Raw genomic sequence first — 55,983 nt, forward strand, 5'->3', positions numbered from 1 at the left:
CAGCTTCAACGCGTTTCTGCTTGCAGGGGTCACGGGTAGCGGCAAGACCGAGGTCTACCTGCAACTGATCCGCGAAACGCTGGAGGCCGGCAAGCAGGCGTTGGTGCTGATTCCCGAGATCAACCTCGGCCCACAGACCCTGGCGCGCTTCGAGCGCCGCTTCAACGCGCGTATCGCCCTGCTGCACTCGGCGGTCAACGACCGCGAGCGCCTTGATGCCTGGCTGGCCGCCCGCGACGGTGAGGCGGATATCATCATCGGCACCCGCTCAGCGCTGTTCACCCCGATGAAGCACCCAGGGCTGATCATCATCGACGAAGAGCACGACGCCTCCTATAAACAGCAGGAAGGTCTGCGTTACCACGCCCGTGACCTGGCCGTGGTACGCGCCCATCAGGAGAACGTACCGATCGTTCTCGGCTCGGCCACTCCCTCGTTGGAGAGCCTGCACAACGCCCATAGCGGCCGCTACGCCCTGCTGCGCATGAATCAGCGTGCCGGTGGTGCTCATCCGCCACGTTTCCTGCGCCTGGATATCAAGAGCCGTCCGCTCGACGCCGGCATGTCGCCACCGCTACAGCAAGCCATCGGCAAAACCCTGGCGGCCGGCCAACAAGTGCTGGTGTTTCTCAATCGCCGCGGCTTCGCGCCCACCTTGCTCTGTCACGAATGCGGCTGGCTCTCGCAGTGCCCACGCTGCGACGCGCGCATGACCGTGCACCAGCGCAGCCGCGAACTGCGCTGCCATCACTGCGGCCACGCCGAACGCCAGCCGAGCAACTGCCCGAGCTGCAACAATGTCGACCTGCGCCCGGTCGGCGCCGGCACCGAGCGCGCCGAGGAGCGCTTGGAAATTCTCTTCCCCGAGGTACCGGTGCTAAGAGTGGATCGCGACAGCACCTCGCGCAAGGAAGCGATGACCACCCTGTTCAACACCGTGCAACGCGGCGAGCCATGCATCCTGGTCGGCACCCAGATGCTCGCCAAGGGACACCACTTCCCGCGGGTGACCCTGGTGGCCATCCTCGACGCGGATGGCGGCCTGTTCTCCGCCGACTTCCGCGCCAGCGAGCGCATGGCCCAACTGATCGTCCAGGTGGCGGGGCGTGCCGGGCGCGCGGAGGAGCCGGGCAAGGTAATCATCCAGAGTCACCTGGCCGACCATCCCCTACTGGTGCAGTTGACCGAGCAAGGCTACTTCGCCTTCGCCGACCAGGCCCTCAGCGAGCGTCGTGCCGCCGGCCTACCGCCGTTCTGTCATCTGGCCCTATTGCGCGCCGAAGCGCACAAGCCTGGCCAGGCGGAAGGATTTCTCGACGAAGCGTGCAACGAAGCCGAGCGATTGCTGGCCGAGCTGGGCCTGACCGGGATCGAGCTGCTTGGCCCAGTGCCTGCACCCATGGAGCGCCGCGCTGGCCGCTACCGAGCCCAGCTGCTGCTGCAAGGCAACGCCCGCGCACCTCTGCACAAGCTGCTCGCCCATTGGCTGCTGGTGCTGGAAAGCCTGCCCAGCGGGCGCGCCGTACGCTGGTCGCTGGATGTCGATCCGATAGACCTTTTTTGAGCGGCAAGCCTCAAGCTGCAAGGCTTGAGGCAACACTGAGGCATGCTTTTACTTGTGGCTGGTGGCTTGCTGCTTGCGGCTGCTTTTATAATGCCCCGTTTTCCACCCACGCTTTCGAGCGGCGCCGCATCTCGCGGCCGAATGAGCAGACCATGAAAGACAGTATTCGCCACCTGATCCAGCAAGCCCTGACCCGCCTGACCGCCGAAGGCGTTCTGCCAGAAGGCCTGAGCCCGACGATCCAGGTGGAGAACACCCGCGACAAGACCCACGGTGACTTCGCCAGCAACATCGCCATGATGCTGGCCAAGCCCGCGGCGATGAAGCCACGCGACCTGGCTCAGAAGCTGATTGATGCGCTGCCTGCAGATCCGCAAGTCAGCAAGGTCGAAATCGCCGGCCCGGGCTTCCTCAACTTCTTCCAGAACAGCGACTCCCTGGCTGAGCGTCTGGAAGCCGCGCTGGCCGACGAGCGCCTTGGCGTACGCAAGGACGGCGCAGTGGAGCGTGTGATCGTCGACCTGTCCTCGCCGAACCTGGCCAAGGAAATGCACGTCGGCCACCTGCGTTCGACCATCATTGGCGACGCCGTGGCGAGAGTGCTGGAGTTTCTCGGCGACGAGGTGATTCGCCAGAACCACGTCGGCGATTGGGGCACCCAGTTCGGCATGCTGCTGGCCTTTATGGAAGAGAACCCGGCCGCCGCAGAAAGCGAACTGGCCGACCTCGAAGGTTTCTACCGTGCCGCCAAGAAGCGCTTCGATGACTCCGCAGAGTTCGCCGAACGCGCCCGCGCCCTGGTCGTACAACTACAGGCCGGTGAGCCGGAATGCATGCGCCTGTGGCACCGTTTCAACAGCATTTCCCTGAGCCATTGCCAGAAGGCCTACGACCGCCTGAACGTCAAACTGACCCCGGCCGACATCAAAGGCGAAAGCGCCTACAACGCCGAGCTACCCGGCGTGATCGAAGCCTTGCGCGAAAAAGGCCTGCTGACCGAGAACAACGGCGCCCAGTGCGTCTTCCTCGACGACTACAAGAACGCCGAAGGCAATCCGCTACCGGTAATCGTGCAGAAGGCTGGCGGCGGCTACCTGTACTCGACCACCGACCTGGCCGCCATGCGTTACCGCAGCCAGCAGCTCAATGCTGACCGCGCGCTGTATTTCGTCGACCAGCGCCAGGCCCTGCACTTCCAGATGGCCTTCGAAGTCGCGCGTCGTGCCGGCTTCGTGCATGAAGGCATGCAGCTCGAACACATGGGCTTCGGCACCATGAACGGTGCCGACGGACGCCCGTTCAAGACCCGCGATGGCGGCACGGTAAAACTCATCGACCTGCTCGACGAAGCTGAAACCCGCGCCTACGAGCTGGTCAAGGAGCGCAACGACCAGCGCGCGGCCAAGGGTGAGACGCCGTTCGACGAAGCCGAACTGCGCGAAATTGGCCGAGTTGTGGGCATTGCCTCGGTGAAGTACGCCGATCTGTCCAAGCACCGCACCAGCGACTACAGCTTCAACTTCGAGCTGATGCTTAGCTTCGAGGGCAATACCGCGCCCTATCTGCTTTACGCCTATACCCGCACGGCAAGCATTTTCCGCAAGCTGGGCAAGAGCGCCGATCAGCTCGACGGCCGCATCGAACTTCAAGCGCCCCAGGAAATCGAACTGGCCGGCAAGCTCGCGCAGTTCGGCGAAGTGCTGGGCGGCGTCGCGGACAAAGGCACACCGCACGTGCTTTGTACCTACCTGTACGATGTTGCCGGGCTGTTCTCCAGCTTCTACGAGCATTGCCCGGTGCTCAGCGCCGAGGACGAGAGCACACGACAGAGCCGCCTGCGCCTTGCCGCGCTGACCGGTCGCACCCTCAAGCAAGGCCTGCAACTGCTCGGCCTGGAAACCCTGGAGCGCATGTAAGTGGCAGCCCGCAAGAAGCCCGCACCGAAACGCGGCGCCAGCCGTTACAAGGCTCCGAGCAAACGCCCGGTACCGGGCTGGATCTGGCTGGCCTGCGGGCTGGTGGTTGGCGTGTTCGCCATGCTGCTGTTCAACCTGCAGCCGGGCAGCGATGCGATCAAGCGCGAGAAACCGCAGCCAGAGCGCGCCAGCACCACGCCCAAGGCGACGCCATCGGCGACCAGCCAGGAACCTGGCAAGCCCAAATACGACTTCTACACCCTACTGCCGGAGTCGGAAGTCATCGTGCCGCCGGACGCCGTACCACCGCCCGCCACGCCGACCCCGCCGCCAGTAACCCCCGAAGAAGCGGCGAAGATCGACGCGGCCCGCGCCCAGGCTGCGCTCAACGGCGAAACCCCGCCGCCAGCTCCGCCCGTTGCGGCACCGACTCCCGCCGTGCAAGCGCCTTTGGCCACGCAGTTCTTCCTGCAGGCTGGCTCATTCCGCCGCAAGGATGACGCCGAAGGCGTGCGCGCGCAGATCACCCTGCTCGGTCAGAACGTACGCGTCGAGTCCGGCACGGTGCGTGACGAAACCTGGCACCGCGTACTGGTCGGCCCGTTCGCCAACCGCGAGCAGCTGGCTCAGTCGCAGAAAGCCCTGGCGGCCAACGGCTTCAGTAACCTCCTGTTGCAACAGCGCCAGAGCCGCTAACGGCAAGGCCCGACACCTCAAGTCGGGCCATTTCCCCTACCGTTCATGCCGACCGGCTTGAAGCGCGCGCAAGCCATCCCCATATAACAGGTCAACCCCGGAGCTGCCGAAGGAGCAAGCCCTTGACCACTATCGTTTCAGTCCGCCGCCACGGCAAAGTCGTCATGGGTGGCGACGGCCAAGTTTCCCTCGGCAATACCGTGATGAAAGGCAACGCGAAAAAAGTCCGTCGCCTGTACCACGGTCAGGTCATCGCCGGTTTCGCCGGCGCCACCGCCGATGCCTTCACCCTGTTCGAACGTTTCGAGTCGCAGCTGGAAAGGCATCAGGGCCACCTGGTTCGTGCCGCCGTAGAGCTGGCCAAAGACTGGCGTACCGACCGTTCCCTGAGCCGCCTGGAAGCCATGCTGGCCGTGGCCAACAAAGATGCCTCGCTGATCATCACCGGTAACGGAGACGTGGTCGAACCCGAGCATGGCCTGATCGCCATGGGTTCTGGCGGTGGCTTCGCCCAGGCCGCAGCCATGGCTCTGCTGCAAAAAGGCAGTGAAGACCTCGACGCCCGCGAGATCGCCGAAACCGCGCTGAAAATCGCCGGTTCCATCTGCGTCTTCACCAATCAGAATCTGACCATCGAGGAGCTGGACTCGGCCATCTAAGCCAGTCCTGATCGGAGCCCGCTCATGTCCATGACACCCCGCGAGATCGTCCACGAACTCAACCGCCACATCATCGGCCAGGACGACGCCAAGCGCGCCGTGGCCATCGCCCTGCGCAACCGCTGGCGGCGCATGCAGCTGCCCGCCGAGTTGCGCGCCGAGGTCACCCCCAAGAACATCCTGATGATCGGCCCGACCGGCGTCGGCAAAACCGAAATCGCCCGGCGCCTGGCCAAGCTGGCCAACGCCCCATTCCTGAAGGTGGAAGCGACCAAGTTCACCGAGGTCGGTTATGTCGGCCGTGATGTCGAATCGATCATCCGCGACTTGGCCGATGCTGCACTCAAGCTGCTGCGCGAACAGGAAATCATCCGCGTACGCCACCGCGCCGAAGACGCTGCCGAGGATCGCATTCTCGACGCCCTGCTGCCACCGGCACGCAACGGTTTCGCCGAGGAAGCTGCGTCGAGCAATGATTCCAATACTCGCCAGCTGTTCCGCAAGCGCCTGCGCGAAGGCCAGCTGGATGACAAGGAAATCGAGATCGAAGTGGCCGACAGCCCTGCCGGTATCGAGATCATGACGCCGCCCGGCATGGAAGAAATGACCAGCCAGTTGCAGAACCTGTTCTCCAACATGGGCAAGGGCAAGAAGAAGAGCCGCAAGCTCAAGGTCAAGGATGCACTGAAGCTGGTACGCGAAGAGGAAGCCGGGCGCCTGGTCAACGAGGAAGAACTCAAGGCCAAGGCCCTGGAAGCCGTCGAGCAGCACGGTATCGTGTTCATCGACGAGATCGACAAAGTGGCCAAGCGCGCCAACGCCGGCGGTGCCGATGTTTCCCGCGAGGGCGTACAGCGTGATCTGCTGCCGCTGATCGAAGGCTGTACCGTCAACACCAAGCTGGGCATGGTCAAGACCGACCATATCCTGTTCATCGCATCCGGTGCCTTCCACCTCAGCAAGCCGAGCGATCTGGTGCCGGAGCTGCAGGGTCGCCTGCCGATCCGCGTCGAGCTCAAGGCGCTGTCGCCCGAAGACTTCGAGCGCATCCTCAGCGAGCCCCATGCATCGCTCACCGAGCAGTATGTGGCCCTGCTGCAGACCGAAGGCCTGGGCGTGGAGTTCGCCGCAGACGGCATCAAGCGCCTGGCCGAGATCGCCTGGCAGGTCAACGAGAAGACCGAGAACATCGGTGCCCGTCGCCTGCATACGCTGCTGGAGCGCCTGCTCGAGGAAGTGTCCTTCAGTGCCGGTGATCTGGCTGGCCAACAAAATGGCGAAGTCATCCGCATCGACACAGCCTACGTCAACAGCCACCTCGGCGAGCTGGCGGAAGACGAAGACCTGTCACGCTACATTCTCTAAGAGCAGCTGCAGGCTGCATGCTGCAAGTCAGAAGCACCCTGCTTCGGCTTTCCTTGCAGCTTGTAGCTTGCGGCTTGGAGCTTCCGCCATGCGCATCCCTTCCTCGATCAAGCTGCACAAGGCGTCGCGCACGCTGGAACTGCAATACGGCAACGATAGCTATAGGTTGCCGGCAGAATTCCTGCGCGTGCATTCGCCCTCGGCCGAGGTGCAGGGCCATGGCAAACCGATTCTGCAAACCGGCAAACTCAATGTCGCGCTGATCGGCATCGAGCCTGCCGGCAATTACGCGCTCAAACTGACCTTCGATGACGGTCACGACAGCGGGTTGTTCAGTTGGGATTACCTTCAGCAACTGGCACTGCGCCAGGACAACCTCTGGCGTGACTACCTGGCCGAACTCGCCGCAGCGGGCAAATCCCGCGACCCCGATGAATCGGTCGTGCGCCTGATGCTTTGACGCGCCGTCCGCGCAACTACTTAACGTGCAAAATGAAAACGCCCGGCACTAAGCCGGGCGTTGTCGTAACAGCACACGACGTCAGGATTGATTGCCGGAAACAGGCACATCGGCAGAGGCCGGCGATACGGCCGGTGCTGCTGTGTTGGCCGGCGCAGCGGTCGCCGGTTTAGCCGCCGCTGGCTTCTTCGCTGCAGGTTTGCTCACTGGCTTCGCCGCTGGCTTGGACGCCGCTTTCACTGCCGGCTTCGCAGCAGGTTTGGATGCTGCTTTCGCTGCCAGCTTGGCGACAGGTTTGGCAGCGCTCTTGCTGGTAGCCGCTGGCTTCGGCTTGGCGGCGACCGCTTTGCTCGCTGGCGCCTTCTTCGCAGTTGCAGGTTTGGCTGCTGCAGCCGTGCCGGCAAGCTTCGATGCCGCTGTCGCCGCAGGCTTGCTGGCGGCTTTATTGGCTGCCGCAGGCTTGGCTGCGGCTTTGCTGGCAACAGGTTTGCTTACCGGCTTGGCAGCAGCTTTCGCAACGGGCTTGGCAGCCTTGGCAGACACACTGGTAAGCGCCTCCAACTGCTTGGTCAGTTGCTCGACCTTGTCATTGAGCGACTTGACCTCATTGCGGCTCGGTACGCCCAAACGCGAGATGGCGCTGTTGAGACGCTTGTCGAAAGCCTCCTCAAACTCGCCCCACTTGCCGATCGCCCGCTCCTTGACTTCATCGACACGGGATTTGGCGCTACCACTCGCAGGCTTCGCTTCGCCAGCATTGCTCTTTGCAGCCTTTTCGGCTTTTTCGCCATCCTTGACCAGCGTGTCGAACAGCTTGGAGCCGTCCTTGCTGACCTTGGAGTATGCACCCAAGCCTGCTAGCCAGATCTGTCGCGAGTAATTTTCAACCTCGCCGATCCACGAGCCCGTCTGTTTCTCGGATTTCTTTTTAACAGCCATCCTGCTCTCCTTATTGGGTACGCGTGACGTGCTCGAGCAACGCGCTCAGCTCATCCAGCGTAGCAGACAGACCTGGGAGGCTTGTCGAGCAGGATGCCGAGCCGTTTAAGGGCGCCTGCCACGCGAGAATCGAAAGTCGGCCCGATCTGTTCGATGCGTGCGACGACCTTATTCTTCACGAAGGACACTCTGCTTCTGACTCCGTCGACTGGGCTGTTGGCCGCATCGACTCCTTCATTGACCCGCATCCCGACGTGCTGTTCCGCGTCACCACCAATCCTGGCCGATTCAGAATGAATTCGAAGCGCCCGCGAACGAGCCGATATGCACGACCCAATCGTGCCGCTGCACCTTGCACCGCTCGTGCGAACAATGAGATTTCAAGACCGCAGTGGGCACAACCGCAGGCACGGCTGAATGACAGTAAGAGGGGAAGTGAAAGCACAATGGTGCAATGAATCGATGCGAGCCGTGGGGTCGCGGGAGATAGCCCGCGAGCACTCCAACTGGGCGTGCTCGCGAGCTTCACGGCAGCTGAATCAGCTGGCGCTAGGCGGGGTTACACCATTGGTATTGCCCGCTGCCGGTGCTGGAGCCGGACTCGACTCGCTGACAGGTTTGCCGGCAGCTGGGGCCACGGCAGCCGGTTTGTCGGCTACGACTGGCTTGGGCACAGGTTTAGCTGCTGGTTTCGCCGGTGCTTTGGACGCGACTGGCTTGGCGGCAGCTGGTTTCGCGGCGGCTTTGGCAACTGGCTTGGCAGCAGCCGGTTTCGCGGCGGCTTTGGCAACTGGTTTGGCAGCAGCTGGCTTCGCGGCGGCTTTGGCAACTGGCTTGGCAGTAGTTGGTTTCGCAGCGGCTTTAGCGGCTGGCTTGGCAGCAGCTGGTTTCGCAGCGGCTTTAGCAACTGGCTTGGCAGCAGCCGGTTTCGCGGCGGCTTTGGCAACTGGTTTGGCAGCAGCTGGCTTCGCGGCGGTTTTGGCAACTGGCTTGGCAGCAGTTGGTTTCGCAGCGGCTTTAGCGGCTGGCTTGGCAGCAGTTGGTTTCGCAGCGGCTTTAGCGGCTGGCTTGGCAGCAGCTGGTTTCGCAGCAGCTTTAGCGGCTGGCTTGACGGCAGCTGGCTTCGCAGCGGCTTTAGCGGCGGGCTTGGCGGCAGCAGTCTTAGCTACAGTTTTAGCAACCGGCTTGGCAGCGGCAGGTTTGGCTGGGGCCTTGCTGCGAGTAGCCAGAACCTTACTGGCAGCTTCACGAACCTTGCCAACGCCCTGGGCCAGTTTCAGGCTTTCCTGAGCATCACGCTTGAGTTGCACGATGTACTGACGGGTTTCGCTCTGGCGGGCCTGCAGCCCATCCAATACGCCTTCCAGCTCGCCGACGGCAGACTTGGCCTTGGACTGAGCCTTGGCTTTGCCTGCAGCAACGGAAGCCTGCAGTTTGCCGCGAGCCTTGTGCAATTTTTCCTGTGCGGCACCGCGCTGTTTTTCCAGTTTGGCGAGCACTTTTTCAGCGTCGACCAAGGCTTGCGAGCAGGCACTTTCGAGATGCTCGAGCAAACTTCCGGAGAGCTGTTGCAGCAGGTGCAGCGGAGTGGTGACCGATTTCTTTTTCACGTTTTTCGTGGCCGACATGGCGCGCCTCCTGGCGGATGAGATGAAGCCATATTAGACCTGTGAATTTGCGCCCGCTAGCAGCGCTTTGCAAGCACATGCGTACAGCAAGCGGAGCGAGCACCCGCACACAAAATCAGAGGAGACGAAAACGCCGCGAACTCGCGCGGCGTTGGTCGTCATACAGCGGCAGCGGTGGCCTGCTGTTTGTGGGCAGTGTGCAACACTTCGATCAGGCAGTCTTCAAGCTCGAAACGCTCGTGCAGCATTTGACCGAGGCGCTTGAGCTCGGCACTCACCGCATCGATGTCACCGCAGTCGCCTCCATCGCAACGATCATTGAATGCAAGTGCAGCTTCAGTGATCACTTCGAGGCGCGGGTAGATCTGCTTGGCCAGCTCGAGACCGCGCTGGTCACCGAACGCTCGGGCCTCTTCGGTAAGTTGCTGGTAGACCTCGAAATGCCCGGCGGAAACGTAGTCAACGAGGATTTCGCAGAACCGCTGCATGACGGCCTTGTCACTGACATCGTCAATGGCTGCGTAGGCCTTGATCAGTTCAGCGCGCTCCTGCAACCAACGATCGATCAACAGGTTTACGCCGCCCCACCGTTCCTGTGCATTCTGGCAACTTTCGAGCATGGTGATCTCCCTCCCTTATCGGTATTTCCTGTAGGCATCCGGGCAACGATCATCGTTCAGCAAGTCGTCGTCGCCCCGAATCGGAAGTTGGCTGATCGCCCCTATCGGCAGCATTCACCTGCTGCCGCTTTGGTGTGAGCCCTGCTCGTGCACCGACAACGACGAAAGCGTCACGTACCGATCCCTGAACGTGCAGCCGAGTCTGGACACTAGCATGATTCGTATTGCAGTCCGAACACTCATTTCGGCTCAGGTTGTGGGCCCTCACCCAAGGCATCAAAGCGCCTCGTCATAAACGCCGGTGCAGGACCGGCAGGTCATCACGGGTCAACTTGCAGGGCGCACAGCGTGCGGCTCGACGGTAGCGACCGCGGGAACGCTGACGACCTGCCCACTGAGGCGGCGATCGAGCAGGCCGAGACCTTCCTGAAACAAGCGGTTACTACGTTCCACGTCGCCCAGTTGCGCGAGCAGCCGTGCAAGCTCGGCACAGGTTTCCGGATGACGCTCTAAGGTCAAGCTGCTCTCGAAATAATCGCGGGCCTTGCCCCACAGCTGGTTATGCAGGCTCAGACGACCAAGGGTCAGCAGCAAGCCGGCATCGTTGGGGTGCTGTTTCAGCCAGCCCTCGGCAGCCTGCAATTGGCGGGCAGGATCACGGCCATGCAGCAGGCCGTACAGACGCGCCAGGCGACTGTCGTATTCGCGATTCAGTGCCTTGCTGAGCAATTCCTCGGCCCCCGGTTCGGCCCCCAGCATACGCAGACGATCGGCATATACCGCAAGCAGTTCGGGCTCGCCGCGCAGGTTGGGCGACAGTCGCTCCCAGGCCTGCGCCAGCGAAGGCAAGGTGCTTTCATCGGCAGCGTTCAGGTCTATGGCAGTGAGGTATTCACGCCAGGCACGACGCTCCAGCATCATCAGCTCGGCAGGAGCCAGCGCTTTCTCCTTGCGCAACACCGGCAGCAGCTTGAGCAGTGCCTGCCAGTCGCCACGTCTCACGTACAGATCCTGCAATTGGCGCAGCACCTGCGGGTTTCGCGGATGGCGCTCCTGCATCACCAGCAGGGTTTCCTGAGCGGTCTCCACTTGCCCACGCGCCAGTTGCAGCTCGGCATGGGTCAGGGCGATGGCCAGCTCGGCATTCGGCTGACGCTCCAGCGCCTCGCCCAGTAGCGCATCACTTTCCTCGTAATGCTCGAGATTGTGGGCGGCACGCGCGGCGCCGAGGTAGTGAATCAGCGGCTGCGGCTCATTGCGCGCGATTCGACTCAGGTGCGTCTGGGCCTTGGCCCAGCGGCCCTCGATCAGCTCCTGAAAGCCATGTTCCGAGGCACTGCGCACACGGCGTTCACGGTGCAGGCGCGACCAGGGATTGACCAGCCCAAGCGATGTCAACAACGCACGAATGACCAGGCGCAGCAGCCACAGCGTCAGCCATACCGCCACGATCAGCAGCACGAATGCCCACAGCGTCGACTCGTAGCGGAAGCCCTGGTAGGCGAACAGCACATAGCCCTTGTGTTCGGAGATGGCCAGGCCAAGCAGCGCCAGGCCACCGATCACCACCAGGGCGAGCAGCAGCAGGTAAACGCGCTTCATGGGCGCTCCTCCTCGTTGCCAGCTGCCTCATCGGTCGGCGCATTCTTGAGACGCTCACGTGCCGATTGCTTGTGCTCGATGTAGGCCTGCACCGCGTTGAGTGACTGAGTCAGCTCGGGCACCTCGACTTCGATGGGCTTGTCGACCAGTTCGCCAACCCGCGTGCGCAGGGCACGGCTATCGGGATTGTCACGATTGAAGTTGGCGTCGAGTACCTCGCCAGCCTGCTGCAGCGCCTGACGATAGACCTGGGTCTCGCCGTGCAGCGCCGCCCACTGCGCCTGTTCGAGCGCAAGACTCAGTGCCAGGCGTACCTGGGTCAGGCTTTGCCCGGCAAGCAGCGGGCGAATGTTCTGATCGGCATTGAAATCGAGACGGAAGTACTGCGACAGCGTCTGCAGACCATTACTCCACCAGGTGCCTGGCGCGCTGTCCGCAGCCAGTTCACCGAGCACACCACCGTCTGCCACGAATTTCGGATTCAGCGAGTTCAATTGCGACGCCTGCTCGCGCAGGGCACCAAGTTGCAGGAATAGCCCTGTACGATCCGGGTTTTCGGTCGAGCGCAGCGCCTCCAGGCTCCTGGCCAGTTGCTCGCGAGCCGCGAACGCTGCCGGGTCATCCTGATCACGGACAATCTCGTCGGCCGCCTGCACCAGCGCCGTGGCGCTGTTGGTGTCCTGCAACGCCGACAAGCGCAGACTAGCCAGACGCAGCAGATGTTCGGCCTCGGCCAGGCGCCAGTCCTGACGGCTGGCGCCGAGAACGGTTTCCAGGCGCTGGTTGAGCAGTTGCTGATCCCCCTGCAACTGGGCCACCAGGCGACGGCGCTCTTCCAGCTCTTCAACTGTCGGCAGTTGCCCAAAGCGGTTGTCGAGGCTGTTGGTACGCTGCGACAGCGCCTGGGTCTGGCTACGCGCCTCCTCGAGCTGCCCTGACTGCTGCGCCGCGTCGGTCTGCAAGGCACGCAGTTGCCAGGCGCTCCAGCCACCGACACCGACGCCGATCGCGCCGATAAGCAGGGCCACGGCCGCCAACGCAGAGCCCCGCGAGGCGGGCCTGGCTTCGCCGGCAGCCGGAGAAGATTCGAGGGCGGGTTGTACAGGCTGCTCCTGCTCTTTCGGGGTAGTCGCTTCGCTCACGTATCCATCCTTTGCTTCACAAGTCGGGCGAAGCCTGCGCACGCAAGGCCGCCAACAACGCCGCGGTATCAGCACCACGGCAATCCACAACATTCAGCGCACCCATCTCGCCGGCCATGATGGCGACTCGCGGGCTGGGTACGAACAAGGGTAGTTGCGCCAGCTGCGGCCAGTCATCCGCTGCCAGTTGGCGCAGATGCATCAGACCCTGCCCACTGCTGACCGCCACACCATTCAAGCGTTCCACCTTAAATAGCCGCTGCAGGGTGCCAACAGGATAACCCGGCAGCACGCGACGATAGACCGGCAGGTAGTCGACTTCGACGCCCTGGCCTCGCAAACGCTCGGCCAGCAGGGTGCGCCCCTCCTCGCCACGAATGATCAACACCCGGGGAAACAACGCATCCTGCAGCGCCGTTTGCAGTGCTGGCAAGGCCAACAAGGCCTCGCTGTCGTCACCACCTTCTGGCCAGGCTACAGGCAGCCCGTAGTCGATGAGAATCTGCCCGGTTCCAGCACCGACACTGAACCAGGGTTGATCAGACAGCGGCTGCGGCCAATAGCGGTCAAGCAGATCGAGGCCGAAACGCGCAGCCGGCTTGCTGACCACGATGACCGCGGTATAGCGAGGCAGGTCACAGATGATTGCGCTCTGTTCCGGGGTTTCAGGCAGCGGTTCGATGCCCAGCAGCGGCAGGCAGGCGCCGTGGACGCCCTCGCCGGCGAGCGCCGCCGCCAGCGCCTGGCATTCCTGCTCGGGGCGCGTCAGCAGCAGGCGCCACGCACTCACTCGGCAGCAGCCTCGCCGTAAATGGCCTGCAGAATCTCGCCAGCCCCTTGGGCCAGCAGCGCTTCGGCCACCTCGATACCCAGGCGTTCGGCATCCTCCGCAGCACCGCGCTGCTCGGCACGCAACAAACTGCTGCCATCGGGCTCGCCGACCAGGCCGCGCAACCACAGCTGCTCGCCTTCGAGAATCGCGTAGCAGGCGATAGGCACCTGGCAACCGCCATTGAGGCGCTTGTTCATCGCTCGCTCGGCAGTGACCCGCAGCGCGGTCGCGGTGTGATTGAGCGGCGCCAGCAAGGCCTGCAGCTGGGCATCGCCAACTCGGCATTCGATGCCGACCGCACCCTGACCACCTGCGGGCAGACTGTGTTCGATAGCGATGGAATCGCGGATGCGTGCCTCGAAGCCGAGGCGAATCAGACCAGCCGCCGCGAGGATGATGGCGTCGTACTCACCGGCATCCAGCTTGGCCAGGCGAGTGTTGACGTTGCCGCGCAGGAAATGGATTTTCAGATCGGGACGACGCGCCAGCAACTGCGCCTGACGACGCAGGCTCGACGTGCCGACCACGCTGCCCTGGGGGAGTGCGTCGAGGCTGTCGAAATGGTTGGAGACGAAGGCATCGCGCGGATCTTCGCGCTCGCAGATGCAATACAGCCCAAGGCCTTCAGGGAAGTCCATCGGCACATCCTTCATCGAATGCACGGCGATGTCGGCCTGGTCCTCCAGCAGCGCGGTTTCCAACTCCTTGACGAACAGCCCCTTGCCACCAATCTTCGCAAGCGGCGCGTCGAGCAGTTTGTCGCCGCGACTGACCATCGGCACCAGGCTCACCAGCAGCCCCGGGTGGGCCTGCTCAAGACGAGTTTTGACGTATTCGGCCTGCCAAAGGGCCAGGGCACTCTTGCGCGTTGCGATGCGAATTTCGCGGGGCATGGGGCAATTCCAGAAAACCAATTGCCACCGATGATAACAGGCTCTCGGGTCGCCAGCCCGAAGCCTCCTGCGACCCGTCGCCCTAGTCGGTGCGCGTCCTAGATGTGATTCATCATTTTGCGCACACCCGCCACATGACGACGACTGACTACCAGCGCATCACCATTGAGGCCTTTCAGGAAGAGCTGAAAATGCCCCAGTGGCGTGCGTTGCAGTCGCTCGATGCGCTCACGAGCCACCAAGGCGTTACGGTGGATGCGCACGAAACGGTCACCGAATTCGTCTTCCAACGCTTTGAGCGGCTCGTCCAGCAGCACTTCACCGCCCTCATGACGGAGGGTCACGTACTTATGGTCAGCGATGAAATAGATCACATGATCCAACGGGATCAGCTCGATGCCCTTGCGGGTGCGGGCGCTGATATGGCTGCGCGGGCCAACGCCACTTTCTGCAGCGGGACGGGTGAGTGCAGCCAATTGCACGCGATTGAGACGCTCGGCTTTTTTCAGGGCCTCTTCGAGATGCTCGGGGCGTACTGGTTTAACCAGATAACCCACGGCACTGACCCGAAACGCCTCCAAGGCAAACTCATCATGAGCGGTGCAGAAGATCACCGCGGGTGGTGCTTCACGCTCGCAAAGCCGAGCAGCAGCCTGGAGACCATCAAGGCCTGGCATGCGGATATCGAGCAGCACCACATCGGGCTTGAGGCTCTCGACCAGAGCGAGTGCCTCTTCACCGTTGCTCGCAGAGGGCTCGACAACACGATAACCCTCCAGCGCGGCAACCATGCGGCTCAAGCGCTCTCGGGCAAGGGGTTCGTCATCGACGATCAAGACATTCATAATGATCTGGCTTCCTGCATGGGTCTTGCACATGGGTAGCGTAGACGGGTGTAGTGTCGGCCATCACGACGCTCCACGCTGAGACTGGCTTGCGAACCGAAAAGTGCCGCAAGACGCGCGTCGATATTGGCAAGCGCCTGGTGGGTACCGCGCGAGACCAAAGGCGTACCGCTGTCCTCGTATGGATTGCTGACGCTGAGATGGAACACACCGTCGATGTAATTGGCCGATATCTGCACCAGTCCCCCTTCGATACGTGGTTGGATACCATAGATCAAAGCATTCTCCAGCAGCGGCTGCAGAGTCAGCTGCGGAATGGGTAAATCCGCGGGAACCTCATCAATCTCCCATTGCAACTGTAGTCGCTCGCCGAGCCTATAGTGCTCGATCGACAAGTATCGCTGCGCCAGCTCCAATTCCTCACTCCAGCTTACGAGGGTACCGGGCCTGGCCAGACTTGCACGAAACAGGTCGGAAAGATCCAACACAGCCTGTTCCGCCCTGACAGAGTCTGTGACAACCAGGCTGGCGATGCTGTTCAAACTGTTGAACAGGAAATGCGGGCGGATCCTTGCCTGCAATGACTCGATGCGCGCGCGCAGCTCGGCCTGCTCCTGGCGCCGCCACTGGCTTTGCAGATAGAAATAGCGCAGCAGCAGTGCCGACATGATCAGGCTGATCAGGGCATGACGCAGGTACAGGTTCACCTCGCCCTCGTGGGGCAGCGGCCCGCCAAGGTCGTAGTAATCGGCGACCGCCGTACAGCCGAGCGTCAGGCCGACCACCAGGGCGCAGCACGCCGCCCCGGCCCACATGGCCTGCAGCCGGGCGAGCAGGGGCCGCAAGCGGCACAGCAGCGCCGAGGACAACAGTACGATCCACTGCACGAACAACGACGTCAGCGCCAGGCGCACCCAGTCGAAACCGGGCAGCATCGGCTCGGCGAGTACCAGCACGAGCACCAGCAGTTCGGCGAGCAGTACGGTGGTGAGCAGCGCCTCGGGCTGGCACAGCTCGGGCACGAAGAAATCATCGGGCGCGGAGGGGGTCGAGGTTTTTCGATTGGTGTTCATCGCCGCAGTGTCCGCGCGCGCCTCGAAGCGAGCAAGAGAGCCCACCGCAAGCGGGCGAAATAACCCACCGAAATGCGTTACTGCTGATCAAATTGTGATCCAGCCAACACTCGCCCGAGCCGCTGCGCGGGCCGACGTGTCTGTTATCATCAGCAGACTTTTCCGTCGTGCCGGAAACTTCCGGCCCGTCCGCACCTGCATACAGCCGAGTCAGACCATGAGCAACGAAAAAACCAATCAGTCCTGGGGCGGCCGCTTCAGCGAGCCCGTCGACGCTTTCGTCGCCCGTTTCACCGCCTCGGTGGAGTTCGACAAGCGCCTGTATCGCCACGACATCATGGGCTCCATCGCCCACGCCACCATGCTGGCCAAGGCGGGCGTGCTGACCGATGCGGAGCGCGATGCGATCATCGACGGCCTGACCCAGATCAAGAGCGAAATCGAAGCTGGCCAGTTCGACTGGCGCGTCGACCTGGAAGACGTGCACATGAACATCGAGGCGCGCCTGACCGACCGCATTGGCGTGACCGGCAAGAAGCTGCACACCGGCCGCTCGCGCAACGACCAAGTGGCCACCGACATCCGCCTGTGGCTGCGTGACGAGATCGACCTGATCCTCGCCGAGATCACCCGCCTGCAACAGGGTCTGCTGGAGCAGGCCGAGCGTGAAGCCGAAACCATCATGCCTGGCTTCACACACCTGCAGACCGCCCAGCCGGTAACCTTCGGCCACCACCTGCTGGCCTGGTTCGAAATGCTCAGCCGTGACCACGAACGGCTGGTCGATTGCCGCAAGCGCACCAACCGCATGCCCCTGGGCAGCGCCGCACTGGCGGGTACCACCTACCCGATCCAGCGTGAAATTACCGCTGAACTGCTCGGCTTCGACGCCGTGGGTGGCAACTCACTGGACGGCGTGTCGGATCGCGATTTCGCCATCGAATTCTGCGCGGCCGCCTCCATCGCCATGATGCACCTGTCGCGCTTCTCGGAAGAGCTGGTGCTGTGGACCAGCGCCCAGTTTCAGTTCATCGATCTGCCGGATCGTTTCTGCACCGGCTCCTCGATCATGCCGCAGAAGAAGAACCCGGACGTACCCGAGTTGGTACGCGGCAAGACCGGCCGCGTGTTCGGCGCCCTGACCGGCCTGCTGACCCTGATGAAAGGCCAGCCGCTGGCCTACAACAAGGACAACCAGGAAGACAAGGAGCCGCTGTTCGACGCCGCCGATACCCTGCGCGACTCGCTACGCGCCTTCGCCGACATGATTCCGGCGATCAAGCCCAAGCACGCCATCATGCGCGAAGCGGCCCTGCGCGGCTTTTCCACCGCTACGGATCTCGCCGACTACCTGGTGCGCAAGGGCCTTCCGTTCCGTGACTGCCACGAAATCGTCGGCCATGCGGTGAAGTACGGTGTGGACAGTGGCAAGGATCTGGCCGAGATGAGCCTCGAAGAACTGCGCCGCTTCAGCGATCAGATCGAACAGGATGTGTTTGCCGTACTGACCCTGGAAGGTTCGGTGAACGCCCGTGACCATATCGGCGGCACCGCACCACGCCAGGTACGCCTGGCTGTGGAACGTGGTCGGGCCCTGCTCGCCTCGCGCTGATGATGGCCGGCCGACGCATTTCGGTGGTCGGCTGTTCGGGCGTGGGCAAGACCACGCTGTCGCGCCGCCTGGCACGGCAGCTTGGTTATCGCCATGTCGAGCTGGATGCGCTGTATCACCAGCCCGACTGGCAAACCCTGCCCACTGAGCAGTTTCAGGCACAGGTCGCCGAGGCGATAGAGGGCGATGGCTGGGTCGTGGAAGGCAACTACTCCTCGGCTCGCCCTCTGGTGCTGGAGCGCACGGACATGGTGATCTGGCTGGATTTACCGCGGCCAACCGTGATGCGCCAAGTGCTGTGGCGCACATTGCGACGGTTGTTCAGCCGCCAGGTACTGTGGAACGGCAACCGCGAGCGCTGGAGCAACCTGTTCAGCCTCAAGCCCGAACAGTCGATTCTCGTCTGGGCCTGGACGCGTCATGCCATTTACCGGCAGCGTTACGGCGAAGAAATGCGCAACGCCCCGGCTCATCGTCATTACCTGCGACTGGATTCACGCCAGGCAGTCGAACGTTTCCTGACCAGCCTGCTGACTGACGTAACCATTCGATAACACTATTCACTCTTTCAGGAAGAACGAGATGTCACTCAACATTCGCCCTGCGGTGCGCGAAGACGCCGCCCTGATCCTGCGTTTCATCACCGACCTGGCCATCTACGAAAAGGCCGAGCATGAGGTCAAGACCGACGTTGCCGGCATCGAGAGCAGTCTGTTCGCCGAGGGTGGCACGGCCCATGGCCTGATCTGCGAGCTGGACGGAGAGCCCATCGGTTACGCCGTGTACTTCTTCAATTACTCGACTTGGCTGGGCAAGCACGGCCTGTATCTGGAAGACCTCTACGTCACCCCGCAACAGCGCGGTGTTGGCGCAGGCAAGGCGCTGCTGCGCCACCTGGCCAAACTGGCGGTGGCGCGTGGTTGCGGGCGTTTCGAGTGGTCGGTACTGGACTGGAATCAGCCGGCCATCGACTTCTACGACTCCATCGGCGCGAAACCGCAGAACGAATGGATCGGCTACCGCCTCACTGGCGAAGCCCTGACGAGCTTCGCCGCCGGCTGATCAACCGGCCAGGCGTGCCTTCATGTGCGCCATGAACGGCCCAAATGCCGCCTCTTTGTCCACCGCTATGCGCTGTACATTGGGGTTCGTGGCAAAGCGCTCGAGCAGCGTACGGGCCTCGGGAAAATCGGCGAGCAGATCGATCTCGAATAGCTTGTGCGCCACGGCGGCGGCCAGGTCGAGGCTGTACAGGAAGTACAGGTCGGCCAGGCTCAGGTGTTCACCGGCCACATAAGGCGAGAACCTGCCCAGGCGCTTGAGCGAGGCGATACCGGCGAGCAACTCCTCGCGGCCCTTCTTGAGAATCGCCGGATCCAGCTGCATGCCGAAAAACGCCTGGGCGTAGCAGTATCGCGCCGGCAATTCGATATACAGTTCGATGTGCCTGGCCAGCTCGCGCACCCTGGCCTGCTCGAACGCGCACTGCGGCAACAACGCGGGGCCCTGCCCCTGCGTCTCGAGGTACTCGAGGATCGCCGAAGTCTCGCTGATAAAGCCCTCGTCGCACTGCAGCACCGGCACCTTGCCCCGCGGGCTGATGGCCAGGAAGGCTTCTTCGTGGGATGCGTACGCACGCACCTCTTCGAAGGGCAGCCCCTTTTCCAGCAGGGCGAGCTTGACCATGTTGTAGTAATTGCTGACGGCGAAACCGTGGAGCCTGAGCATGGATAGGTATCCTCTGATAGACAGCCGGGACGAGCACGCTAACCTCATTTCAGGCGCTTTACCACGAGTGCTCCAGGCCAACTGGCTGCGGCCGCTCTGGCCTGCTACTCTGCCGCCGCCTCGGGCTCGACGCTCGGGAATCCCTACCATGGACTGGAGTTACACCATGAAGAACCTGTTCTTCTTCGACGCGATGCTCACCCCGAAAATCATCACCTTCGTCTACTGGCTATTGCTGCTCAGCGTGGTGGTCAGTGGCCTGACGATGATGTTCAGCGGTTATGGCAGTTTTCTCGGTGGCCTCGGCACCCTGATCGGCGGTGCCATCGGCGCGCGTATCTGGTGCGAGCTGATGATCGTGCTGTTCAAGATCCACGAAAACCTGCAGAAGATCGCCAACCGCGCGTAATGTGAGCACGCCCGCGCACCTTGCATGCGCGGGCGCTGCAGCTACTCCAGCGCTGCGGCTCCTGCCAGCGCTACCTGCCCGTCCTGAGTCGGGTGCATCCCCGACACGCCAATGGCGCCGATGACCTTACCGTCCTGCACCAGCGGTACACCGCCCTCCAGCAGAATAGCGTTGTGCATCGACAACAGCCGCAGTGCCGCTCCACCGGTGGCCAGGGTCTCTTCGAAGCCCTTGGTAGAGCGCTTGAACAGCGCAGCGGTGGAAGCCTTCTTGATCGCCACCTCGACACTGCCCAGCGCCGCTTCATCGAGCTTGTGCAACAGCACCAGATGGCCACCGCTGTCGGCCACGGCAATCACCATCGGCCAGCCATTGGCGCGGGCCTCCCGCTCGGCAGCCGCTGCAATGTGCTGCGCTAGCGCCAGGCCGATAGGCATGCCATAGCTCAACACCCCAGGGGCGAACGCGACTGGCGCACTCATGGCATCGCCTGCCCGCCGTTAACGTCGAGCACCTGACCAGTGATGTAGCCACTGCAGGCGTGAGAGGCAAGGAACAGGTACGACGGTGCCATTTCTTCCGGAGTGCCGAAGCGGCCCATGGGAATGGTGGTGCTGACCGCAGCGCGTGCGGCGTCGTCCTTGTCGGCATGGAAGGCGGTGTCCACGGTGCCCGGAGAGACAATGTTGAAGCGGACATTGGCCGGGGTGAATTCACGCACCCAGTTGCGCTGAATATTGTGCAGCCAGGCTTTGGCTGCCGCATACAGGCTCGCACCCGGGCCGCCACCGCCATGCGCGGCGATCGAGCCGGTGGTGATCACCGCCGCGCTCTGCCCGCTGGCCTTGGCCGAAGCGCGCAGATGCGGAATAGCCTCACGGGTGACCATCAGTGCCGAGCGCAGGTTAACGTCGGTCATAGCGTCGAAGAACGCGTCGTCGATGTTCTCCAGACCACGGCGCTCCAGCAGCGCACCGGCGTTGTTGATCAGCACGTCGATGCCGCCGAAGCGTTCGACGAACGCCGCGACCGTGGCCACGCAGGCGTCGGTTTTACCGAGATCGCCGGCGAAAAACGCAGCCTGGCCGCCATCGGCCGACAGCTCGCTGAGCAGTGCATCAAGATCGGCCGGCGTGTTGCGCGCGGTGATGCCGACATGGGCGCCAAGCTTGGCGAAGGCACGCGCGGTAGCCAGGCCGATGCCCAGGGTGGAGCCGGTGATCAGTACGCGCTTGCCGCGCAGGTCATTGAAAGTCATTGGGTACATTCCTCTTTGCGATGAGCAGGTGGTTGCGGGGCGATGCCGGCACGGCGCTTGAGCACGCGCAGTAGCAGCGGCAACATCCACAGCGACAGGGTGATGATGGCCAGCACCAGGGAGACCGGACGTTCGAAGAACACCATCAGGTCGCCCTGGGCGCGCATCATCGAGGTGATAAAGGTTTCCTCGAGCATCGGCCCGAGAACGATGCCGAGAATCATCGGCGCCAACGGGAAGCCGTTCTCTTCCATCAGGAAGCCGACGATGCCGAAGGCGAGAATGGTGACGATGGCGAACAACGTGTTTTCCACGGCGAAGGCGCCGACGATAGAGAACGCCAGGATCACCGGCATGAGGATGCTCTGCGGCACCTGAAGCACACGCTTGAACAGCTTGATGGCGAGAAAACCGAAGGGAATCAGCAGGATGTTGGCGAGCAGGAAGGCCAGGAACACCGCGTTGATCATGTCGGCGTTCTCGGTGAAGATCGTCGGCCCCGGGTTCAGGCCCTTCATGAACAGCACGCCAATGACGATGGCGGTCAGCGAGTCGCCAGGAATGCCGAACACCGTGGCCGGGATGAAGCTCCCCCCCACCGCCGCGTTATTGGCTGCGGTAGCCGGGACGATCTTGGCCATGTTGACCTCATCCGGCGTGGTGCGTTTGGCCGCTGCGCGCTTGGACATGGCGTAGGAAATGTATGCCGCCACATCGGAGCCGGCGCCCGGCAGAATACCTACCAGCACACCGACGAATGAACCCTGAGCAACGCCCACCTTGTACTTGAAAATGTCGCGCAGCGCCTGCAGCAACATGGGCTTCTGCGGCACCAGCGCGGCCTGCCGGGAGTTGCCGGCGCGGCTGTTGCGGGTGCAGAAACGCAGAATCTCCGCCACCGCGAACAGACCGATGATCACCGGGATAAAACCCAGGCCGCCGAGCAGGTCGGCATTGCCGAAGGTGAAGCGCGCCTCGCCAGACACCGGATCCAACCCCACGCTGGCCACCAGCAAACCGAGCAGCAGCGATACTGCGCCCTTGACCGGCGAGCTGTCGGACACCGCAATGGCAGCGGTCAGGCCCATGCAGGCCAGCCAAAAATATTCGAACGAGCTGAAATTGAGGGCGAATTCGGCCAGAAACGGCGCACACAGAATCAGTGCCAGTACGCCGATGCTGCCGCCGATTGCCGAACTGATCGCGCTCATGCTCAGGGCGTATTCGCCCAGGCCACGTTGCGCCAGGCTATAGCAAGGCTCGGTGTAGGCCGCCGAAGCCGGTGTGCCGGGCATGCGCATGTACACCGCCGGCAGATCACCGGAAAAGATCGCCATGGCCGCCATGGTGACGATCGCGGCGATTGCTGGCACCGGATCCATGAAGAAGGTCACCGGCACCATCAGCGCCACGGCCATGGTAGCGGTGAGGCCAGGGATGGCACCGACGAACAGCCCGTAGATGGCAGCCACCACCATCACCGCCAGGACTTCGAACGTCATCACCATGCCGAAAGCATTGATTATCGCGTCCACACTCAGCCTCCTAGGTAGTCGGTTAGAAAGCCCATGGGCAACTGCACGCTCATCACCTGCTGAAAGAACAGGTAGAGGAATAGAGTGACCAGCACAGCGGTCACCCACGACAGCAGCGGCCGACCACTGAAACGCTGGCACAGCACACCGACCACTATCACGCTGCACAGCGGGAAACCGACGGTTTCGATGGTCGCCACCAAGGCCAGCACCAGCAAGGGCACCAACACAACGTTGATCAGTTGCTCGCGGTTACGAAACCAGGGCTCAGCCTGCACCAGCCAGAAACCATCACCCTCCGAACTGCGTGCCAGGCGTACACCTTTGACCAGCAAGATCACGCCACACAAGGCCAGCAAACCGCCGATGATGGACGGGAAGAACCCCGCCCCGTACTGAAAGAATGGGGACACTTTCATCTGCTGGCCATTGAGCAATACGCCCAGGCCAAGCAGGGTGAAGAGCACCCCGAGAGTGATGTCGCTGAGTTTCATGCTGCGCTCCTGTCGACCAACCGATGCACCGCACCTGCCCTCTACGAGCAGGCGGGTGGCACAGCGATTACGGATTGAGCTTGCTGATCAGGGCCTGGACGTCACGGGTGTGCTGCTCCAGGTACTCACCGAAGGCTTCGGCATTGCGCCACTGCGGACGGAAGCCACGGGCCTCCATTTCCTTGCGCCATTCGGGGTCGTTGTAGATTTTCTCCAGAGTGGCCTCAAGCTTGACCTTGATGTCGTCCGGCAGGCCGGCAGGTGCCACCAGCGCACGGAACGAACCCAGCTCCAGATCCAGACCGGTTTCCTCTTTCAGGGTCGGCACATCCGGGTAGGCAGCCTGGCGCTCGGAACCGAATACCGCGAGGCTGCGCACCTTGTTGGAACGCAGCAGCGCATCGGCCTCCGGCAGCGAGCACGGCACGAAGTCGACGCCTCCGGCAGCCAGGTCCTGCATCGCCGCAGCGGCGCCCTGGCCGGGAATCATGCGGATCTTCTGCAGATCGACCTGCCAGGCATCCAGCAGCCCGGCCACGGCCATCGGCCAGGAGCCGCCGCAACCGCCAGCACAGGCGATGGTGTACTTGGCGGGGTCGGCTTTCAGCGCATCGAGCGCCTGACGCAGGCTGGTGAAGGGTGAGTCGGTATTGACCTGGAAGCCGGCCAGGTCGAAGTTGTACTGGCCGATGGGCGTGAAGTCGCTGGCCTTGAAGTCGGCCTGGCCCATTTCCTTGTAGTGGGCATAGTTGAACAGGATGCCCAGGGTATAACCATCGGCCTTGGAGCTGATGATTTTCTGGATGCCGACCACGCCACCGCCCTGCCCCAGGTTGATGACGTTGAACTGCTGCCCCAGCTCCTGCTTGAGGTACTTGGACAGGATACGGGCAGTACCGTCGGAGCCTCCGCCCGCGCCGGCCGGCACGATAATGCTCACCGGGCGGCTCGGCCATTCGGCGGCCATCGCCGGCATAGCCAGGCCCAGCGCCAGGGTCAGTGCGGCCAGCTTGCAGCCGGCGCGGCTCAGCAGTTTGCCGAGGGTAGAAGACTGCGACATGCGAGGTGCATGGTTAACGAGCATAACGAGCTCTCCTTTTATTATTGTCGAGTACGGCTGTCATGTTGATCGGGTGCAGCGAATCTCAGTGCTGCGTCGTCCTCCAGGCCGCCACGAAGGCCTTGCCGTTTTCGCCCACTTCAGCAGCGCTCATGCCTGGCTTGTACAGCGCCGAACCGAGTCCAAAGCCGCTGGCACCGGCATCCACGTAGGCCGCCATGCCGGCAGGCGTGATACCGCCGACCGGCAGCAGGGCGATATCGCGCGAGAACACCGCACGCCAGGCCTTGACGATCGACGGGTTGAACTGCTCGGCGGGAAACAGCTTGAGTACTTGGGCGCCGGCTTCTAGCGCGGCAAAACCTTCACTGGGCGTGGCCACCCCAGGCGAGCTGAACAACCCGGCGCGGCGTGTGGCGCGAATCACCTCAGGGTTGCAATTGGGCGACACGATCAGCCGGCCACCGGCCTGCGCCACCTCCTCGACCTGCCCGGTACTGAGCACGGTGCCGGCCCCGATCAACGCGCGATCACCCAGTTCAGCGGCCAGCAAGCCGATGCTCTTCAAGGGTTGCGGCGAGTTGAGCGGAATCTCGATCAAGCGGAAGCCGGCCTCATATAGCGCTAGGCCGACCGGCACGATCTCCTCGGGCTTAACGCCACGCAGGATGGCGATCAGTGGCAATTGCTGCAGATAGGAATCAGACATGCAGAGCACTCCTCGAAACGACGGTGGGCGTTGCGGTGACAAGCGCGGCGGCGCAGGCCAGGTGCCAGAGCCCTGCGACCCCGGCGTTTTCCAGAGTACGCACAGAGTCGATGCCAAAGCGGGCCAGGGCCAGGCGATAGCGCTCGCACAAATGCGCATCGCCAATCAGTACCAGCGGCGGACAGGCACCGCCCTCAAGGCCGGCGAGCACGCTGCGCAGTTCCTCACCAATCAGCAGCCCAGAGAGGTAATCCAGGCTCTCACCTGCGGTCAGGCGTTCGGTCAGCAACAGGCTGCGGGTGCTGAACAGGCGCCCGGAAACGCCTTCGGCGGCACTCTGCCGGGCGGCGTCAAGGCCACGAAAGAATGCCTCATCGCTGCGCTCGCTACCCTGCTCACGGGCCGGGCGGCCAAGAATCGAATGATCACGCAAGACCGCGAACAGCTCGCCGGTCATATGGGTGGTGAAGTGGCTGATCGCGCCGTCGCGTACCGTCACCCATTTGCTGTGGGTGCCAGGCAACACCAGCAAGGCATTCTCACGCAGTTCCGGGGCCAGTTGCAGGGCGCCGAACACCTGGGTTTCCTCACCACGAATCACGTTGGGCAGTGCGCTGGCATCGAGCACACCGGGCAGCAGATGCAGCGTGCCGCAGGCGGTATCCAGCGCCAACAGCCCATCGACCAGATCACTCGCAGTGGCCGGGCAGCGTGCATAGGGAACCTCGCGCCAGCCCTGGCGGCTGCCAATCATGCCGCACGCCAGCGCAGGCAGGCCAGGCCATTGGCGGTACCAATCACCTACCAGTTCTTCATAGGCGCGGGCGAAGTCGCCATCCGGCGTGTGCTGGATGCCCCAGGGCCGGCTTTGCGTGGCCAGCACCCGGCCGCTCTCACCGAGCAGATAGGCGCGTAGCGACGAGGTGCCCCAGTCGAGGGCGATCAGCGTCGGCGTGAGGCGTTCGGTCATGAGGCACTCCAGCCCAGTTCTCGGGAAATGGCGACGGCACAGGCGATCACGTCCGGGCGCAACTCGTGCAAGCGCGCTTCGGGCATGTAAGGAATGGCACTGGCGACACTCAGCGCGGCGACGATCTGCCCGCTGGCATCGCGCACTGGCGCAGCGACACAACGCACGCCCAGCTCGTTCTCTTCCAGATCGAAGCTGAAGCCGCCTTCGGCATAGCGGCTCATGAGCCCGCGGAAATCGTCCCAGGGAGTGAACTCTTCACGCAGACCAGACTGCCCGGCGCGACGCTGCAGGCCCTGCTCATAGAACTCAAGCCATTGCGCTTCAGGCAGATCGAGCATCAGTGACTTGCCGATGCCAGTCAGCGCCAGCGGCATACGCAGGCCAATCCGCGAGCGCATTTCCAGGCCGCGGCTACTCGGCAGTTTCTCGATGTAGAGCACATCGCCGTCGTCTCGAATACCCAAGTGCACAGTGTCCTGTGTAAGGCGTGCCAGCGCTTCGAGATGGGGCCGCGCAACGTTTGCCAACGGCATTTGCGCACGGGCCTTGTAGCCCAGCTCGATGAGCTTGGGGCCGAGCTGATAGCCACCGGCACTGCCACCGATGGCACGCAGGTAACCGGCCTGTACCAAGGCGGCGATCAGACGATGGGTTGTACTACGCGTGCAGCCGATAGTCGCGCCGATGTCGACCAGGCTACTGGCGCCTTGGGCAACGGCGTCGATTACAGCCAGGCCTCTGAACAGCGCCTGGGCACCCGTAGGTGCTTGATTGTTGTTTTTATCGGGCATGGGGCTCTCCTGGCGATGGACTCTAATCGGCTTTTTCGCAATTCTCAATATGCGAAACAAACTCCCACATTATAGGAATAAATTGCACGCATGGTATTTCGCGTGGCCAGCCTGTGCGCGCCCTGTCTAAACTGGCAGCTTCTTCCAGCTACATGGATCTGCGACATGAGCACAGCCGACGAGCACGACGACGAAACCTTCACCGAGCACACCCTGATTCAGGCCATCGAGAATCAGTTGGAATCCGGTGAGCCGGCCTTCACTCAGTCAGTACTGAACAAGCTGACACTGGTGGGCTACGAGCGCGAAGAGATCGTGCAGATGATGGCCATGGTGCTCGCCCACGAAGTGGACGCCATGCTGCGCGAGGATCGTCCCTTCGATGCTGAAGGTTACGAGCAGGCGCTACGGGCCCTGCCGACGCTGCCCGAGGAAAGCTGAACCGGCAATGACCGCGAGCCACCTTTTCCACTGTCTGGCTCGCTGGTAAGGTGTTTCGATAGCCCATGTGGATTAGCTACGGATGCGCAATTCCACCTCTATCCGCTTTTGCCTTGCGCTGCTGCTGGTTGCAGCGAACAGCTCGGTGCGGAGCCAGGAAACCCTGCGCATCGGCGCCGAAGACGACTGGTATCCCTACACCGCGTACCGTGACGGCAAGATTCAGGGCATGTCAGTGGATATCGTCGAAGCGGCCTTCGGCGCCAGCGACATTCCCATCGAACTGGTGCCATACCCCTATTCGCGCTGCATGCAGATGGCTCACGACGGCCAACTGGCAGCATGCTTCAACACCTCGCCGGACAAGCGCATCGACAGTGACTTCCTGATCCCGCGCGAGCCATTATTCAGTGATGACATCCTGCTCTGGGCACCACGTAATAGCGCACCCGACGAAAAGCTCGAGCATCTGGACGGACGCAAGGTTGCCGTGACCATCGGCTACGAGTACGGCCCACGCCTGGATGACGATCCGCAGGTCATCCGCGTGCCGGTGCGCCGCGACCTGAGCGGTTTTCTGATGCTGCAACATGGCCGTGTCGACTTCGTCGCCGCCTACCGCGGCACTGCACAGGCGCTGTTTCGCGAAAACCCGGAGCTGCAAGGGCAGTTCGTGGCGGTGGCGACCCTGCATCGCCCCAAGCTGTACCTGAGTTTCTCGCGTCACCAACCCAACGCGGCGGAGCTGGTCAAGCGCTTCGAGCAGGGCATGCGCACCATCCATGACAATGGCCGCTACCAACAGATTCTCGATAGCTGGCAACACGCCCCAGCGAACTGACGCTGGCTTGACTACACTTGCCCTGCGGGGCGCCAGACACCCCCGGAGCCCACGGCAGACGCCGTGTACGACAACAACAGGCAGGAGTCACCATGGCATTTACCGCCGAACTGGTCGCCGAACTGGAAATCCTTTTGCTGTTCAATCTGGACAACGGTCAGGAGGGATTGAAGATCCACCATACTGCAGCACCCTCTGCCGTCGCCGCTGCCGGGCGCCTGCACGAGAAGGGGCTAATCAGCCTCAGCGATGGCGGCTACCTGACCCGTCTGGGTCACGAGGCAGCCGAGCATGCGCAAAGCTTGCGGGCCATTCTCACCGCACCACAACCCGCCTGATCGCTGACCAACGCCTGCTGCCCTGATGGCGGCAGGCACCTCCCCGCATAACGTTTCGACCAAGTACTCAGCATCTATCAGGGCGACTGCTCAGCCCTTCGCAACACAGCTTGCGCTGAAACGGAAACACACCCTAGTCTTGCTCACCATTCGGCCGAGCCTGAGCATGAAGCGCCACCCGCCCCTACGCCCAGATATTGACGACGGCATTGACCGCAAGGTGCTCACCCAGTTGCGCGCACGCTTCATGCGCATCAATCACGGGCGCCAAGAGCGGGCCATGCAGGCATTATCGAGCCGCCAGCAGCGGGTGCTCACACTTCTGCCACTGTTGTTTCACGTCAATCATCCGCTGCTGCCCGGTTACGTCTCCGCACAGACACCTGCCGGTCTTAGCGGCTTCGAGCCCAGTGCCGAGCTGCTCACCGAGGCACAGCGCCTGACTCGCTCCTTCGCCTATAAACCAGCCCACGGCCCAGCGCCCACGCCAATCCATGGCCTGTTTCTGATGGGCAGCCTTGGTACCGTGGCTCAGGCCGAGCAGAGCGACATGGATCTGTGGCTCTGCCATGCCAGCGACCTTACCGCTGCTGCCCGCGACGAGCTGCGCCGCAAGTGCGACCTGCTGCAAACCTGGGCCGCCAGCCAAGGCACCGAGGCGCATTTCTTCCTGATCGATCCGCAGCGTTTTCGTGCTGGAGAACGCGAAGAGCGACTCACGTCAGACGACTGCGGCACCACTCAACACTTTCTGCTGCTAGACGAGTTCTACCGAACAGCAATCTGGCTGGGTGGCCGCACACCGCTCTGGTGGCTTGTGCCCACTGTCGACGAGCATCGCTACGAGCTATTTACCGCAACCCTGCTGAGCAAGCGTTTCATCCGTGCCGAGGAGGTGCTCGACCTCGGTCACCTGGCCCATGTGCCGTCCGGGGAATTCATCGGCGCGGGCATGTGGCAACTGTTCAAGGGCATCGAATCACCATACAAATCGGCACTCAAACTACTGCTCACCGAGGTCTACGCCAGCGAGCACCCACGGGTGGAGTGTCTGTCGCTGCGCTTCAAACAGTCGGTATACGACGGCCAGCTGGATCTTGACGAGCTCGACCCTTACGTCCTGATCTACCGTCGGCTGGAGGAGTACCTCAAGGCTCGCAGCGAGCCAGAGCGCCTTGAACTAATGCGTCGCTGCCTGTACCTGAAGGTCAACAAAAAGCTCAGCAAACCGCCGCGTAGCCGCGCCAAGAGCTGGCAGCGGCTGTTGCTGGAACGCCTGACCGCCGAGTGGGGTTGGGGCGAACGCCAATTGGTAATACTCGACAGCCGCAGCCAATGGAAAGTCCGCCAGGTAAGCGCGGAGCGTCAGGCCTTGGTCAACGAACTCAATTACAGCTACCGCTTTCTATCCTTATTCGCACGCAACCATACCGGTGCTGCAGCACCTGATACCCGTGAACTAGCGGTACTTGGCCGGCGTCTGTATGCCGCGTTCGAACGTCGGGCCGGCAAGGTGGAGTTCATCAACCCGGGTATCGCTCCGGATCTGGGCGAAGACACCCTGACCCTGGTGTACTGCCCCGCGCCGAAGGGCAGCCACTGGGCGCTCTTCAATGGCAGCCTTGGCGCTCAAGAATGGCTGGACTTCGCACCACTGCGACAAGCCCGTAGCCTGATCGAACTGCTTGCCTGGGGCCACCGCAACGGCGTCATCGACAGCGGCACGCACCTGTCACTGCACCCAAACGACAGCGACCTCAGCGAATTCGAACTCAGCAACCTCCTCACCAGCCTGGCGCAGACACTGCCCATGCCGCTGGACAGCGTGCCGGAAAGCGCCCTGCTACGCGCGCGCCAGCCTAGAGAAGTGCTATTGCTGGTCAACGTCGGCGTCGACCCGCTAAAACAGCACAGTCAGATGAATGTGCACATGACCAGCGAGCGCACGGATCCGCTGGGTTACTCCGGCGTGCGTGAGAACCTGGTGTTGACCCTTGATCTGATCACCCTCAACAGCTGGAACGAGCTCTTGGTGGAGCGCTACGAAGGCCCCAATGCCCTGCTCGACTGCATCGCCGGCCTGCTCAACACGCTGCCTGCCAATGGCGATCGCCCCACCCTCCATGTGCGCTGTTTCTGCCGCAATCGCGCGGTGACCATCGCCGAGCGTGTAGAGGATCTGATGCGCGAGCTGATCGCCAGCGTCGACAGCGGCGAGCGACAGCGCTATCTGCTGCAAATCACCCGGCGTTATCACCTGCTCGAATTGACGCCTGGCCAGGTTCGTCACATCACACTGGACGACCTGCCAGCACTGCTCGAACACCTGGCCCAGGATCGTGTTGAGTACACCCGCCTGAGGCTCGACCGTAACGCCCTTGAAGGCGAGGATCTGGCGCTGATTCTCAGCGCCGGCCGGCCCACTTGCATTCAAGTGTTCTATCGTCTGTACGAAGCGGGTACCCAGGCGCAAATCACTGTGCTCGACGAGCATGGCGCGGTGTGGCGCACTCAGGCAACCTTCCATGACGAAGCCAGCCTGCTGGCCCCCCTGCAGCGTTTTCTGCAGTCGCTGCTGTACCGGCGCAACGCCACGCTCGCCCTGGAAAACCCACAAGCACCGCTAGAGATCATCTATCAGCAGTTGCAGCCTGCCGCACCACTGCGCGCCCAACGCCTCGAGCCGCGACCCGCGCCACTGACACAAGTGAGCCAGCCTTTTTACGACGTGCAGGCAATCGTCGAACCCGGCAGCGGCCAGCGCGCCTACATCAGCCTGTACTGCAACCACCGGGAATTCTCCGAACTCGAATACGGCGACAACCTGTTCAGCGCCGTCGCCCGGCATATCCTTGCCCTGCGCAGCGAGGCAGAGCGCTACCCCTGCTACATCACCGACCTGGATCTTTCCGCTCTGCTGGGCGACCGGCAGCCGTCGGTGGTGCACTACCTGCGCTACAAAGCCAGCCTGGAAGAGGCGCTGAACAATGCCCTGCGTGCTCTCTAACGCAGATCGGCGTCAGCCACCAGCCAGCGGTGCAGCGCCTGTTCGAGCGCAGCATTGATCTTCAGGAGTGTGGAGCGGCCTGCGAACCGATAGAGCTGGGACTTGCGCCCGCCTGAGCAGATTCCCGGGTCGCGGCACTCGACCCAGGCTACGGAGCACTGACTCGTTACGAGTCAGGCCGCCTTAACGGACGTACTCGCCTGCCGCTTCCGGCTGATATTCCACCGCCAGCAGGGTCAGTTTGAGTTGCTTACCACCCGGCGCCGGCCAATCGATATGCTGGCCAACGCTCAGGCCCAGCAAAGCCGTGCCGACCGGCGCAAGGATCGAGACTTTGCCTTCGCCGCCTGCGTCCTGCGGGTAAACCAGGGTCAGGTGATAGTCCTTGCCGCTGCCTTCTTCGCGACAATGCACGCGCGAATTCATGGTCACCACGCCCGCTGGCACCTGGTCATGGCTGACCACCTCAGCCCGATCCAATTCGGCCTGCAAAGCTTCGGCAGCCGGGCCGATATCATCGAGGCTGTCGAGCAATTGCTCCAAACGCTGCAGATCGAGGCGGGTAATGGTGATGGACGTTGTGCTGGCCATGGTGCGTGCATATCTCCTTTGCAGGACGCTAAAAAAGCAAAACCCCATCGAGACGACGGGGTTTTGTACAGGTTGAGCCGACCGTAACACAGCCACCCAAATAAACAAGAGCAGGCTTAGCTGGCCCCAAGGCGCTCTTTGGCCAGCGCTCGGATAACGCGCCGGCGCCCCTCATCGGCGTTACCCCACTCGAGAATTTCCGCCATCAGACGCCCACAACCCAGGCACCTGTCAGCCTCGTTCAAGCAGCAGCGCCGCACACAAGGAGACGCAATGGGCGAATCAGCCAAAGACCGATCAGCAGCAACGATTTCAGATTTCATCGAAATCAAGATTGGCGCCTGATTGTTCAGCAACGATGCGATCAAGCATCTCGCTCAAGAGCTCGTCACTGGTGTCGCATATCCAGCGCTGGTTGTCCTCTTCGTAATCGAAGTGGAAGCCACCAGAGCGGGCCGCCAACCAGAGCTGACGCAGCGCAGGCTGACGGCTGAAAATCAGCTGCGAGCCATTTTCGAAGCGCACCGTCAGCACGCCAGCGGAGTTTTCCAGATCGAGATCCAGATCGCTGTCGTCGAAGATGTCTTCCACCGCCTGCTGCACGGCATCGACCAGGTCGTGGAAACGGGCTTCGGTCAAACTCATTGCACTTACCTCAAGAAAGATTCAGCAACATCGTACGCAAAAGAAACAACTGTCGCGCGTCAGTGTGCCAGGACAAAGCCCCGCCGGACGGGAGCCCCACTGCATAGGCAACATGCCGGGGGGTCGGTATACTCCGGGGCAATTATGCTTTATTACAAGGATTTGACCATGAAGCGGCTGTTCACTGCCCTCATCGCGCTCGTCGCCGTCACCACCCTGCTCAGTGGCTGTGGCCAGAAAGGCCCACTGTACCTGCCGGATGATACCCAGTCCGCACCTGCGCAAGACAGATAAGGACGGCTCATGAACACCTTCGAATACCGCGACGGCTCGCTGTTCGCGGAAGGTGTGGCGTTGTCCGCCGTTGCCCAGCGCTTCGGCACGCCTACCTATGTCTACTCTCGCGCTCACATCGAGGCGCAGTACCGCGCCTACGCCGATGCGCTGGCCGGCATGCCACACTTGGTGTGTTTCGCCGTCAAGGCCAACTCCAACCTCGGCGTGCTGAACGTTCTGGCGCGCCTGGGCGCGGGCTTCGACATCGTCTCGCGCGGTGAGCTGGAACGCGTTCTGGCCGCTGGCGGCACTGCCGACAAGATCGTCTTCTCCGGCGTCGGCAAGAGCCGTGACGATATGCGCCGTGCCTTGGAAGTGGGCGTGCACTGTTTCAACGTCGAATCCACCGACGAGCTGGAGCGCCTGCAGCAGGTCGCAGCCGAGCTCGGCAAGACCGCGGCGGTCTCCCTGCGCGTCAACCCGGACGTGGACGCGGGCACTCACCCGTACATATCCACCGGCCTGAAAGAAAACAAGTTCGGTATCGCCATCGCCGATGCCGAGGCGGTTTACGCCCGCGCTGCCGCCCTGCCCAACCTGGTGGTGGTCGGCGTCGATTGCCATATCGGTTCGCAGCTGACCAGTCTGCCGCCATTTCTCGATGCGCTCGACCGCCTGCTGGTGCTGGTCGACCGCCTTGCCGAGCAGGGTATCCACCTTCGTCATATCGACCTGGGCGGCGGCCTCGGCGTGCAATACCGCGATGAGCAACCACCACTGGCCGGTGACTACATCCAGGCGGTGCGCCAGCGCATCGAAGGCCGCGATCTGGCACTGGTGTTCGAGCCGGGTCGCTTCATCGTCGCCAACGCCGGCGTGCTGCTGACCCGCGTGGAATACCTCAAGCATACCGAGCACAAGGATTTCGCCATCGTCGATGCGGCGATGAACGACCTGATCCGCCCGGCCCTGTATCAGGCCTGGATGGACGTGGTGCCGGTACAGCCGCGCGAAGGCGCCAGCCGTCAGTACGATATCGTTGGGCCGATCTGCGAAACCGGTGATTTCCTCGCCAAGGAACGCGACCTGACGCTGGCCGAAGGTGACCTGCTGGCCGTGCGCTCGGCGGGTGCCTATGGCTTCGTGATGAGCTCCAACTACAACACCCGCGGGCGCGCCGCCGAGGTGATGGTGGATGGCGAGCAGGTCTTCGAGGTGCGTCGGCGAGAAACTCTGGACGAACTCTTCGCGGGCGAAAGCCGCCTGCCGGAGTGATGCCGATGTTATTGCGATTTACCAAGATGCATGGCCTGGGTAACGACTTCATGGTTCTCGACCTGGTCAGCCAGCATGCCCATATCCAGCCCAAGCACGCCAAGCAGTGGGGCGATCGCCACACCGGCGTCGGCTTCGATCAGTTGCTGCTGGTCGAACCGCCGCAGCATCCGGACGTGGATTTCCGTTACCGCATCTTCAATTCCGACGGCAGCGAAGTGGAACAGTGCGGCAACGGCGCGCGCTGTTTCGCCCGCTTCGTACTGGACAAGCGTCTGACGGTGAAGAAAACCATCCGTGTGGAAACCAAGGGCGGCATCATCGAGCTGCAGGTTCGCGCTGACGGCCTGATCACCGTGGACATGGGGGCGCCGCGCCTGGTGCCCGAGCAGATCCCCTTCCAGGCCGACGCCGAAGCCCTGAGCTACGCCGTCGAGGTTGAAGGCAAAGCACACGAGCTGGCGGCAGTCTCCATGGGCAACCCCCATGCCGTGCTGCGTGTCGATGATGTCGACAGCGCGCCAGTGCACGAACTGGGGCCAAAGCTGGAGCATCACCCGCGTTTTCCACAGCGGGTAAACGTCGGTTTCCTGCAGGTTGTCGATCGCCAGCGCGGCCGCTTGCGCGTCTGGGAACGCGGCGCCGGGGAAACCCAGGCCTGTGGTACCGGGGCCTGCGCCGCAGCCGTCGCCGCGATCCGCCAGGGCTGGATGGACTCGCCCGTGCAACTGGAACTGCCAGGCGGCAAGCTGACCATCGAGTGGGCAGGCCCTGGCCAGCCGGTTATGATGACCGGCCCCACCGTGCGCGTGTACGAAGGACAGGTTCGCCTATGACAGACCAGCAGGATTCGCCCAAACCCCTGGACTCGGCAACCGTCGCCGCCTACCTGCGCCTGCACCCCGAGTTCTTCATCGACCACGATGAACTGATCCCTGAACTGCGTATTCCGCACCAGCGCGGCGATACCGTGTCGCTGGTCGAGCGTCAGGTCAAACTGCTACGCGAACGCAATATCGAGATGCGCCAGCGTCTGTCGCACCTGATGGACGTGGCCCGCGACAACGACCGGCTGTTCGACAAGACGCGCCGCCTGATACTCGATCTGATGGACGCCAGCAGCCTCGAAGAAGTGGTCAGTTGCGTCGAGGACAGCCTGCGCCGTGAGTTCCAGGTGCCCTTCGTGGGGTTGATCCTGTTCAGTGACACACCGCTGCCGGTCGGCCGCAGCGTCAGCAGCGCGGAGGCCCATCAGGCCATCGGTGGCCTGCTGGCGGGCGGCAAGACCATCTGCGGTGTGCTGCGCGAGCACGAGTTGAACTTTCTGTTCGGCGAGGCCGGCGCGGACGTCGGCTCGGCGGCCGTGGTTGGCCTGTCGTATCAGGGCCTGCATGGCGTGCTGGCAATCGGCAGTGCCGATTCGCAGCATTACAAGAGCTCTCTGGGCACGCTGTTTCTAGGCTATATCGCCGAAGTCCTGTCGCGAGTGTTGCCACGGTTCTCCACACCGCTGCGTTCGGTCAGGTAATACCCAGACATTCGGAGCACTCGAAGGTCGGGCGTAAGCCTCACGCCTGAGCACTCGATGGGTTAAGTCGCGCGCGAATGTCTGAAGACACCAAGGGCTTGTACCAGGCGCCGCTAACCCATCCAACGGAGTTTTTAGCGTGAAGCTTGCCGCCGACCTTGAGGCCTATCTCGAACACTTGCGTAGCGAGCGCCAGGTGTCTGTCCATACCCTGGATGGCTACCGCCGCGACCTCAACAAGCTGCTTGCCTACTGCGAGAAGGAACAACTCGCCGATTGGGGCGCCCTCGATACCTCACGTCTGCGTCGCCAGGTGGCTCGCCTGCACATGGAAGGCCAGTCGGCACGCAGCCTCGCGCGCCTGCTTTCGGCCACTCGTGGCCTGTATCGCTATCTGATCCGTGAAAACCATTGCCGCCACGACCCCGCCAGCGGCCTGACACCGCCCAAGGGCGAGCGCAGGCTGCCAAAGGTGCTGGATGTGGATCGCGCCAGCCAATTGCTCGATGGCGCTCAGGAAGACGACCTCATCGCCCGCCGCGATCACGCCATGCTCGAACTGTTCTATTCCTCGGGGCTGCGCCTGTCGGAGCTAGTCGCGCTCGACCTCGACGGCCTCGACCTGCCTGCTGGCCTGGTGCGAGTGGTCGGCAAGGGCAACAAGGTGCGTGAGCTGCCGGTCGGCAGCAAGGCCCGTGAAGCCCTGGAGCAATGGCTGCCACTGCGTGCCCTGGCCAACCCGGCGGATGGCGCGGTATTCATCAGCCGTCAGGGGCGACGCATCGGCGCCCGCGCCGTGCAGTTGCGAGTGCGCCAGGCGGGCATCAGCGAACTCGGTCAGCACATTCATCCGCACATGCTGCGTCACTCCTTCGCCAGTCATATGCTCGAATCCTCTCAGGATCTGCGCGCGGTGCAAGAGCTACTGGGGCATGCCGACATCGCCACCACGCAGATCTACACCCATCTGGACTTCCAGCACCTGAGCAAGGTCTACGACAGTGCTCATCCACGGGCCAAACGCCGCAAGGAACAGGACTCATGAGTATCCGCCTGGTCACCTTCGACCTCGACGACACCCTGTGGGACAACCGCCCGGTGATTTTGGGCGCCGAGACCGCTATGCGTGACTGGATCAGCGCCCACGCACCGCGCCTGGCAAGCCAGCCGGTGGATTACCTGGGGCAGACCCGCGGCCGCCTGCTGGAGGCCGAACCCAGCCTGAAATATCGCCTTAGCGAGCTACGCCGCCGAACCCTGCGTCACGCCCTGGAAGGCGTTGGTCATGCGCCTGACGAAGCCCAACACCTGGCCGAAGGCGCCTTCCAGGCCATGCTCGAGGCACGGCATGCGATCACCTTCTTTGCCGATACGGTTACCACACTAGAGCAGTTGGCCAACCAGTATCATCTCGGGGTAATCACCAACGGCAACGCCGACGTACGCCGCCTGGGCTTGGCCGACTACTTCAGCTTTATCCTCTGCGCCGAAGAGTTGGGCGTCGGTAAACCTGACCCCAAGCCGTTCCAGGAGGCGCTCAGCCGCTCCGGCATGCAGGCCGAACAGGCCGTGCATATTGGTGATCATCCCGGCGACGATATCGCCGGCGCACGCGCAGCGGGCTGGCGCGCGGTATGGTTCAACCCGGAAGGCAAAGCCTGGGCTGGTGACGACGAGGCCGACGCACAGATCCGCAGCCTCAGCGAGCTGCCAGCATTGCTGCAGCGCTGGGCGTAGCGCCCCACCGCCACTGCATTTTCGAACCCCTAAAACGCAAAAGCCCACCTTCTCAGGCGGGCTTTTGCGTGTGCAACCGGCTTTGCCTCAGATGGGGCGACTGCCGTATTTGCTGTCTGGCTTCTTGGGCGGATCGGACACCACATTGGGCTCCACCTCCTGCACCCTGCCGCCACGCGACAAGAACTCGTCCATGGCGCGAGCCAGGGCATCACGCTCCTTCTGCTTGGCTTCGACACTCGGCAGCTCTTCTACCTCTACCGCCTTCTTGGCCTTGCCCTTGGCAGGCGCTGCGCTGCTGGATTCGCTTTCGTCATCGCCATCATCGCTATCCGCGGCCGCCAGCTCCTCACCGTCGTCCTCGTCAGCACCTTCCAGCTCGTCTTGTTCCAGTTCTTCGTCGCTCATGTTCAGCCTCATGACTTGCGAAAAGCAGGTTAGTTATAGCCCAGTCGTCCGTCATTGCCGAACACCTGGAAAAAATTCAATTTGCCGTACCTTGCAAGGTCGCCAGCACTCGACGCGCACCACCCTGCTCACGGTGCTCGCCGAGATAAATCCCCTGCCAGGTACCCAGCGCCAGACGCCCATGACTCACGGGGATCTGCAACTGAACACCCAACAGGCTCGACTTGAAGTGCGCCGGTAGATCATCCGGGCCTTCGTCGCAGTGCTCGTAGCCCACCGCGTCCTCAGGGACGAGACGGCGAAAAAAGCGCTCGAAGTCGCGGCGTACCGCCGGGTCGGCATTCTCGTTGACAGTCAGAGACGCCGACGTGTGCTGCAGCCACAGGTGTAACAGACCCACCCTATAGCTCGCCAGTTCCGGTAACGCATCCTGCAATTCATCGGTTACGAGGTGAAAGCCTCGCGCCCGTGGACGCAGGGTGATCAGCCGTTGCTGCCACATGTTCGTCGTCCTCTTTTCAACGGGCGCATTCTAGCGCGCCGCAGAAAAAAACAAAGGGCGCCTGAGCGCCCTTTGCGATTGTTCGACCATCATTTTTCGTGATGAGGTGCTGGAAGGTCGAAACCTTCCGGCCCTGACGATTAGATCACTACTTGTTGGTGAACTCGGGATAGGCTTCCATCCCGCACTCGACCAGGTCGACACCGTCGTATTCCTCCTCCTCGGATACCCGCAGGCCAACCGTTGCCTTGATGATGCCCCAGACGATCAGGCTGGCAATGAACACCCAGGCGAAGATGCTGCCAATACCCAACAGTTGTGCGCCAAGGCTGGCGTCGCCATTAGTCAGGCAGACAGCCAGAGTGCCCCAGATACCGGCAGCGCCGTGTACGGAGATGGCACCGACCGGATCGTCGATCTTGATCTTGTCAAAGCCGAGGATGGCGAACACCACCAGCACGCCACCGACACCACCAATCAGCGTGGCCTGCAGTGCGGTCGGCGTCAGCGGCTCCGCGGTGATCGATACCAAACCAGCCAGAGCGCCGTTGATGGCCATGGTCAGGTCAGCCTTGCCGAACAGGATGCGTGCCACAATCAGTGCGGCGATCAGGCCACCGGCAGCGGCCATGTTGGTGTTGACGAACACCTGAGCCACGGCGTTGGCGTCCTCGATGGTGCTCATCTTCAGCTGCGAGCCACCGTTGAAGCCGAACCAGCCCATCCACAGGATGAACATGCCCAACGCTGCCAATGGCAGGTTGGATCCCGGAATGGCATTTATCTGCCCATTGACGCCGTATTTACCCTTGCGCGCACCGAGCAGGATCACCCCGGCCAGCGCAGCTGCAGCGCCAGCCATGTGCACGACACTGGAGCCGGCGAAATCGAGGAAACCGGCTGCATCGAGGAAACCACCGCCCCATTTCCAGAAGCCCTGAACCGGATAGATGATGGCGGTCATGACCACTGCGAAGGCGATGAACGCCCACAGCTTCATGCGCTCAGCTACGGCGCCAGACACGATGGACATACAGGTAGCGGCGAACACGACCTGGAAGAAGAAGTCAGAACGGGCGGCATAATAAGGAACGTCTTCGCCACCAGCCAGCACGGACTCGACGCTGTTCTCGTCGCCGATCAGAAAGCCGAAGCTCGGCAGGATGCCGCCTTCAGGGCTGGAATACATGATGAAGTAGCCGATCAGCAGATACATGACGCAGGCAATGGCGAACAGGGCCACGTTCTTGGTCAGGATTTCGGTGGTGTTCTTGGCGCGCACCAGGCCAGCTTCGAGCATGGCGAAACCAGCGGCCATCCACATCACCAGGGCGCCGCAAATCAGAAAGTAGAAAGTATCGAAACCGTACTGCAAAGCAGTCAGTGCTGTGTTGTCCATTTTTCACCTCTAGCCGTCGCGCTTGTCTGTGCGCTGTTCGGTCGAGGCGCCCGGGTTGGCTCCGGGCGCACTCCGTGTGCTTTGGGCCCGCCACACGCGGCGAGCCCCTGAGACTTACAGGATGTAACCGCGCTCGTTGTGCTGAGCCAGGTCGAGGCCGACCGACTCCTCTTCTTCAGTGACACGCAGCCCCATGACCACATCGATGACCTTGAGGATCACGAAGGTGACGATGGCGGTGTAGATCACGGTGAAGGCAACGCCTTTGAACTGGATCCACAGCTGCAGGCCGATGTTCTCGACTTCGCCGAAACCGCCCAGGGCAGGCGCTGCGAAGATACCGGTCAGCAGTGCACCGACGATGCCGCCCACGCCGTGTACGCCGAAGACGTCCAGGGAGTCGTCGTAACCCAGTTTGCGCTTGAGGCTGGTGGCGCAGAAGAAGCAGATCACGCCGGAAGCCAGACCGATGATCATCGCGCCCATCGGGCCGACGGTGCCGGCAGCAGGGGTGATGGCGACCAGGCCTGCAACCACGCCAGAGGCGATGCCCAGAGCGCTAGGTTTGCCGTGGGCGACCCACTCGGCGAACATCCAGCTCAGTGCAGCGGCGGCGGTGGCGATCTGGGTAACCAGCATGGCCATACCCGCGGTCTGGTCAGCGGCAGCAGCGGAGCCAGCGTTGAAGCCGAACCAGCCGACCCACAGCATCGCGGCACCGATCAGGGTGTAACCCAGGTTGTGCGGCGCCATGGCCACGCTCGGGAAGCCCTTGCGCTTGCCCAGCACGATGCACGCCACCAGGCCAGCGATACCGGCGTTGATGTGCACCACGGTGCCGCCAGCGAAGTCCAGCACGCCCCAATCCCACATCAGAGCACCGTCGCCACCCCAGACCATGTGCGCGATTGGCGCATAGACAAGGGTGAACCATACGGTCATGAACACCAGCATCGCCGAGAACTTCATGCGCTCGGCGAAGGCACCGACGATCAGTGCAGGGGTGATGATGGCGAAGGTCATCTGGAAGGTGACGAATACGCTTTCCGGGAAGGCCGCGGTCAGCGATTCTTTGGTCAGGTTGCCGAGGAACATGTTGCCCAAACCGCCCACGAAGGAGCTGAAGTTGGTCACGCCGGCTTCCATCCCGGTGGTGTCGAACGCCAGGCTGTAGCCGTAGGCGAACCACAGGAGGCTCATCAACGCGGTGATGGCGAAGCACTGCATCATGACCGACAGAACGTTCTTGGAACGCACCATACCTGCATAGAACAGCGCCAAGCCGGGAATGGTCATGAACAGCACCAGGGCAGTGGCGGTCAGCATCCAGGCGGTGTCACCGGAATTCAGCGTCGCTTCCTGCGCCATGGCCATGCCGGGGAAAAACAGGGACGAAAGGGCTCCGAGCCCTGCGACTTTTCGCAGAGTCATGATTTAACTCCTGGGACGATTTTGGGGGGTGGGGGCGGAGCTTAGATCGCGTCGGTATCGGTTTCGCCGGTACGGATGCGGATCGCCTGTTCCAGGTTTACAACGAAAATCTTGCCGTCACCGATCTTGCCGGTGTTGGCAGCTTTGGTAATGGCTTCGATGACACGATCCAACTGATCGTCGGCGATGGCCACGTCGATCTTCACCTTGGGCAGGAAATCGACGACATATTCGGCACCGCGGTACAGCTCGGTGTGACCCTTCTGACGGCCGAAGCCTTTCACTTCGGTCACGGTGATGCCTTGCACCCCGATTTCCGACAGCGACTCGCGGACGTCGTCCAGCTTGAACGGCTTGATGATGGCAGTGACTAGTTTCATGAAACTCTCTCCCGTGTAAGGTGGACTTGCCCCAGGAATTTTTACCCCGCTGCAAGTCTAAGCTCAGTGTCTGGCTTTTGTATGCATCGGTTGCCAAGACAGGCTGATCCGATACCACCAACTGCTCCCGGCGAAACATTCCCCGCCCGCACGATACAACCGAACCGCATCGGTGCATGGGTCAGTAGCGACTAAGCAGAAAGCTTGCCAATAACGGCAAAGCGCCTCCTTATCAGGATGTTACGGGCATACAGAGGTTTGCCTGGAAACATCCCGAGCGGATGACGCACCAGAACAGCGCCACACCCCCCCTCGACACGCACAGAGTTGGTGCACCCGCCTCAGGCAGCCCCCAAAAATGCCGTGCTACACTGCCGACACTCGTTTTCGGAAGGTTCTTATGCTGCCACCCAAAGCTCTGCTCGACGCCCTTAGCAGCCAGGCCACGCGCCTGCTCAGCGGCGATACTCCCTTGCCACGCAGCGAAATCGAGAGCCAGCTCAAGGCTCTATTGCAGAGCACATTCAGCAAGCTGGATCTAGTCAGCCGCGAAGAATTCGATAGCCAAATGGTAGTGCTGGCCCGCACTCGTGCACGCCTTGAAGCTCTGGAAGCCAAGGTCGCGGACATCGAGTCGCGCAACACGACAGCACAGCAAACATCGGCCGAGTAACGTACGCGGTAAATAAGTAGTATCTGTTGAAGCTTCAGTGCGCTCGCACAGCAGCGCCGGCAGCCCCAAAGATCAAGGAGTGATCGATGTCATTGGCCGTAGTCCACAGCCGCGCCCAAGTCGGCGTAGACGCCCCCGCTGTTACCGTCGAAGCCCATTTGGCCAACGGCCTGCCATCACTTGCGCTGGTCGGTTTGCCGGAAGCAGCTGTCAAGGAAAGTAAGGATCGCGTGCGCAGTGCCATCCTCAACTGCGCACTGGATTTCCCGCCACGCCGTATCACGCTGAACCTGGCCCCGGCTGATTTACCGAAGGACGGAGGCCGTTTCGACCTGGCCATTGCCTTGGGTATTCTGGCGGCCAGCGGACAATTGCCAGCAGACTCCCTGACCCCACTCGAATGCCTTGGGGAACTGGCGTTATCTGGCGCCATCCGCCCAGTACAAGGCGTGCTGCCTGCGGCTCTGGCGGCCCGGGGAGCCGGGCGCACCCTTGTGGTGCCCAAGGAAAACGCCGAAGAGGCCAGCCTTGCATCCGGGCTGACGGTGCTAGCGGCTGGGCATCTTCTGGAGCTGGTCGCGCACCTGAACGGCCAGACGCCATTGGCCGCTTATCAGGCGCAGGGCCTGCTACGCCACACTCAACCCTATCCAGACCTAGCCGAAGTGCAAGGGCAAACCGCTGCCAAGCGTGCCCTTCTGGTGGCCGCTGCCGGGGGCCACAATCTGCTACTGAGCGGGCCACCCGGCACGGGCAAAACTCTACTGGCGAGCCGCCTACCCGGCTTGCTACCACCACTGACAGAGGAAGAGGCCCTACATGTTGCAGCGATTCGCTCGGTGGCCAGCCACACCCCTTTACAGAGCTGGCCACAACGACCATTTAGACACCCTCATCACAGCGCATCGGGGCCGGCATTGGTGGGTGGCGGCAGTCGTCCTCAACCCGGAGAAATCACCCTCGCCCACCATGGTGTGCTTTTTTTGGATGAACTGCCGGAATTCGACAGACGCGTCCTTGAAGTGCTTAGAGAGCCACTCGAAAGCGGCCAGATCGTGATAGCCCGAGCTCGCGACAAAGTCAGCTTCCCCGCCCGCTTCCAGCTCGTCGCCGCCATGAATCCCTGCCCGTGTGGTTTCCTGGGCGACCCCAGCGGGCGCTGCCGCTGCAGCCCGGAACAGATTCAGCGCTACCGCGGCAAACTGTCTGGCCCACTACTCGACCGTATCGACTTGCATATCACCGTTGCGCGGGAAAGCACTGCGCTCAGCACACCGCCGGACAGTGGTGAAAGCAGCGCAACGGCGGCTGCCTGGGTCGCTACGGCGCGGGATATCCAACTGCAGCGCCAGGGCATGGCCAATGCCTTTCTCGACCTGCCAGGGCTGCGTGAGCACTGCGCACTGAGTGACATCGATCGGCAGTGGTTAGAGCACGCCTGCGAACGCCTGACCTTATCGCTGCGCTCGGCTCATCGTGTGCTCAAGGTCGCACGCACGCTGGCAGATCTGCAGGCGCAAAAGGCGATCAGCCGCCAGCACCTGGCAGAGGCCCTGCAGTACCGCACCAACCTGTGAAACACGCAGAAATAAGCTGAACGAATCCACATGCAAACCTATCGATAGCTGGCACATTCAAGAAACCGTCTATCGCGGTGGTACAATGCCCGGCCTTCCGCCTTTGGCGGCCATCCGATAAACCGAGTCGATTCTCCATCCGCCCGTCAGCCGATCTGGCCTATGCTCGATCAGGTAGGCGCGTACGTCATGGACTGACTCTGAACAAGGAGAGCTAGCTCGATGGAGGCACCACAGTCTTCCCGCTCCACCCTCAACCCGCCGGTCTTTTTCGGCTCTACGTTCCTGATCGCCTGCCTGGTGATCTACAGCACCGTGTTCAAGGACAATGCACAGAGCGTATTCAGCGCTACTCAGGCGTGGATCATCGAAAACGCCAGCTGGGTCTACATCCTCTCCGTTGCGCTGATTTTGCTCTTCGTGGTGTTTCTCGCGGTGAGTCGCTATGGCGATATCAAGCTAGGCCCTGACCACAGCGAGCCCGAATACAACAACACCACCTGGTTCTCCATGCTGTTCTGCGCCGGCATGGGCATCGGCCTGATGTTCTTCGGTGTCGCTGAGCCGGTGATGCACTTCATCGCACCACCGGTGGGCGACCCACAGACCGTCCAGGCAGCCAAGGAGGCAATGAAGCTAACCTTCTTCCACTGGGGTCTGCATGCCTGGGCAATCTATGCCGTCGTCGCACTGATCCTGGCGTACTTCGCCTACCGGCATAATTTGCCGCTGACCCTGCGTTCGGCGCTTTACCCGCTGATTGGTGACCGTATCTATGGCCCGATCGGACATGCGGTGGACATTTTCGCGGTGATCGGCACCGTTCTCGGCGTGGCGACTTCGCTGGGTTATGGCGTGCTACAGATCAACACAGGCCTGAACCACCTGTACGGCTTACCGACCACCACGACCGTGCAGATTGGCCTGCTGATTGGCACCATGGGGTTGGCGACCCTCTCTGTAGTGAGCGGGCTGGACAAGGGTATCCGTCGTCTCTCCGAGATGAACATGATCCTCGCCGTTATCCTGCTGTTGTTCGTGCTGGTACTCGGCCCCACCGTGTTCATTTTGCAGACATTCGTGCAGAACACTGGCGCCTACCTCTCGGAGATCGTCAGCAAGACCTTCAACCTCTATGCGTACGAGCCTACAGACTGGATCGGTGGCTGGACACTGTTCTACTGGGGCTGGTGGCTGTCCTGGTCACCGTTCGTGGGCCTGTTCATCGCACGTATTTCCCGCGGTCGCACGATTCGCCAGTTCATCAGCGGCGTGTTGGTCGTACCCGCCGGTTTCACCCTGCTGTGGATGACCGTATTCGGCGACACGGCGATTCATATGATCATGGTCGACGGGTTCACCGACCTTGCCCTAGCAGTCGACAAGGACAGCTCACTAGCACTGTTCGCCTTCCTCGAACACTTCCCGCTGTCGATGATCCTGTCGCAGATAGCGATCATCATGGTCGTGGTGTTCTTCGTCACCTCGGCGGACTCGGGTGCCATGGTGGTGGATATGCTCGCCTCGGGCGGCCAGGATCGGACACCGGTCTGGCAGCGCATCTTCTGGGCAGTGCTGATGGGCGTAGTAGCCGCTTCGCTGCTGCTGGCCGATGGCCTCAAGGCCCTGCAGACTGCGACCATCGCCAGCGCCCTGCCCTTCGTGATTGCGCTGCTGGCTTCCATGTGGGGGCTACTGCGAGCCCTGCGACTGGATGCCGCCAAGCGTGGCCTGCGTGATCAGGTCTCGCTCAGCTCGCGCGGCAGCACCAGCCCTGGAGGCTGGCAACGTCGCCTGCGTAGCATGGTCATGTTGCCGCGCCGCGCCCACGTAAACCGCTTCATCGTCGATACCGTTCTGCCCGCCTGTGAGCAGGTGGCAGAGGAGCTGCGCAAGCAAGGTCGAGAATCCAAAGTGGAAAGCGGTGAAGATGGCCGCGTAACGCTATCGGTCAGCCACGGCACCGAGACGGATTTCGAGTATCAAGTGCGCCCACGCGCGTTGATCCAGCCAAGCTTCGTGATGCGCGATACCAGCGATGACAGCAACGAAGAGCGCAAGTACTTCCGCGCCGAAGTTCACCTCAACGAGGGCGGCCAGGATTACGACGTGATGGGCTGGAACCGCGAAGAAGTGATTGGCGATATCCTCGACCAATACGAGCGCCACATGCACTTCCTGCATCTGACTCGCTGACGCGTCCTGACGCGTCGCGCAATACAAAACGCCCGGGCCAATGCCCGGGCGTTTTCGTTGGGGCTCGCATTCGTCTCGGCAGGCAGCGCCAACTGGCGCGTTGATGACATCCATGGCGAGTAGGAGTCGGCTTGCCGGCGATGCTCTGGATACGCGTCTTGCCAGCAAGCCGGCTCCTACGACGTCGACAGCGAAGCAACGCCCTCAGAAACAACAATGCCCGCCCTGCTGACGCAGATGGCGGGCATTGCTTGCGACCGCAAAAACTCAGTGAGCGGGCTTAGCCTCTGGCCGTGCGGAGATCGCCGCCTGGCTTTCTTCCATGACCTGCTGAATCGCCTTGCGACGCCGCTCTTCCGCGCGGTGGGCGAAGAACCACACCAGGAAGGTGGCGAGCGACACCGCCAGCAGAATCAAGCTGGCCACGGCGTTGATCGCCGGGGTCACGCCCAGGCGTACCTTGGAGAAAACCTCCATCGGCAGCGTGGTGGCACCAGGGCCGGAGACAAAGCTGGCCAGCACCAAGTCATCCAGGGACAAGGCGAAGGACATCATGCCGCCAGCCATCAACGATGGCGCAATCATTGGAATAGTGATCAGGAAGAACACCTTCCAAGGCCGCGCGCCAAGATCCATGGCGGCTTCCTCGATGGACAGATCCAGCTCGCGTAAACGCGCGGAGACCACCACGGCCACATAGGCCGAGCAGAAGGTGGTGTGCGCAATCCAGATGGTCATCATGCCGCGTTCTGCAGGCCAGCCGACCAGTTGCGCCATGGCCACGAACAGCAGCAGCAACGATAGACCGGTGATCACCTCGGGCATGACCAGCGGCGCCGTGACCAGGCCGCCAAACAGCGTGCGTCCCTTGAAGCGATGCACCCGGGTCAGTACGAAGGCCGCCATGGTGCCCAGCGCCACTGCGGCGATTGCCGTGTAGCAGGCGATTTCCAGGGAGCGCCACACCGCGCCCATCAACTGCCGATCATCGAGAAGGCTGACGTACCACTTGGTCGACCAACCACCCCAGACCGTTACCAGCCGCGAGGCGTTGAACGAGTAGATCACCAGGATGAACATCGGCAGATAGATGAACGCGAAACCGACCCAAAGCATGAAGGTGGAGAAGCGGAAGTTTTTCATGCTTTGCCCTCCATTTCTTTCGCTTGGTTCTTGTTGAATAGAATGATCGGAATCAACAGCAGCGCCAGCATCACCACCGCCAGAGCGGATGCTACCGGCCAGTCGCGGTTGTTGAAGAACTCTTGCCACAACACCTTGCCGATCATCAGCGTTTCAGGGCCGCCAAGCAGCTCGGGAATGACGAACTCGCCGACCACCGGAATGAACACCAGCATGCAGCCGGCGATGATGCCGTTCTTGGACAGTGGCACGGTGATTTTCCAGAAGCTGTTGAAGTTGCTCGAGCCGAGATCCGACGCGGCCTCCAGCAGGCTCTGATCATGCTTCACCAGGTTGGCGAACAGCGGCAGGATCATGAAGGGCAAGTACGAGTAAACGATGCCGATGTACACCGCGGTGTTGGTGTTGAGGATCTGCAACGGCGAGTCGATCAGACCAATACTCTGCAAAAAACCATTGAGCAGGCCGTTGTTGCTGAGAATCCCCATCCAGGCGTAGACGCGGATCAGGATCGCAGTCCACGTTGGCATCATCACCAACAGCAGCAGCACCATCTGGGTTTCTTTTTTTGCCCGGGCGATGGCATAGGCCATCGGATAGCCGATCAACAGGCAAGCCAAGGTGCTGAAAAAAGCGATTTTCAAGGAACCGAGGTAAGCGGCTATATACAGGTCATCCTCGCTGAGGAAGATGTAGTTGCCCAGGTTCAACACCATCGACAACGTGTTATCCACCCAGGTGAAAACCTCGGTATACGGCGGAATCGCCACATCGGCTTCGGCGAAACTGATCTTCAGGACGATGATGAACGGCAGCAGGAAGAACAGGAACAGCCAGATGAACGGAACGCCGATCACCAGGTGTCGGCCGGTAGGCATGCGCTTGGTCAGGCTGCTCATCTTCATGACTGCAGTACCACGCCGCTGTCGTCTTCCCAGAACACCACCACCGGGTCATCCCAGGTCGGCCGCTTGCCGCGGCGTTCGGCGTTGGCAATGAAACACTGCACGATCTGCCCCGAGGTGAGCTTGACGTAGTACACCGAGTGGCCGCCCAGGTAGGCGATATCGTGAACGCTGCCATGGCTCCAGTTGTACTCCGGGTGCTCGTGGTCGCTGGGCAGTTGCGTGGCCATCAGCAGCTTTTCCGGGCGCAATGCGTAGGTGACCTGGGTCTCCTGAGCTCGGGTGCTGATGCCGTGGCCGATGTAGATCGGCTTGTCCAGCTGCGGACAGTCGATCACGGCGTGGTCGGTGTCATCGTGAACGAGCTGACCTTCGAACAGGTTGACGTTGCCGATGAACTCGCATACCAGGCGGCTGGCCGGCGTCTCGTAGATATCGATCGGGCTGCCGATCTGCGCGATCCAGCCCAGGTGCATGATGGCGATGCGCTGGGCCATGGTCATGGCCTCTTCCTGATCGTGGGTGACCATCACGCAGGTCACGCCCACGCGCTCGATGATTTCCACCAACTCAAGTTGCATCTGCGAACGCAGCTTCTTGTCCAACGCGCCCATGGGCTCGTCGAGCAGCAGCAGCTTGGGCTTCTTCGCCAGGGAGCGGGCCAGGGCCACGCGCTGGCGCTGCCCGCCGGAAAGCTGATGGGGTTTGCGCTTGGCGTACTGGCTCATCTGTACCAGCTTGAGCATCTCCGCCACGCGCGCATCGATTTCAGCCTTGGGCAGCTTGTCCTGCTTGAGACCGAAGGCGATGTTGTCAGCCACGCTCATGTGCGGGAACAGCGCGTAAGACTGGAACATCATGTTGATCGGCCGCTCGTAGGCCGGCATATCGGTAATGTCTTGCCCATCGAGGAAGATGCGCCCTTCGGTGGGTCGTTCGAAGCCGGCGAGCATGCGCAGCAGCGTCGACTTTCCCGAGCCTGAACCGCCGAGCAGGGCAAATATCTCGCCTTTGTTGATGGTCAGTGACACATCCTCGACGGCGATAGTCTCGTCGAATTTCTTGGTCACTCGCTCGATCTTGACCAGCACCTCTTTCGGTTGCTGACTTCCTTCGATGACCTTCTTATAGGTGCTGGAAGCAACTGACATTAACAAAACTCCCGCTGCAAAAATGGCGCCCGGCAAGGGCCGGGCGCGAATAGACTCATCTTCCGGACTTGATCTTCGTCCAGCTTCGGGTCATCAGACGCTGCGCCGTAGGCGGCAATTCGGCTGAGATATACAACTTGTCCAGAACACTCTGCGGCGGATAAACCGACTCATCCTGGCGAATGTCCTGATCCATCAACTCCCCCGCCTTGGTGTTGGGGTTGGCATAACCGACATAATCACTGACACCGGCGATCACTTGCGGATCGAGCAGGTAGTTGATGAAGGCATGGGCCTGCTCGACATTGCCGGCGTCCTTGGGAATGGCGAGCATGTCGAACCACAGGTTGGCGCCTTCCTTGGGAATCGCATAGGCGATTTCGACGCCCTTTCCGGCCTCCGCGGCACGATCTGCGGCCTGTAAAACATCACCGGAATAGCCGAACGCCACGCAGATGTTGCCGTTGGCCAGATCGCTGATGTATTTCGAGGAGTGGAAGTAGCTCACGTAGGGGCGCACTTCCAGCAGCTTGGCTTCGGCTTTGGCGTAATCGTCGCCACTCTGGCTGTTCGGATCGAGGCCCAGGTAATTGAGCACCGAGGGAATCATCTCGTCCGCCGAGTCGAGGAACGACACACCACAAGTGGCCAGCTTCTTCATGTTTTCCGGCTCGAAGAGCACGGCCCAGGAGTCGATTTCGTCGACGCCCAGCACTTCCTTGACCTTGGCCACGTTGTAGCCAATGCCGTTGGTACCCCACAGATAGGGCACCGCATATTGATTGCCCGGATCGTTGGCTTCGAGCTGCTTGAGCAGCGCCGGGTCGAGGTTTTTCCAGTTCGGTAGCTTGCTACGGTCGAGCTTCTGGAACGCGCCCGCCTTGATCTGCTTGCCGAGAAAATGGTTGGACGGCACCACCACATCGTAGCCAGTACGGCCGGCGAGCAGTTTGCCTTCCAGGGTTTCGTTGGAGTCGAAGACGTCGTAGACCGGCTTGATACCCGTGGCCTCCTGGAACTCGGCCAAGGTTTCCTCGCCGATGTAGTCGCTCCAGTTGTAGATATGCACGGTGCCATCCGCATGTGCCAGGGTTGCCAAGCCAACCGAAAGCGCGGTCGTTGTCAGGATCTTGCCCAGGGGAAAATGCACAGGTCGTCCTCTTTGTTATGGCTCATCACCAGGCGGTGACGCATCGCAATTCGAGTGAGCGTCACGACAGGGCCGCAACGCTCGGCGGGCGGCGATCCGCCCGTTATCCCTGCAGGAGCGCGAACCGCAGCGCCAGACAGCGCTGCGGTCGCGGCTCGATCAACGGCCGGACTTGATCTTCGTCCAGCTACGGGTGATCGCGCGCTGAGCTGCCGGCGGTAGATCCGGGAAAGCGTACAGTTTGGTCAGGGTTTCCTCGCTCGGGTAAACGCCCGGGTCATTACGGATGGCCTCGTCCACCAGAGGCGTGGCCTTGGCGTTGCCGTTGGGGAACTGCACCTCGTTGGTGATCTCAGCCATGACTTCCGGCTTCATCAGGAAATTCATGAAGGCGTAAGCAGACTCAACGTTTTCCGCATCAGCGGGGATTGCCACCATGTCAAAGAAGGTACCGGCACCTTCCTTCGGAATGTTGTAAGCCACTTTGACCTTGTCGCCAGCTTCTTCAGCGCGAGACTTGGCCTGGTACACGTCCCCCGAATAACCCACAGCGACGCAGAGGTTGCCATTGGCCAAATCGGAAATGTACTTGGACGAGTGGAAGTAGGTGATCGAAGGACGAATCTTCAGGAATAGCGCCTCGGCTTCCTTGAGTTCTTTCGGATCAGTGCTGGTTGGATCGTAGCCCAGGTACTGCAGCGCAATCGGCAAAATCTCGGTCGGCGAGTCGAGGAAGGCTACACCGCAGGATTTCAGCTTCTCGATGTTTTCCGGTTTGAACAGCAGATCCCAGGAATCCACCGGGGCATTCTCGCCCAACGCGGCCTTGACCTTCTCCGGGTTGAAGCCGATACCGATCGAGCCCCACATGTACGGGAAGGCGTACTGGTTGCCCGGATCGCTGATTTCAACGGTTTTCAGCAGGTTCTTGTCGAGGTTGCTCCAGTTCGGCAGCTTGGATTTGTCCAGCGGCTGATAAACCTTGGCCTTGATCTGCTTGGCCAGGAAGTTGTTCGACGGCACCACGATATCGTAACCCGACTTGCCGGCTAACAGCTTGGCTTCCAGGGTTTCGTTGGAATCGAAAACGTCGTAGGTGACCTTGATGCCGGTTTCCTGGGTGAACTTGGCCACGGTGTCCGCAGCGATGTAGTCCGACCAGTTGTAGACGTTCAGTACCTTGCTATCTGCCTGCGCCATACCGGCCACGGTGCCGGCCAGCGTCACGGCTAGCAGAGTCTTGCCGAAAGTCTTGATCATGCGGTTCAGCTCCATTTGTGGTGTTGATTATTCGGGTTGCCACGCGCTGCCGCGTGGCCCCTTTATGGCCGGCGCAGTCTGGCGATAACTGCCTTATCGCTCAAGCCTTATGCCAGTAAAGCACGGGCAGTGAGATCCAGGCACTTGCGCGCCTTGTCCACCAACTCGTCGATTTCGGTCTTGCTGATCACCAGCGGCGGCGAAATGATCATGGTGTCGCCCACGGCGCGCATGATCAGCCCGTTCTCGAAGCAATGACCGCGGCAGATCATACCGACAGCCTTGTCGCTCGGATAACGCGCGCGGGTCTGCTTGTCTTTGACCAGCTCGATGGCGCCAAGCATGCCGACTCCACGCACTTCCCCCACGAGCGGGTGATCCGCCAGTTCACGCAATCGCTTTTGCAAATACGGTGCCGTTTCTTCTCTGACTCGCTCGAGGATCTTTTCTTCGCGCAAAATTCGGATGTTTTCCAGCGCCACGGCAGCTGCCACCGGGTGCCCGGAGTAGGTGAAACCGTGGTTGAAGTCGCCGCCTTCGTTGAGCACCTCGACGATCTCGTCACGCACCACCAGGCCGCCCATTGGCACATAGCCCGAGGTCAGGCCCTTGGCGATGGTCATCATGTCCGGCGTATTGCCGTAATAATCGCTACCGAACCACTCACCCGTGCGGCCGAACCCACAGATCACCTCATCGGCGACAAAGAGGATTTCGTACTTGGCGAGAATCTCGCGCACCTTCGGCCAATAGCTGTCTGGCGGGATGATCACACCGCCAGCGCCCTGGATCGGCTCAGCGATGAACGCCGCGACGTTGTCTTCGCCGACCTCGAGAATCTTCTTCTCCAGTTCCTCGGCTGCCCAGATGCCGAAAGCCTCCGGGGTCATATCGCCACCTTCGCCGAACCAGTAAGGCTGAGCGATGTGCACGATGCCGGGGATCGGCAGATCACCCTGTTCATGCATACCTTTCATACCGCCCAGGCTTGCCCCGGCAACGGTGGAGCCGTGGTAACCGTTCTCACGGGCGATGATGACCTTCTTGCTCGGCTTACCTTTAAGTGCCCAATAGTGGCGCACCATACGCAACATGGTGTCGTTGCCTTCCGAACCAGAACCGGTGAATACCACATGATTCATGCCCGCCGGGGTGACTTCGGAGAGCGCCTTGGCCAGTTCAAGCACAGGCGGATGAGCGGTCTGAAAGAAGGTGTTGTAGAACGGCAACTCACGCATCTGCCGGCTGGCGGCCTGCACCAACTCTTCACGCCCATAACCCAGTGCGACACACCACAGCCCAGCCATACCGTCGAGAATCTTGTTGCCTTCGCTGTCCCACAGGTGCACGCCTTCTCCGCGGGTAATGATGCGCGGGCCTTTCTCGGCCAATTGTTTGAAATCACTGAAAGGCGCCAGGTGATGGTCGCGGCTCATGGCCTGCCATTGCTGGGTTTTCGGGTTGTTTACCGTCATGTTCACCTCTTTATATAGTCAGGGCCGTGCGGATCACGCACCGGCCCCGGTTAACTCAGACCGAGAGCAGCAGGAACTCGCGCTCCCAAGAACTGATCACGCGCTTGAAGTTCTCGTGCTCAGCACGCTTGACCGCCACGTAACCACTGACGAACTTTTTGCCCAGATACTGCTCGACCACCTGGCAGGTTTCCATGCGTTCCAGCGCGGCCTCGAGGGTCAGCGGCAAGCGCAGATTACGGCGCTCGTAACCGCGCCCCACGACCGGCGCGCTCGGCTCGATGCCTTCGACCATACCGATGTAACCGCACAACAGGCTGGCCGCCAGCGCCAGATAAGGGTTGGCGTCAGCGCCAGCGAGGCGGTTCTCGACCCGGCGGTTCTGCGGCGTAGCGTCCGGTACGCGCAGGCCAACGGTGCGGTTCTCCTCGCCCCACTCGACGTTTACCGGTGCCGAGGTGTCCGGCAGGAAGCGGCGGAACGAGTTGACGTTGGGGGCGAACAGCGGCAGCAATTCCGGGATGTATTTCTGCAGGCCGCCAATGTGGTGCATGAACAGCTCGCTCATCGAGCCGTCGTCATTGGAGAAGATGTTCTTGCCGGTATTCTTGTCGATGATGCTCTGGTGAAGGTGCATGGCGCTGCCGGGCTCGTCGGTGATCGGCTTGGCCATGAAGGTCGCCGCCACGTCGTGCTTGAGTGCCGCCTCACGCATGGTGCGCTTGAACACCAGAATCTGGTCAGCAAGGTGCAGGGCTTCGCCGTGACGGAAGTTGATCTCCATCTGCGCCGGGCCTTCTTCGTGGATCAGGGTGTCCAGATCCAGGCCTTGCAGCTCGCACCAGTCGTACATGTCCTCGAACAGCGGGTCGAATTCGTTGGCCGCATCGATCGAGAAGCTCTGCCGGCCGGTTTCCGGACGCCCGGACCGACCCATCGGCGCCACCAGCGGGAAGTCCGGGTCGCTGTTGCGCTTGGTCAGGTAGAACTCCATCTCCGGCGCCACAATCGGCTGCCAGCCCTTGTCGGCGTATAGACGCAGGACTTTCTTGAGGATGTTGCGCGGCGACAGTTCGATCGGATTGCCCTGTTTGTCGTAGGTGTCGTGGATCACCTGAGCGGTCGGCTCGATGGCCCAGGGCACGATGAACACGGCGTTCTCATCCGGCCGGCAGATCATGTCGATGTCGGCCGGGTCGAGCAGGTCGTAATAGACGTCGTCTTCGACATAATCGCCGGTAACGGTCTGCAGCAACACACTTTCGGGCAGGCGCATGCCCTTTTCGTCGAGGAATTTATTGGTCGGCGAGATCTTGCCACGGGCGATACCCGTCAGGTCGCTGACCAGACATTCGACTTCGGTGATCTTGCGTTCTTTCAGCCAGCTGGAGAGCTGGTCCAATTTGGTACTCATAGAGACCTCAGGTTTTTTTAAAACCGGCATCCTCGGCCGGCTCGACATGCCCTGCCCACTCGCAAATCTCGGCTGGAGGTTGGCCAGAGCGCAGGAAAATCCGAATTGTCACGTGGCCTCCGGTAAAACGCCCATTAGGCCATCCAGATAAGCCCGGCCAGCATTCATGGGCAGCACGCCTTCGCCACACGGATCCAGACTGTAACTGACCTTTGTTGCACTCGACAGACCCAGCCTCACCTGCAAAGCATGGGCCGCTAGGCCAAGGCACGCCCCCGCGTCACTAACAGCGAAAGCGCACTCGCGAACCAACCAACGACATAAAGAAGCACCAAGCCACTCTGGCTTGCGAAGCGAAGTGCCCGGAAGAGGATAGGGAAAACTGACGGAGTGTGCAGATTTTCGAGCGGGGTAAGCAACTTGAGCTGCGTTCTGGCAGCAGCGCTGATAACGCGTAGCCGTGTCCTGATGATGAGCGCGATCAGCAGCAGCCCCAGGATAAGCTGGACAGTGCAGGGCACGAACGATGGCGCTGGAGAGCCACAGGCACGTCATGAAACACCCGTATTGTTGGATTATTAGGGGTTTGTCCGAGCTTAGCCTTGTTCATTTTTTTATACAACACAGCGAAACTCAAACGCAGCCCCGCCATATGAATGACCAACACGGTGGCGAAGAATCACTCAAAAAGCCCTTAAAACGCCCTATAAATGGTCACTGCGCTCTCCTTTAGGGCGTCCCACCTTGTCTTGACGGTACATTGCGCTGGGATCGATGCTCCGAGGCGTGAGTCATTGATTGAAATTTTCAACAAGATGGATGCTCCATCATGAATGGAACCCCAGCGTGCCATTGCGCGCTCCTCAAGGAACATCCTGAAGTTCAGTTCAACGATCTGCTGAGATAAAATCCCTCCTTATTTCAGCCGCACCCCGTCACGGAGTAACGCCATGTCGACCCTAAGCACCACCCCTCGCACCGATGGCTTTCGCATGCCCGCGGAGTGGGAACCGCACAGCCAGACATGGATGGTCTGGCCGGAACGGCCGGACAACTGGCGCCTGGGTGGCAAACCCGCACAGCACGCGTTCACGGCCGTGGCCAGAGCCATCGCCGAGTTCGAACCGGTGACTGTCTGCGTGTCTGCCGGGCAGTACGAGAATGCCAGTGCACATCTGCAGCATGCGCGTATCCGTGTAGTGGAAATGACCACTGACGATGCCTGGGTGCGCGACACGGGGCCCACCTTCGTGACCAGCACAAGTGACGAGCTGCGTGGTGTCGATTGGGGCTTCAACGCCTGGGGCGGCTTCGAAGGTGGTTTATATTTCCCGTGGCTGCGCGATGATCAAGTTGCCAGCAAGATCCTTGGCCTGGAAGGCTGCGACGGTTATCGCACCGAAGGCTTCGTGCTTGAAGGCGGATCGATTCACGTCG

General features: G+C 61.6%; 57 protein-coding genes (2 of these 57 cut by a window edge). 24 read left to right on the plus strand and 33 right to left on the minus strand.

Going from position 1 to position 55,983, the window contains the following annotated elements:
• The 6 genes from ACZ3GY_RS17440 to ACZ3GY_RS17465 all read left to right on the plus strand — a co-directional run.
• A protein-coding gene (locus ACZ3GY_RS17440; RefSeq protein ID WP_465911297.1) for a primosomal protein N' crosses the window boundary here: on the plus strand, positions 1-1,564 show its 3' portion. The gene continues 656 nt to the left of window position 1, outside the view; 1,564 of the gene's 2,220 nt are visible here — the last part of the coding sequence; its start codon lies off the left edge, out of view; it ends in the stop codon at positions 1,562-1,564.
• A gap of 152 nt (positions 1,565-1,716) precedes the next feature.
• A complete protein-coding gene (gene argS, locus ACZ3GY_RS17445; protein WP_465911298.1) occupies positions 1,717-3,480 on the plus strand; it encodes an arginine--tRNA ligase in 1,764 nt (587 codons plus the stop codon).
• Positions 3,481-4,176 (plus strand): SPOR domain-containing protein, encoded by a 696-nt coding sequence (locus ACZ3GY_RS17450; protein ID WP_465911299.1) that lies wholly within the window; start codon positions 3,481-3,483, stop codon positions 4,174-4,176.
• A gap of 122 nt (positions 4,177-4,298) precedes the next feature.
• On the plus strand, positions 4,299-4,835 hold the full coding sequence (hslV, locus tag ACZ3GY_RS17455) for an ATP-dependent protease subunit HslV (RefSeq protein WP_225837659.1): 537 nt from the start codon (positions 4,299-4,301) through the stop codon (positions 4,833-4,835).
• Between the two features lie 24 nt (positions 4,836-4,859).
• Positions 4,860-6,200, plus strand: a complete 1,341-nt coding sequence (gene hslU, locus ACZ3GY_RS17460) for an ATP-dependent protease ATPase subunit HslU (protein WP_465911300.1) — start codon at positions 4,860-4,862, stop codon at positions 6,198-6,200.
• An 88-nt stretch (positions 6,201-6,288) separates the two neighbouring features.
• The gene (locus ACZ3GY_RS17465) at positions 6,289-6,660 is read left to right on the plus strand and encodes a gamma-butyrobetaine hydroxylase family protein (RefSeq protein ID WP_465911301.1); all 372 of its coding nucleotides are present in this window, start codon (positions 6,289-6,291) and stop codon (positions 6,658-6,660) included.
• Positions 6,661-6,741: 81 nt separating this feature from the next.
• Here ACZ3GY_RS17465 and ACZ3GY_RS17470 read toward each other — a convergent pair whose 3' ends face one another.
• The 9 genes from ACZ3GY_RS17470 to ACZ3GY_RS17510 all read right to left on the minus strand — a co-directional run bounded on the left by ACZ3GY_RS17470 (position 6,742) and on the right by ACZ3GY_RS17510 (position 16,234).
• Entirely contained in the window at positions 6,742-7,599 is an 858-nt protein-coding gene (locus ACZ3GY_RS17470; RefSeq protein WP_465911302.1) for a phasin family protein, read from the minus strand.
• Positions 7,600-8,138: 539 nt separating this feature from the next.
• Positions 8,139-9,227 carry an AlgP family protein gene (locus ACZ3GY_RS17475; protein WP_465911303.1) on the minus strand — a complete coding sequence of 363 codons (1,089 nt, stop codon included), beginning with the start codon at positions 9,225-9,227 and terminating at the stop codon, positions 8,139-8,141.
• A 158-nt stretch (positions 9,228-9,385) separates the two neighbouring features.
• Entirely contained in the window at positions 9,386-9,847 is a 462-nt protein-coding gene (rsd, locus tag ACZ3GY_RS17480) for a sigma D regulator (RefSeq protein WP_465911304.1), read from the minus strand.
• A gap of 327 nt (positions 9,848-10,174) precedes the next feature.
• A complete protein-coding gene (locus ACZ3GY_RS17485) occupies positions 10,175-11,449 on the minus strand; it encodes a heme biosynthesis HemY N-terminal domain-containing protein (RefSeq protein WP_465911305.1) in 1,275 nt (424 codons plus the stop codon).
• A complete protein-coding gene (locus ACZ3GY_RS17490) occupies positions 11,446-12,591 on the minus strand; it encodes a uroporphyrinogen-III C-methyltransferase (RefSeq protein ID WP_465911306.1) in 1,146 nt (381 codons plus the stop codon). Before ACZ3GY_RS17490 ends, ACZ3GY_RS17485 begins: the two co-directional genes overlap by 4 nt.
• A 16-nt stretch (positions 12,592-12,607) precedes the next feature.
• Complete coding sequence (locus ACZ3GY_RS17495; RefSeq protein WP_465911307.1) at positions 12,608-13,381, minus strand: uroporphyrinogen-III synthase; 774 nt, start codon at positions 13,379-13,381, stop codon at positions 12,608-12,610.
• Positions 13,378-14,316, minus strand: coding sequence for a hydroxymethylbilane synthase (hemC, locus tag ACZ3GY_RS17500; protein ID WP_463562597.1), 939 nt, complete (start codon positions 14,314-14,316; stop codon positions 13,378-13,380). Before hemC ends, ACZ3GY_RS17495 begins: the two co-directional genes overlap by 4 nt.
• Before the next feature lie 98 nt (positions 14,317-14,414).
• The gene (locus tag ACZ3GY_RS17505) at positions 14,415-15,161 is read right to left on the minus strand and encodes a LytR/AlgR family response regulator transcription factor (protein ID WP_463562598.1); all 747 of its coding nucleotides are present in this window, start codon (positions 15,159-15,161) and stop codon (positions 14,415-14,417) included.
• Complete coding sequence (locus ACZ3GY_RS17510; RefSeq protein WP_225839611.1) at positions 15,158-16,234, minus strand: sensor histidine kinase; 1,077 nt, start codon at positions 16,232-16,234, stop codon at positions 15,158-15,160. The genes ACZ3GY_RS17505 and ACZ3GY_RS17510 overlap by 4 nt, the downstream gene beginning before the upstream one ends.
• 217 nt (positions 16,235-16,451) lie before the next feature.
• Between ACZ3GY_RS17510 and argH the strand changes: the two genes are divergently transcribed.
• Genes argH through ACZ3GY_RS17525 form a run of 3 tightly spaced genes read left to right on the plus strand, consistent with a single transcriptional unit; the run spans position 16,452 to position 18,908 of the window.
• Positions 16,452-17,846, plus strand: coding sequence for an argininosuccinate lyase (gene argH / locus ACZ3GY_RS17515; protein WP_465911308.1), 1,395 nt, complete (start codon positions 16,452-16,454; stop codon positions 17,844-17,846).
• Between the two features lie 2 nt (positions 17,847-17,848).
• Positions 17,849-18,400, plus strand: a complete 552-nt coding sequence (locus tag ACZ3GY_RS17520; RefSeq protein WP_465911310.1) for an AAA family ATPase — start codon at positions 17,849-17,851, stop codon at positions 18,398-18,400.
• Positions 18,401-18,428: 28 nt separating this feature from the next.
• On the plus strand, positions 18,429-18,908 hold the full coding sequence (locus ACZ3GY_RS17525; protein ID WP_465911312.1) for a GNAT family N-acetyltransferase: 480 nt from the start codon (positions 18,429-18,431) through the stop codon (positions 18,906-18,908).
• On the opposite strand, the gene ACZ3GY_RS17530 is transcribed toward ACZ3GY_RS17525, so the two are convergent.
• Positions 18,909-19,574, minus strand: a complete 666-nt coding sequence (locus ACZ3GY_RS17530; RefSeq protein WP_465911313.1) for a glutathione S-transferase family protein — start codon at positions 19,572-19,574, stop codon at positions 18,909-18,911. It abuts the gene before it with no gap.
• A gap of 148 nt (positions 19,575-19,722) precedes the next feature.
• Here ACZ3GY_RS17530 and ACZ3GY_RS17535 point away from each other — a divergent pair, with 148 nt between their 5' ends.
• A complete protein-coding gene (locus ACZ3GY_RS17535) occupies positions 19,723-19,983 on the plus strand; it encodes a DUF4282 domain-containing protein (RefSeq protein WP_465911314.1) in 261 nt (86 codons plus the stop codon).
• A gap of 41 nt (positions 19,984-20,024) precedes the next feature.
• Here the strand turns inward: ACZ3GY_RS17535 and ACZ3GY_RS17540 are convergent, their stop codons facing one another.
• The 8 genes from ACZ3GY_RS17540 to ACZ3GY_RS17575 form a co-directional block, all read right to left on the minus strand.
• Positions 20,025-20,465, minus strand: coding sequence for a GlcG/HbpS family heme-binding protein (locus ACZ3GY_RS17540; protein ID WP_463562604.1), 441 nt, complete (start codon positions 20,463-20,465; stop codon positions 20,025-20,027).
• On the minus strand, positions 20,462-21,241 hold the full coding sequence (locus ACZ3GY_RS17545; RefSeq protein WP_465911316.1) for an SDR family NAD(P)-dependent oxidoreductase: 780 nt from the start codon (positions 21,239-21,241) through the stop codon (positions 20,462-20,464). The genes ACZ3GY_RS17540 and ACZ3GY_RS17545 overlap by 4 nt, the downstream gene beginning before the upstream one ends.
• A complete protein-coding gene (locus ACZ3GY_RS17550; RefSeq protein ID WP_465911317.1) occupies positions 21,238-22,776 on the minus strand; it encodes a tripartite tricarboxylate transporter permease in 1,539 nt (512 codons plus the stop codon). The genes ACZ3GY_RS17545 and ACZ3GY_RS17550 overlap by 4 nt, the downstream gene beginning before the upstream one ends.
• Before the next feature lie 2 nt (positions 22,777-22,778).
• On the minus strand, positions 22,779-23,270 hold the full coding sequence (locus ACZ3GY_RS17555) for a tripartite tricarboxylate transporter TctB family protein (protein ID WP_463562606.1): 492 nt from the start codon (positions 23,268-23,270) through the stop codon (positions 22,779-22,781).
• A 67-nt stretch (positions 23,271-23,337) separates the two neighbouring features.
• On the minus strand, positions 23,338-24,354 hold the full coding sequence (locus ACZ3GY_RS17560) for a Bug family tripartite tricarboxylate transporter substrate binding protein (protein ID WP_463562607.1): 1,017 nt from the start codon (positions 24,352-24,354) through the stop codon (positions 23,338-23,340).
• A 61-nt stretch (positions 24,355-24,415) separates the two neighbouring features.
• Positions 24,416-25,039 carry a 2-dehydro-3-deoxy-6-phosphogalactonate aldolase gene (locus tag ACZ3GY_RS17565; RefSeq protein ID WP_465911319.1) on the minus strand — a complete coding sequence of 208 codons (624 nt, stop codon included), beginning with the start codon at positions 25,037-25,039 and terminating at the stop codon, positions 24,416-24,418.
• Positions 25,032-26,009: a 2-dehydro-3-deoxygalactonokinase gene (locus tag ACZ3GY_RS17570; RefSeq protein WP_463562609.1), complete on the minus strand. Its 978-nt coding sequence runs from the start codon at positions 26,007-26,009 to the stop codon at positions 25,032-25,034. Before ACZ3GY_RS17570 ends, ACZ3GY_RS17565 begins: the two co-directional genes overlap by 8 nt.
• On the minus strand, positions 26,006-26,803 hold the full coding sequence (locus ACZ3GY_RS17575) for an IclR family transcriptional regulator (protein ID WP_463562610.1): 798 nt from the start codon (positions 26,801-26,803) through the stop codon (positions 26,006-26,008). Before ACZ3GY_RS17575 ends, ACZ3GY_RS17570 begins: the two co-directional genes overlap by 4 nt.
• Before the next feature lie 165 nt (positions 26,804-26,968).
• On the opposite strand from ACZ3GY_RS17575, the gene ACZ3GY_RS17580 reads away from it, so the two are divergent.
• From ACZ3GY_RS17580 to ACZ3GY_RS17595, 4 genes are all read left to right on the plus strand, one after another.
• Entirely contained in the window at positions 26,969-27,244 is a 276-nt protein-coding gene (locus ACZ3GY_RS17580) for a hypothetical protein (RefSeq protein WP_465911322.1), read from the plus strand.
• 82 nt (positions 27,245-27,326) lie between these two features.
• Positions 27,327-28,085 (plus strand): substrate-binding periplasmic protein, encoded by a 759-nt coding sequence (locus tag ACZ3GY_RS17585; protein WP_465911323.1) that lies wholly within the window; start codon positions 27,327-27,329, stop codon positions 28,083-28,085.
• Positions 28,086-28,177: 92 nt separating this feature from the next.
• Positions 28,178-28,423, plus strand: coding sequence for a TIGR02647 family protein (locus ACZ3GY_RS17590; RefSeq protein WP_225837605.1), 246 nt, complete (start codon positions 28,178-28,180; stop codon positions 28,421-28,423).
• A 166-nt stretch (positions 28,424-28,589) separates the two neighbouring features.
• Positions 28,590-31,430: a class I adenylate cyclase gene (locus ACZ3GY_RS17595; protein ID WP_465911324.1), complete on the plus strand. Its 2,841-nt coding sequence runs from the start codon at positions 28,590-28,592 to the stop codon at positions 31,428-31,430.
• A gap of 183 nt (positions 31,431-31,613) precedes the next feature.
• Here ACZ3GY_RS17595 and rnk read toward each other — a convergent pair whose 3' ends face one another.
• From rnk to cyaY, 3 genes are all read right to left on the minus strand, one after another.
• Positions 31,614-32,021, minus strand: coding sequence for a nucleoside diphosphate kinase regulator (gene rnk / locus ACZ3GY_RS17600; RefSeq protein ID WP_463562614.1), 408 nt, complete (start codon positions 32,019-32,021; stop codon positions 31,614-31,616).
• A 116-nt stretch (positions 32,022-32,137) separates the two neighbouring features.
• Positions 32,138-32,344, minus strand: coding sequence for a DUF1289 domain-containing protein (locus tag ACZ3GY_RS17605; protein WP_465911325.1), 207 nt, complete (start codon positions 32,342-32,344; stop codon positions 32,138-32,140).
• Positions 32,334-32,666, minus strand: coding sequence for an iron donor protein CyaY (cyaY, locus tag ACZ3GY_RS17610; protein WP_225837598.1), 333 nt, complete (start codon positions 32,664-32,666; stop codon positions 32,334-32,336). Before cyaY ends, ACZ3GY_RS17605 begins: the two co-directional genes overlap by 11 nt.
• 168 nt (positions 32,667-32,834) lie before the next feature.
• Here cyaY and lptM point away from each other — a divergent pair, with 168 nt between their 5' ends.
• The 6 genes from lptM (at position 32,835) to ACZ3GY_RS17640 (ending at position 37,482) form a co-directional block, all read left to right on the plus strand.
• Positions 32,835-32,960, plus strand: a complete 126-nt coding sequence (lptM, locus tag ACZ3GY_RS17615) for an LPS translocon maturation chaperone LptM (protein WP_082045717.1) — start codon at positions 32,835-32,837, stop codon at positions 32,958-32,960.
• Positions 32,961-32,969: 9 nt separating this feature from the next.
• The gene (gene lysA / locus ACZ3GY_RS17620) at positions 32,970-34,217 is read left to right on the plus strand and encodes a diaminopimelate decarboxylase (RefSeq protein ID WP_465911326.1); all 1,248 of its coding nucleotides are present in this window, start codon (positions 32,970-32,972) and stop codon (positions 34,215-34,217) included.
• A gap of 5 nt (positions 34,218-34,222) precedes the next feature.
• Positions 34,223-35,053 carry a diaminopimelate epimerase gene (gene dapF / locus ACZ3GY_RS17625; RefSeq protein WP_463562616.1) on the plus strand — a complete coding sequence of 277 codons (831 nt, stop codon included), beginning with the start codon at positions 34,223-34,225 and terminating at the stop codon, positions 35,051-35,053.
• Positions 35,050-35,745: a DUF484 family protein gene (locus ACZ3GY_RS17630; RefSeq protein ID WP_463562617.1), complete on the plus strand. Its 696-nt coding sequence runs from the start codon at positions 35,050-35,052 to the stop codon at positions 35,743-35,745. The genes dapF and ACZ3GY_RS17630 overlap by 4 nt, the downstream gene beginning before the upstream one ends.
• A 139-nt stretch (positions 35,746-35,884) precedes the next feature.
• Positions 35,885-36,790: a tyrosine recombinase XerC gene (gene xerC / locus ACZ3GY_RS17635; protein ID WP_463562618.1), complete on the plus strand. Its 906-nt coding sequence runs from the start codon at positions 35,885-35,887 to the stop codon at positions 36,788-36,790.
• Positions 36,787-37,482: an HAD family hydrolase gene (locus tag ACZ3GY_RS17640; RefSeq protein WP_465911327.1), complete on the plus strand. Its 696-nt coding sequence runs from the start codon at positions 36,787-36,789 to the stop codon at positions 37,480-37,482. The genes xerC and ACZ3GY_RS17640 overlap by 4 nt, the downstream gene beginning before the upstream one ends.
• Positions 37,483-37,569: 87 nt before the next feature.
• Here the strand turns inward: ACZ3GY_RS17640 and sutA are convergent, their stop codons facing one another.
• The 5 genes from sutA to glnK all read right to left on the minus strand — a co-directional run bounded on the left by sutA (position 37,570) and on the right by glnK (position 41,602).
• Positions 37,570-37,890 (minus strand): dormancy-specific transcriptional regulator SutA, encoded by a 321-nt coding sequence (sutA, locus tag ACZ3GY_RS17645; RefSeq protein WP_463562620.1) that lies wholly within the window; start codon positions 37,888-37,890, stop codon positions 37,570-37,572.
• A 76-nt stretch (positions 37,891-37,966) separates the two neighbouring features.
• Positions 37,967-38,392, minus strand: a complete 426-nt coding sequence (locus tag ACZ3GY_RS17650) for a secondary thiamine-phosphate synthase enzyme YjbQ (protein WP_463562621.1) — start codon at positions 38,390-38,392, stop codon at positions 37,967-37,969.
• Positions 38,393-38,540: 148 nt separating this feature from the next.
• On the minus strand, positions 38,541-39,791 hold the full coding sequence (locus tag ACZ3GY_RS17655) for an ammonium transporter (protein ID WP_465911328.1): 1,251 nt from the start codon (positions 39,789-39,791) through the stop codon (positions 38,541-38,543).
• A 114-nt stretch (positions 39,792-39,905) separates the two neighbouring features.
• A complete protein-coding gene (locus ACZ3GY_RS17660; RefSeq protein WP_463562623.1) occupies positions 39,906-41,222 on the minus strand; it encodes an ammonium transporter in 1,317 nt (438 codons plus the stop codon).
• Positions 41,223-41,263: 41 nt separating this feature from the next.
• On the minus strand, positions 41,264-41,602 hold the full coding sequence (gene glnK, locus ACZ3GY_RS17665) for a P-II family nitrogen regulator (RefSeq protein WP_003096476.1): 339 nt from the start codon (positions 41,600-41,602) through the stop codon (positions 41,264-41,266).
• Positions 41,603-42,002: 400 nt separating this feature from the next.
• Between glnK and ACZ3GY_RS17670 the strand changes: the two genes are divergently transcribed.
• The 3 genes from ACZ3GY_RS17670 to ACZ3GY_RS17680 all read left to right on the plus strand — a co-directional run bounded on the left by ACZ3GY_RS17670 (position 42,003) and on the right by ACZ3GY_RS17680 (position 46,048).
• On the plus strand, positions 42,003-42,275 hold the full coding sequence (locus tag ACZ3GY_RS17670; RefSeq protein WP_465911338.1) for an accessory factor UbiK family protein: 273 nt from the start codon (positions 42,003-42,005) through the stop codon (positions 42,273-42,275).
• An 86-nt stretch (positions 42,276-42,361) separates the two neighbouring features.
• A complete protein-coding gene (locus ACZ3GY_RS17675) occupies positions 42,362-43,852 on the plus strand; it encodes a YifB family Mg chelatase-like AAA ATPase (RefSeq protein ID WP_465911339.1) in 1,491 nt (496 codons plus the stop codon).
• 222 nt (positions 43,853-44,074) lie between these two features.
• Positions 44,075-46,048, plus strand: coding sequence for a BCCT family transporter (locus tag ACZ3GY_RS17680; RefSeq protein WP_463562626.1), 1,974 nt, complete (start codon positions 44,075-44,077; stop codon positions 46,046-46,048).
• 267 nt (positions 46,049-46,315) lie between these two features.
• Here ACZ3GY_RS17680 and ACZ3GY_RS17685 read toward each other — a convergent pair whose 3' ends face one another.
• From ACZ3GY_RS17685 to ACZ3GY_RS17715, 7 genes are all read right to left on the minus strand, one after another.
• Complete coding sequence (locus ACZ3GY_RS17685; protein WP_463562627.1) at positions 46,316-47,191, minus strand: ABC transporter permease subunit; 876 nt, start codon at positions 47,189-47,191, stop codon at positions 46,316-46,318.
• Entirely contained in the window at positions 47,188-48,069 is an 882-nt protein-coding gene (locus ACZ3GY_RS17690; RefSeq protein ID WP_463565949.1) for an ABC transporter permease subunit, read from the minus strand. The genes ACZ3GY_RS17685 and ACZ3GY_RS17690 overlap by 4 nt, the downstream gene beginning before the upstream one ends.
• A 23-nt stretch (positions 48,070-48,092) precedes the next feature.
• Positions 48,093-49,247 (minus strand): polyamine ABC transporter ATP-binding protein, encoded by a 1,155-nt coding sequence (potA, locus tag ACZ3GY_RS17695; protein WP_463562628.1) that lies wholly within the window; start codon positions 49,245-49,247, stop codon positions 48,093-48,095.
• A 55-nt stretch (positions 49,248-49,302) separates the two neighbouring features.
• A complete protein-coding gene (locus ACZ3GY_RS17700) occupies positions 49,303-50,385 on the minus strand; it encodes a polyamine ABC transporter substrate-binding protein (RefSeq protein ID WP_463565950.1) in 1,083 nt (360 codons plus the stop codon).
• A gap of 171 nt (positions 50,386-50,556) precedes the next feature.
• Positions 50,557-51,657 (minus strand): polyamine ABC transporter substrate-binding protein, encoded by a 1,101-nt coding sequence (locus tag ACZ3GY_RS17705; RefSeq protein ID WP_463562629.1) that lies wholly within the window; start codon positions 51,655-51,657, stop codon positions 50,557-50,559.
• Positions 51,658-51,764: 107 nt separating this feature from the next.
• Positions 51,765-53,132, minus strand: coding sequence for an aspartate aminotransferase family protein (locus ACZ3GY_RS17710; RefSeq protein WP_465911341.1), 1,368 nt, complete (start codon positions 53,130-53,132; stop codon positions 51,765-51,767).
• A 55-nt stretch (positions 53,133-53,187) separates the two neighbouring features.
• Positions 53,188-54,546: a glutamine synthetase family protein gene (locus tag ACZ3GY_RS17715; RefSeq protein WP_463562631.1), complete on the minus strand. Its 1,359-nt coding sequence runs from the start codon at positions 54,544-54,546 to the stop codon at positions 53,188-53,190.
• 950 nt (positions 54,547-55,496) lie between these two features.
• Here ACZ3GY_RS17715 and aguA point away from each other — a divergent pair.
• On the plus strand, positions 55,497-55,983 hold the beginning of the coding sequence (gene aguA / locus ACZ3GY_RS17720; RefSeq protein WP_465911342.1) for an agmatine deiminase. The gene runs 620 nt beyond the window's last position; only the first 487 of its 1,107 coding nucleotides appear in the window; it begins with the start codon at positions 55,497-55,499; its stop codon lies off the right edge, out of view.

Source organism: Pseudomonas sp. PME37.24/006, from assembly GCF_055556635.1.

Coding starts and splice junctions, on each gene's coding strand:
- rsd (WP_465911304.1), bottom strand. CDS start 9,847: ATGCTCGAAAGTTGCCAGAATGCACAGGAACGGTGGGGCGGCGTAAAC.
- ACZ3GY_RS17710 (WP_465911341.1), bottom strand. CDS start 53,132: ATGACGGTAAACAACCCGAAAACCCAGCAATGGCAGGCCATGAGCCGC.
- ACZ3GY_RS17505 (WP_463562598.1), bottom strand. CDS start 15,161: ATGAATGTCTTGATCGTCGATGACGAACCCCTTGCCCGAGAGCGCTTG.
- ACZ3GY_RS17530 (WP_465911313.1), bottom strand. CDS start 19,574: ATGCTCAGGCTCCACGGTTTCGCCGTCAGCAATTACTACAACATGGTC.
- ACZ3GY_RS17570 (WP_463562609.1), bottom strand. CDS start 26,009: ATGACCGAACGCCTCACGCCGACGCTGATCGCCCTCGACTGGGGCACC.
- ACZ3GY_RS17715 (WP_463562631.1), bottom strand. CDS start 54,546: ATGAGTACCAAATTGGACCAGCTCTCCAGCTGGCTGAAAGAACGCAAG.
- ACZ3GY_RS17705 (WP_463562629.1), bottom strand. CDS start 51,657: ATGATCAAGACTTTCGGCAAGACTCTGCTAGCCGTGACGCTGGCCGGC.
- ACZ3GY_RS17560 (WP_463562607.1), bottom strand. CDS start 24,354: ATGCTCGTTAACCATGCACCTCGCATGTCGCAGTCTTCTACCCTCGGC.
- ACZ3GY_RS17475 (WP_465911303.1), bottom strand. CDS start 9,227: ATGTCGGCCACGAAAAACGTGAAAAAGAAATCGGTCACCACTCCGCTG.
- ACZ3GY_RS17575 (WP_463562610.1), bottom strand. CDS start 26,803: ATGCCCGATAAAAACAACAATCAAGCACCTACGGGTGCCCAGGCGCTG.
- argH (WP_465911308.1), top strand. CDS start 16,452: ATGAGCAACGAAAAAACCAATCAGTCCTGGGGCGGCCGCTTCAGCGAG.
- hslU (WP_465911300.1), top strand. CDS start 4,860: ATGTCCATGACACCCCGCGAGATCGTCCACGAACTCAACCGCCACATC.
- ACZ3GY_RS17680 (WP_463562626.1), top strand. CDS start 44,075: ATGGAGGCACCACAGTCTTCCCGCTCCACCCTCAACCCGCCGGTCTTT.
- dapF (WP_463562616.1), top strand. CDS start 34,223: ATGTTATTGCGATTTACCAAGATGCATGGCCTGGGTAACGACTTCATG.
- ACZ3GY_RS17590 (WP_225837605.1), top strand. CDS start 28,178: ATGGCATTTACCGCCGAACTGGTCGCCGAACTGGAAATCCTTTTGCTG.
- ACZ3GY_RS17525 (WP_465911312.1), top strand. CDS start 18,429: ATGTCACTCAACATTCGCCCTGCGGTGCGCGAAGACGCCGCCCTGATC.
- ACZ3GY_RS17510 (WP_225839611.1), bottom strand. CDS start 16,234: ATGAACACCAATCGAAAAACCTCGACCCCCTCCGCGCCCGATGATTTC.
- hemC (WP_463562597.1), bottom strand. CDS start 14,316: ATGCCCCGCGAAATTCGCATCGCAACGCGCAAGAGTGCCCTGGCCCTT.
- ACZ3GY_RS17675 (WP_465911339.1), top strand. CDS start 42,362: ATGTCATTGGCCGTAGTCCACAGCCGCGCCCAAGTCGGCGTAGACGCC.
- ACZ3GY_RS17470 (WP_465911302.1), bottom strand. CDS start 7,599: ATGGCTGTTAAAAAGAAATCCGAGAAACAGACGGGCTCGTGGATCGGC.
- cyaY (WP_225837598.1), bottom strand. CDS start 32,666: ATGAGTTTGACCGAAGCCCGTTTCCACGACCTGGTCGATGCCGTGCAG.
- ACZ3GY_RS17465 (WP_465911301.1), top strand. CDS start 6,289: ATGCGCATCCCTTCCTCGATCAAGCTGCACAAGGCGTCGCGCACGCTG.
- ACZ3GY_RS17630 (WP_463562617.1), top strand. CDS start 35,050: ATGACAGACCAGCAGGATTCGCCCAAACCCCTGGACTCGGCAACCGTC.
- ACZ3GY_RS17565 (WP_465911319.1), bottom strand. CDS start 25,039: ATGTCTGATTCCTATCTGCAGCAATTGCCACTGATCGCCATCCTGCGT.
- ACZ3GY_RS17685 (WP_463562627.1), bottom strand. CDS start 47,191: ATGAAAAACTTCCGCTTCTCCACCTTCATGCTTTGGGTCGGTTTCGCG.
- ACZ3GY_RS17485 (WP_465911305.1), bottom strand. CDS start 11,449: ATGAAGCGCGTTTACCTGCTGCTGCTCGCCCTGGTGGTGATCGGTGGC.
- rnk (WP_463562614.1), bottom strand. CDS start 32,021: ATGGCCAGCACAACGTCCATCACCATTACCCGCCTCGATCTGCAGCGT.
- potA (WP_463562628.1), bottom strand. CDS start 49,247: ATGTCAGTTGCTTCCAGCACCTATAAGAAGGTCATCGAAGGAAGTCAG.
- sutA (WP_463562620.1), bottom strand. CDS start 37,890: ATGAGCGACGAAGAACTGGAACAAGACGAGCTGGAAGGTGCTGACGAG.
- ACZ3GY_RS17595 (WP_465911324.1), top strand. CDS start 28,590: ATGAAGCGCCACCCGCCCCTACGCCCAGATATTGACGACGGCATTGAC.
- ACZ3GY_RS17670 (WP_465911338.1), top strand. CDS start 42,003: ATGCTGCCACCCAAAGCTCTGCTCGACGCCCTTAGCAGCCAGGCCACG.
- ACZ3GY_RS17585 (WP_465911323.1), top strand. CDS start 27,327: ATGCGCAATTCCACCTCTATCCGCTTTTGCCTTGCGCTGCTGCTGGTT.
- argS (WP_465911298.1), top strand. CDS start 1,717: ATGAAAGACAGTATTCGCCACCTGATCCAGCAAGCCCTGACCCGCCTG.
- ACZ3GY_RS17555 (WP_463562606.1), bottom strand. CDS start 23,270: ATGAAACTCAGCGACATCACTCTCGGGGTGCTCTTCACCCTGCTTGGC.
- lysA (WP_465911326.1), top strand. CDS start 32,970: ATGAACACCTTCGAATACCGCGACGGCTCGCTGTTCGCGGAAGGTGTG.
- ACZ3GY_RS17540 (WP_463562604.1), bottom strand. CDS start 20,465: ATGAGTGCGCCAGTCGCGTTCGCCCCTGGGGTGTTGAGCTATGGCATG.
- ACZ3GY_RS17605 (WP_465911325.1), bottom strand. CDS start 32,344: ATGAAATCTGAAATCGTTGCTGCTGATCGGTCTTTGGCTGATTCGCCC.
- ACZ3GY_RS17520 (WP_465911310.1), top strand. CDS start 17,849: ATGGCCGGCCGACGCATTTCGGTGGTCGGCTGTTCGGGCGTGGGCAAG.
- lptM (WP_082045717.1), top strand. CDS start 32,835: ATGAAGCGGCTGTTCACTGCCCTCATCGCGCTCGTCGCCGTCACCACC.
- ACZ3GY_RS17655 (WP_465911328.1), bottom strand. CDS start 39,791: ATGGACAACACAGCACTGACTGCTTTGCAGTACGGTTTCGATACTTTC.
- glnK (WP_003096476.1), bottom strand. CDS start 41,602: ATGAAACTAGTCACTGCCATCATCAAGCCGTTCAAGCTGGACGACGTC.
- ACZ3GY_RS17660 (WP_463562623.1), bottom strand. CDS start 41,222: ATGACTCTGCGAAAAGTCGCAGGGCTCGGAGCCCTTTCGTCCCTGTTT.
- ACZ3GY_RS17535 (WP_465911314.1), top strand. CDS start 19,723: ATGGACTGGAGTTACACCATGAAGAACCTGTTCTTCTTCGACGCGATG.
- ACZ3GY_RS17650 (WP_463562621.1), bottom strand. CDS start 38,392: ATGTGGCAGCAACGGCTGATCACCCTGCGTCCACGGGCGCGAGGCTTT.
- ACZ3GY_RS17545 (WP_465911316.1), bottom strand. CDS start 21,241: ATGACTTTCAATGACCTGCGCGGCAAGCGCGTACTGATCACCGGCTCC.
- ACZ3GY_RS17580 (WP_465911322.1), top strand. CDS start 26,969: ATGAGCACAGCCGACGAGCACGACGACGAAACCTTCACCGAGCACACC.
- ACZ3GY_RS17690 (WP_463565949.1), bottom strand. CDS start 48,069: ATGCCTACCGGCCGACACCTGGTGATCGGCGTTCCGTTCATCTGGCTG.
- ACZ3GY_RS17640 (WP_465911327.1), top strand. CDS start 36,787: ATGAGTATCCGCCTGGTCACCTTCGACCTCGACGACACCCTGTGGGAC.